General features: G+C 68.2%; 57 protein-coding genes and 1 tRNA gene (1 of these 58 running past the window's edge). 47 read left to right on the plus strand and 11 right to left on the minus strand.

Annotated elements, in window-relative coordinates; genetic code table 11:
• A partial coding sequence (locus QQK43_RS14160; RefSeq protein WP_284308314.1) for an integrase core domain-containing protein occupies positions 1-102 on the plus strand: 102 nt, incomplete at its 5' end.
• Here the strand turns inward: QQK43_RS14160 and QQK43_RS14165 are convergent.
• Positions 99-542, minus strand: a complete 444-nt coding sequence (locus QQK43_RS14165; protein WP_234264434.1) for a PaaI family thioesterase — start codon at positions 540-542, stop codon at positions 99-101. The two genes, QQK43_RS14160 and QQK43_RS14165, sit on opposite strands and share 4 nt — an antisense overlap.
• Positions 543-618: 76 nt before the next feature.
• Between QQK43_RS14165 and QQK43_RS14170 the strand changes: the two genes are divergently transcribed.
• Positions 619-1,035 carry a MerR family DNA-binding transcriptional regulator gene (locus QQK43_RS14170; protein ID WP_234264435.1) on the plus strand — a complete coding sequence of 139 codons (417 nt, stop codon included), beginning with the start codon at positions 619-621 and terminating at the stop codon, positions 1,033-1,035.
• Between the two features lie 9 nt (positions 1,036-1,044).
• Here the strand turns inward: QQK43_RS14170 and queA are convergent, their stop codons facing one another.
• Entirely contained in the window at positions 1,045-2,148 is a 1,104-nt protein-coding gene (queA, locus tag QQK43_RS14175; protein ID WP_234264436.1) for a tRNA preQ1(34) S-adenosylmethionine ribosyltransferase-isomerase QueA, read from the minus strand.
• Positions 2,149-2,193: 45 nt separating this feature from the next.
• Positions 2,194-4,722, minus strand: coding sequence for a chemotaxis protein CheW (locus tag QQK43_RS14180; protein ID WP_284308285.1), 2,529 nt, complete (start codon positions 4,720-4,722; stop codon positions 2,194-2,196).
• Between the two features lie 65 nt (positions 4,723-4,787).
• Between QQK43_RS14180 and QQK43_RS14185 the strand changes: the two genes are divergently transcribed.
• Complete coding sequence (locus QQK43_RS14185) at positions 4,788-7,091, plus strand: ATP-dependent DNA helicase RecG (RefSeq protein WP_284308286.1); 2,304 nt, start codon at positions 4,788-4,790, stop codon at positions 7,089-7,091.
• 9 nt (positions 7,092-7,100) lie between these two features.
• Here the strand turns inward: QQK43_RS14185 and QQK43_RS14190 are convergent, their stop codons facing one another.
• Positions 7,101-7,586 (minus strand): hypothetical protein, encoded by a 486-nt coding sequence (locus QQK43_RS14190; RefSeq protein ID WP_234264439.1) that lies wholly within the window; start codon positions 7,584-7,586, stop codon positions 7,101-7,103.
• 124 nt (positions 7,587-7,710) lie between these two features.
• Here QQK43_RS14190 and QQK43_RS14195 point away from each other — a divergent pair, with 124 nt between their 5' ends.
• The 3 genes from QQK43_RS14195 (at position 7,711) to QQK43_RS14205 (ending at position 10,306) form a co-directional block, all read left to right on the plus strand.
• Positions 7,711-8,670, plus strand: a complete 960-nt coding sequence (locus QQK43_RS14195; RefSeq protein WP_234264440.1) for a hydrogen peroxide-inducible genes activator — start codon at positions 7,711-7,713, stop codon at positions 8,668-8,670.
• A gap of 49 nt (positions 8,671-8,719) precedes the next feature.
• Complete coding sequence (locus QQK43_RS14200) at positions 8,720-9,217, plus strand: Dps family protein (protein WP_234264441.1); 498 nt, start codon at positions 8,720-8,722, stop codon at positions 9,215-9,217.
• A gap of 132 nt (positions 9,218-9,349) precedes the next feature.
• Positions 9,350-10,306 (plus strand): 4-hydroxybenzoate octaprenyltransferase, encoded by a 957-nt coding sequence (locus QQK43_RS14205; RefSeq protein ID WP_284308287.1) that lies wholly within the window; start codon positions 9,350-9,352, stop codon positions 10,304-10,306.
• A 3-nt stretch (positions 10,307-10,309) separates the two neighbouring features.
• Here QQK43_RS14205 and proC read toward each other — a convergent pair whose 3' ends face one another.
• On the minus strand, positions 10,310-11,143 hold the full coding sequence (proC, locus tag QQK43_RS14210; protein ID WP_284308288.1) for a pyrroline-5-carboxylate reductase: 834 nt from the start codon (positions 11,141-11,143) through the stop codon (positions 10,310-10,312).
• 341 nt (positions 11,144-11,484) lie between these two features.
• On the opposite strand from proC, the gene rplN reads away from it, so the two are divergent.
• The 19 genes from rplN (at position 11,485) to QQK43_RS14305 (ending at position 20,596) form a co-directional block, all read left to right on the plus strand.
• A complete protein-coding gene (gene rplN, locus QQK43_RS14215; protein WP_234264444.1) occupies positions 11,485-11,853 on the plus strand; it encodes a 50S ribosomal protein L14 in 369 nt (122 codons plus the stop codon).
• A 10-nt stretch (positions 11,854-11,863) separates the two neighbouring features.
• Positions 11,864-12,184 carry a 50S ribosomal protein L24 gene (gene rplX / locus QQK43_RS14220; RefSeq protein ID WP_284308289.1) on the plus strand — a complete coding sequence of 107 codons (321 nt, stop codon included), beginning with the start codon at positions 11,864-11,866 and terminating at the stop codon, positions 12,182-12,184.
• Between the two features lie 2 nt (positions 12,185-12,186).
• Entirely contained in the window at positions 12,187-12,726 is a 540-nt protein-coding gene (gene rplE / locus QQK43_RS14225; RefSeq protein WP_284308290.1) for a 50S ribosomal protein L5, read from the plus strand.
• Between the two features lie 8 nt (positions 12,727-12,734).
• Positions 12,735-13,040, plus strand: coding sequence for a 30S ribosomal protein S14 (rpsN, locus tag QQK43_RS14230; protein ID WP_234264447.1), 306 nt, complete (start codon positions 12,735-12,737; stop codon positions 13,038-13,040).
• An 18-nt stretch (positions 13,041-13,058) separates the two neighbouring features.
• Entirely contained in the window at positions 13,059-13,454 is a 396-nt protein-coding gene (gene rpsH / locus QQK43_RS14235; RefSeq protein WP_234264448.1) for a 30S ribosomal protein S8, read from the plus strand.
• Positions 13,455-13,478: 24 nt separating this feature from the next.
• Complete coding sequence (gene rplF / locus QQK43_RS14240; protein WP_234264449.1) at positions 13,479-14,012, plus strand: 50S ribosomal protein L6; 534 nt, start codon at positions 13,479-13,481, stop codon at positions 14,010-14,012.
• An 11-nt stretch (positions 14,013-14,023) separates the two neighbouring features.
• The gene (rplR, locus tag QQK43_RS14245) at positions 14,024-14,389 is read left to right on the plus strand and encodes a 50S ribosomal protein L18 (protein WP_234264450.1); all 366 of its coding nucleotides are present in this window, start codon (positions 14,024-14,026) and stop codon (positions 14,387-14,389) included.
• A gap of 17 nt (positions 14,390-14,406) precedes the next feature.
• Positions 14,407-14,925: a 30S ribosomal protein S5 gene (gene rpsE / locus QQK43_RS14250; RefSeq protein WP_234264451.1), complete on the plus strand. Its 519-nt coding sequence runs from the start codon at positions 14,407-14,409 to the stop codon at positions 14,923-14,925.
• 11 nt (positions 14,926-14,936) lie between these two features.
• Entirely contained in the window at positions 14,937-15,119 is a 183-nt protein-coding gene (gene rpmD / locus QQK43_RS14255) for a 50S ribosomal protein L30 (RefSeq protein WP_234264452.1), read from the plus strand.
• A 27-nt stretch (positions 15,120-15,146) separates the two neighbouring features.
• Positions 15,147-15,578 (plus strand): 50S ribosomal protein L15, encoded by a 432-nt coding sequence (rplO, locus tag QQK43_RS14260; RefSeq protein ID WP_234264453.1) that lies wholly within the window; start codon positions 15,147-15,149, stop codon positions 15,576-15,578.
• A 27-nt stretch (positions 15,579-15,605) separates the two neighbouring features.
• On the plus strand, positions 15,606-16,916 hold the full coding sequence (secY, locus tag QQK43_RS14265) for a preprotein translocase subunit SecY (protein WP_234264454.1): 1,311 nt from the start codon (positions 15,606-15,608) through the stop codon (positions 16,914-16,916).
• A gap of 6 nt (positions 16,917-16,922) precedes the next feature.
• Positions 16,923-17,141: a translation initiation factor IF-1 gene (infA, locus tag QQK43_RS14270; protein ID WP_009514918.1), complete on the plus strand. Its 219-nt coding sequence runs from the start codon at positions 16,923-16,925 to the stop codon at positions 17,139-17,141.
• A 44-nt stretch (positions 17,142-17,185) separates the two neighbouring features.
• Entirely contained in the window at positions 17,186-17,299 is a 114-nt protein-coding gene (rpmJ, locus tag QQK43_RS14275; protein ID WP_234264455.1) for a 50S ribosomal protein L36, read from the plus strand.
• Positions 17,300-17,316: 17 nt separating this feature from the next.
• Positions 17,317-17,682 carry a 30S ribosomal protein S13 gene (gene rpsM, locus QQK43_RS14280; RefSeq protein WP_234264456.1) on the plus strand — a complete coding sequence of 122 codons (366 nt, stop codon included), beginning with the start codon at positions 17,317-17,319 and terminating at the stop codon, positions 17,680-17,682.
• Positions 17,683-17,699: 17 nt separating this feature from the next.
• On the plus strand, positions 17,700-18,104 hold the full coding sequence (rpsK, locus tag QQK43_RS14285; protein WP_234264457.1) for a 30S ribosomal protein S11: 405 nt from the start codon (positions 17,700-17,702) through the stop codon (positions 18,102-18,104).
• A gap of 194 nt (positions 18,105-18,298) precedes the next feature.
• Entirely contained in the window at positions 18,299-18,922 is a 624-nt protein-coding gene (gene rpsD, locus QQK43_RS14290) for a 30S ribosomal protein S4 (protein WP_234264458.1), read from the plus strand.
• A gap of 106 nt (positions 18,923-19,028) precedes the next feature.
• A complete protein-coding gene (locus tag QQK43_RS14295; protein ID WP_234264459.1) occupies positions 19,029-20,012 on the plus strand; it encodes a DNA-directed RNA polymerase subunit alpha in 984 nt (327 codons plus the stop codon).
• 84 nt (positions 20,013-20,096) lie between these two features.
• A complete protein-coding gene (gene rplQ / locus QQK43_RS14300) occupies positions 20,097-20,492 on the plus strand; it encodes a 50S ribosomal protein L17 (protein WP_284308291.1) in 396 nt (131 codons plus the stop codon).
• Positions 20,493-20,519: 27 nt separating this feature from the next.
• A tRNA-Met gene (locus QQK43_RS14305) sits at positions 20,520-20,596 on the plus strand.
• Between the two features lie 90 nt (positions 20,597-20,686).
• On the opposite strand, the gene QQK43_RS14310 is transcribed toward QQK43_RS14305, so the two are convergent.
• From QQK43_RS14310 to QQK43_RS14325, 4 genes are all read right to left on the minus strand, one after another.
• Positions 20,687-22,348, minus strand: coding sequence for a class I adenylate-forming enzyme family protein (locus QQK43_RS14310; RefSeq protein WP_284308292.1), 1,662 nt, complete (start codon positions 22,346-22,348; stop codon positions 20,687-20,689).
• A gap of 70 nt (positions 22,349-22,418) precedes the next feature.
• Positions 22,419-23,567, minus strand: a complete 1,149-nt coding sequence (locus QQK43_RS14315; RefSeq protein WP_234264462.1) for a C4-dicarboxylate TRAP transporter substrate-binding protein — start codon at positions 23,565-23,567, stop codon at positions 22,419-22,421.
• A gap of 74 nt (positions 23,568-23,641) precedes the next feature.
• Positions 23,642-24,463, minus strand: coding sequence for a crotonase/enoyl-CoA hydratase family protein (locus tag QQK43_RS14320; protein ID WP_284308293.1), 822 nt, complete (start codon positions 24,461-24,463; stop codon positions 23,642-23,644).
• A gap of 3 nt (positions 24,464-24,466) precedes the next feature.
• A complete protein-coding gene (locus QQK43_RS14325) occupies positions 24,467-25,261 on the minus strand; it encodes an enoyl-CoA hydratase/isomerase family protein (protein WP_284308294.1) in 795 nt (264 codons plus the stop codon).
• Between the two features lie 228 nt (positions 25,262-25,489).
• On the opposite strand from QQK43_RS14325, the gene QQK43_RS14330 reads away from it, so the two are divergent.
• On the plus strand, positions 25,490-26,047 hold the full coding sequence (locus QQK43_RS14330; RefSeq protein WP_284308295.1) for a DUF2889 domain-containing protein: 558 nt from the start codon (positions 25,490-25,492) through the stop codon (positions 26,045-26,047).
• A 15-nt stretch (positions 26,048-26,062) separates the two neighbouring features.
• Here the strand turns inward: QQK43_RS14330 and QQK43_RS14335 are convergent, their stop codons facing one another.
• Positions 26,063-26,887 (minus strand): DUF169 domain-containing protein, encoded by an 825-nt coding sequence (locus QQK43_RS14335; RefSeq protein WP_284308296.1) that lies wholly within the window; start codon positions 26,885-26,887, stop codon positions 26,063-26,065.
• Between the two features lie 233 nt (positions 26,888-27,120).
• On the opposite strand from QQK43_RS14335, the gene QQK43_RS14340 reads away from it, so the two are divergent.
• From QQK43_RS14340 to QQK43_RS14400, 13 genes are all read left to right on the plus strand, one after another.
• Complete coding sequence (locus QQK43_RS14340) at positions 27,121-28,728, plus strand: AMP-binding protein (protein WP_284308297.1); 1,608 nt, start codon at positions 27,121-27,123, stop codon at positions 28,726-28,728.
• Positions 28,718-29,524: an SDR family NAD(P)-dependent oxidoreductase gene (locus QQK43_RS14345; protein WP_234264468.1), complete on the plus strand. Its 807-nt coding sequence runs from the start codon at positions 28,718-28,720 to the stop codon at positions 29,522-29,524. Before QQK43_RS14340 ends, QQK43_RS14345 begins: the two co-directional genes overlap by 11 nt.
• 4 nt (positions 29,525-29,528) lie before the next feature.
• The gene (locus QQK43_RS14350) at positions 29,529-30,395 is read left to right on the plus strand and encodes an SDR family NAD(P)-dependent oxidoreductase (RefSeq protein WP_284308298.1); all 867 of its coding nucleotides are present in this window, start codon (positions 29,529-29,531) and stop codon (positions 30,393-30,395) included.
• A 52-nt stretch (positions 30,396-30,447) separates the two neighbouring features.
• Positions 30,448-31,668 carry an acyl-CoA dehydrogenase family protein gene (locus QQK43_RS14355; RefSeq protein WP_234264470.1) on the plus strand — a complete coding sequence of 407 codons (1,221 nt, stop codon included), beginning with the start codon at positions 30,448-30,450 and terminating at the stop codon, positions 31,666-31,668.
• A gap of 235 nt (positions 31,669-31,903) precedes the next feature.
• The gene (locus QQK43_RS14360) at positions 31,904-32,743 is read left to right on the plus strand and encodes a helix-turn-helix transcriptional regulator (RefSeq protein WP_234264471.1); all 840 of its coding nucleotides are present in this window, start codon (positions 31,904-31,906) and stop codon (positions 32,741-32,743) included.
• Between the two features lie 161 nt (positions 32,744-32,904).
• Complete coding sequence (locus tag QQK43_RS14365; protein ID WP_284308299.1) at positions 32,905-34,116, plus strand: acyl-CoA dehydrogenase family protein; 1,212 nt, start codon at positions 32,905-32,907, stop codon at positions 34,114-34,116.
• A complete protein-coding gene (locus QQK43_RS14370; RefSeq protein WP_284308300.1) occupies positions 34,113-35,198 on the plus strand; it encodes a phosphotransferase family protein in 1,086 nt (361 codons plus the stop codon). Before QQK43_RS14365 ends, QQK43_RS14370 begins: the two co-directional genes overlap by 4 nt.
• A gap of 14 nt (positions 35,199-35,212) precedes the next feature.
• Positions 35,213-36,544 (plus strand): hypothetical protein, encoded by a 1,332-nt coding sequence (locus tag QQK43_RS14375; protein ID WP_284308301.1) that lies wholly within the window; start codon positions 35,213-35,215, stop codon positions 36,542-36,544.
• Positions 36,545-36,555: 11 nt separating this feature from the next.
• Complete coding sequence (locus QQK43_RS14380; protein WP_284308302.1) at positions 36,556-37,338, plus strand: glucose 1-dehydrogenase; 783 nt, start codon at positions 36,556-36,558, stop codon at positions 37,336-37,338.
• 221 nt (positions 37,339-37,559) lie between these two features.
• On the plus strand, positions 37,560-38,561 hold the full coding sequence (locus tag QQK43_RS14385; RefSeq protein ID WP_284308303.1) for an NADPH:quinone oxidoreductase family protein: 1,002 nt from the start codon (positions 37,560-37,562) through the stop codon (positions 38,559-38,561).
• On the plus strand, positions 38,558-39,328 hold the full coding sequence (locus tag QQK43_RS14390) for an SDR family oxidoreductase (RefSeq protein ID WP_284308304.1): 771 nt from the start codon (positions 38,558-38,560) through the stop codon (positions 39,326-39,328). Before QQK43_RS14385 ends, QQK43_RS14390 begins: the two co-directional genes overlap by 4 nt.
• Positions 39,321-40,235 carry a DMT family transporter gene (locus QQK43_RS14395; RefSeq protein WP_284308305.1) on the plus strand — a complete coding sequence of 305 codons (915 nt, stop codon included), beginning with the start codon at positions 39,321-39,323 and terminating at the stop codon, positions 40,233-40,235. The genes QQK43_RS14390 and QQK43_RS14395 overlap by 8 nt, the downstream gene beginning before the upstream one ends.
• A 163-nt stretch (positions 40,236-40,398) precedes the next feature.
• On the plus strand, positions 40,399-41,562 hold the full coding sequence (locus QQK43_RS14400) for a C4-dicarboxylate TRAP transporter substrate-binding protein (protein WP_234264479.1): 1,164 nt from the start codon (positions 40,399-40,401) through the stop codon (positions 41,560-41,562).
• 181 nt (positions 41,563-41,743) lie between these two features.
• On the opposite strand, the gene QQK43_RS14405 is transcribed toward QQK43_RS14400, so the two are convergent.
• On the minus strand, positions 41,744-43,549 hold the full coding sequence (locus tag QQK43_RS14405; RefSeq protein WP_284308306.1) for an acyclic terpene utilization AtuA family protein: 1,806 nt from the start codon (positions 43,547-43,549) through the stop codon (positions 41,744-41,746).
• A 201-nt stretch (positions 43,550-43,750) separates the two neighbouring features.
• On the opposite strand from QQK43_RS14405, the gene QQK43_RS14410 reads away from it, so the two are divergent.
• The 8 genes from QQK43_RS14410 to QQK43_RS14445 all read left to right on the plus strand — a co-directional run.
• Positions 43,751-44,437, plus strand: a complete 687-nt coding sequence (locus QQK43_RS14410; protein ID WP_284308307.1) for an AAA family ATPase — start codon at positions 43,751-43,753, stop codon at positions 44,435-44,437.
• Between the two features lie 99 nt (positions 44,438-44,536).
• On the plus strand, positions 44,537-46,378 hold the full coding sequence (locus QQK43_RS14415) for an acyl-CoA dehydrogenase family protein (protein ID WP_284308308.1): 1,842 nt from the start codon (positions 44,537-44,539) through the stop codon (positions 46,376-46,378).
• Positions 46,379-46,478: 100 nt separating this feature from the next.
• Complete coding sequence (locus QQK43_RS14420) at positions 46,479-47,648, plus strand: acyl-CoA dehydrogenase family protein (RefSeq protein WP_234264483.1); 1,170 nt, start codon at positions 46,479-46,481, stop codon at positions 47,646-47,648.
• Between the two features lie 361 nt (positions 47,649-48,009).
• Positions 48,010-49,629, plus strand: a complete 1,620-nt coding sequence (locus QQK43_RS14425; RefSeq protein ID WP_234264484.1) for an acyl-CoA carboxylase subunit beta — start codon at positions 48,010-48,012, stop codon at positions 49,627-49,629.
• A gap of 20 nt (positions 49,630-49,649) precedes the next feature.
• Positions 49,650-50,807 carry an acyl-CoA dehydrogenase family protein gene (locus tag QQK43_RS14430; protein ID WP_234264485.1) on the plus strand — a complete coding sequence of 386 codons (1,158 nt, stop codon included), beginning with the start codon at positions 49,650-49,652 and terminating at the stop codon, positions 50,805-50,807.
• 14 nt (positions 50,808-50,821) lie between these two features.
• On the plus strand, positions 50,822-52,810 hold the full coding sequence (locus QQK43_RS14435; RefSeq protein ID WP_284308309.1) for an acetyl-CoA carboxylase biotin carboxylase subunit: 1,989 nt from the start codon (positions 50,822-50,824) through the stop codon (positions 52,808-52,810).
• 26 nt (positions 52,811-52,836) lie between these two features.
• A complete protein-coding gene (locus tag QQK43_RS14440; protein WP_284308310.1) occupies positions 52,837-53,616 on the plus strand; it encodes an enoyl-CoA hydratase/isomerase family protein in 780 nt (259 codons plus the stop codon).
• A protein-coding gene (locus QQK43_RS14445; RefSeq protein ID WP_234264488.1) for an acyl-CoA synthetase crosses the window boundary here: on the plus strand, positions 53,613-54,332 show its 5' end (the start). 864 nt of this gene lie beyond the right edge of the window; the window shows 720 of its 1,584 coding nt (coding positions 1-720); it begins with the start codon at positions 53,613-53,615; its stop codon lies beyond the right edge, outside the window. Before QQK43_RS14440 ends, QQK43_RS14445 begins: the two co-directional genes overlap by 4 nt.

The following is a 54,332-nucleotide window of genomic DNA, read 5'->3' on the forward strand; positions in this document are numbered from 1 at the left end:
TTCCTGGCCTACTACAACGCCCGCAGGCCTCACTCGGCACTGGGCTACAAGCCTCCAGCATCCCGGCTCTCCGGGAACAACCTATTGCAACTCAACACTTAGTGCTCCTTGGGCAGTGCCGACGGTGCCGCGCCCAGCAGGTTGCGGGCCGTGGCCAGTAGCGTGGCACAGTGGGTCGGGTGGCCGTCGTGGACGGCGTGCACCTCGGCCGCGCACACGCTGAGCTGCCGGCCCGCATTCACCACGCGCCCGATCGCCCGCAGGTGGCTGCCGCGGGCCGGCGCAAACAGCTTGAGTGTGCCGTCGATGGTGGCGTTGCTCGCGCCTTCGGGCAGGAGCGAGGCCGCGGCGCCGACGGCCGCGAAGTCGGCAATGGCGAACAGGGCGGTGGCCTGCAACTGGCCTTCGCGAAAGCAGAGCGCGGGGGTGATCGGCATCTCGATCTCCACATGGCCTGGCTCGAACGCGACGAAGCGCAGTTGCAGGGTGTGCGCGATCGGCATGGCCAGAATGGCATTGCGAATGGTCTCGATCGGGGTCATCGGTGTCTCCGGTAATCCAAGGGAACACCGAGGCTACGAAAGCTCGCACAGTGCGAAGGGCGTTAGGCTCTGGGCCATGAAGATTTCCGAACTGGCCCGCCTGTCCGGTGTTTCGGTGCACCGGCTGCGGCGTTATGAAGCGCTGGGTATGTTGCCCGCCGCGCGCTCGCCTTCGGGGCACCGCGAGTTTGCGAGCGGTGCGGTGCGCGAGGCCATCTTCATCGCCATGAGCCGCGACCTGGGCTTCTCGCTGGAGCGCGTGGCCCAGATGCTGCCCCGCTACCGCGCGGGCACGCTGTCGTTCGACGACATGAAGGCCTTCATGGAAGAGCGCATCGCGGAGGTGGATGCGGTCCTGGCGGAACAGCGCGCGCTGCGCCGGCGGCTGGTGCAGCACGTGCGCTGGCTGATGCGCCGCAAGGCCAGCTTTGCACAGCGCGCGGCGGCCAGGAATCCGTTCATTCTGGCCGAGCGCTCGAAACGCCGGCGCTGACGCGTGGCGTCAGCCCTGGCGGCGCGCCAGCAGCATCGCGTCGCCGTAGCTGAAGAAGCGGTAGCGCTGCGCCACCGCGTGGCGGTAGAGCGCCATCACGGGTTCGTATCCGGCGAAGGCGCTGACCAGCATCATCAGCGTGCTTTTGGGCAGGTGGAAATTGGTGACCAGCTGGTCCACCACCCGGAAGTCGAAGCCCGGCGTGATGAAGATGTTGGTGTCGCCCTGGGTCTCGCCGTTGCGCGCCCAGCTTTCCAGGGTGCGCACCGTGGTGGTGCCAATGGCCACCACCTGGCCGCCCCGGGCCCGGCAGTCGGCGATGGCTTGCACCGTTTCGGGGGGTATGACGTACCGCTCATGGTGCATGACGTGATCGCTGATGCGTTCCGTCTTCATGGGTGCGAAGGTGCCCGCGCCCACATGCAGGGTCACGTTGGCACGCCGCACGCCGCGCGCATCCAGCGCGGCCAGCACGCCGTCGTCGAAATGCAGCGCCGCGGTGGGCGCGGCCACCGCACCGGGCACGCGCGCGAACACCGTCTGGTAGCGCCGCGCGTCGTCGGCGCTGTCGGCGTGGGTGATGTAGGGCGGCAGGGGCACGTGGCCGTGGCGCTCCATCAGCGTGTACGGGTCTTCGCCGGCCGGGCCTTCCAGCCGCAGGCGGAAGAGCTGGCCCTGGGCGTCGGGCCAGCGGCCCAGGAAAACGGCGTCGAACCCGCCCTGGCGCAGGCCACCGGCCAGGTGCAGGCGGCCGCCGGGCAGGGGTTTCTTGCTCACCCGCAGATGCCCCACCACTTCGTTCGGCGAGCCATCGCTGGCCTCGTGCGGCAGCAGCACGCGCTCGATCAGCAGCTCCAGCTTGCCGCCGCTGGCCTTCTCGCCAAAGATGCGCGCCTTGACAACCTGGGTGTCGTTGAAGACCAGCAGATCGCCCGGCTGCAGCAGGCCGGGCAGGTCGCGGAAGATGCGGTCGACCGCCGCCGCGCCGGTACCGTCGAGCAGGCGCGAGGCGCTGCGTTCGGTCGCCGGGTGCTGGGCGATGAGTTCGGGGGGGAGATCGAAGTCGAAATCGGCGACGGTGTAGCGATCGTCGCCGGGGCTGGGCAGGCTCATGGGGTTTGAGGGCCGGACGGGGCCCGTTCCAAAACGCAGGGGCCGCTATTGTGGCAGGGCCGGGGCGATGAGTTTCTCGAACAGCTTTTCGATGTCCAGCAACTGGATCAGGGGCTGGTCGCCCTCCGGTTTGACGAAGTGCGTGACCAGCTTGCCGGCCCCTTGTGGGGCAAAAGGCGAGGGCACGATTTGCTCGTCGGCGTACTCAGGCACCGCGTGCAGCGCGTCAACCAGCAGGCCGACGGTGCGCGGACCCTGGCGCACGACCACGATCTCGCTGGCGTCTTCGAGGCGCGTGGGGCGGCCGTTGACGAGTTGACCGAGGTCGTAGACCCAGGCCACGCGCTCGATGGCGATGCCCGCCTGCGGCACCAGCATGCCGATGCGCCCGGACGGGTCGGCCATGGTGCGGCCGGTCAGCAGCGTGGCCGGCACCGATTCGGCGACCTGGGTGGCCGGCATGGCCAGGATGTGCTGGCCGCACCAGACGGTGGCGTACATGCGCAGCGTGCCCGCACCGGAGGCCACGTCGGTGCCCGCCTTGTAGCTGCCGCGCGCGATCAGTGCCCGCTCCTGCACCTCGCCCAGCGGAATGCAGACGATGGCCAGCACGTCGTCGACGTAGCCGTCGGTGGTCTTGAATTCGCGGTAGCCCTGGCAGACGGCGGCGCCCATCACCACGTAGTGGCCCTCGTGTTCGAGCACGCGCGCCGCGCTGCGGCCACGTGGCAGGTCGGTCACGCCCGGCGGCAAGGGCAGTGGGGTGCCGACAGGCTTGCCCGGATCGGTGGTCGACATGACGCGGCCCTGCCGGTTGACGAAATAGGCCGAGGTGTGCAGCGCCTGCGACAGGCAGCCCTTGAGCATGGCCTCGAACTCGCGCTCGGCCTCGAACACGATGCCGATGCCGCCCACCACGCGACCTTCGTCGCTCGGGTGGTGGATGGCGGCGTGGTAGGTGTAAGTGGGGGCTTCGCCGCCAAGCAGGCAGGGCCCGAAGGCGGTGACGGCGTAGGACTGGTCGTCGCGCAGGGCCTTGACGCGCTGCATCGTGGCCGGGTCGACGACCAGCGGCTGGCTCTGGGCGTCGCTGCCCATGAGCGCGCCGCGCGAGGCGGCCAGCACCTGGCCCTGCGCGTCGTACACATAGAGCGTGCTGTAGACGGTGTAAAGCTCGTTGATGTAGTCGAGGATGCGGGTGATCGCGCTGGCGTCGGGCTGGGGGCTGGCCAGCGCGGCGCGGATCTCCGGCGTCAGCGCCCACCAGCGGCAGTCGTTGGCGCGTTCATAGAGGTTGCGGTCGAGCAGATCCACCAGCAACTGCGCGACCGACTCGGCGTTGTCCAGGCGCGATTCGAGCACGGTCTCGTACAGATCGCTGATCGAGCGCGAGAAAACCTCGTTGCTGCGCGCGCCGGTTTCGCTGATCTGTTCGAGGATGGCCTTGAGCTGCTGCTGACCGCCACGGCCTTCGGAGGTGATGACCTGCCCGTTCCAGACCACGCGCTGGATGGTTTCGGTGGCGCTCATCACCTCGTACAGCGGCGGGCTGAAGCGCCGCGCGTGCGACAGCAGGCCGGCGGCGGTGGCCGGCTCCAGCGCGGCCAGCGTCTGGCGCGATGCGGCCGAAAACGCCAGCTGCAGCGGAATCATCACCTGGCCCTGCCAGCCGGCGGGCCCCGGGTAGCCCTGGTAGTTTTCCGCCGAGCAGGTGTGGACCAGGTATTCGCGGCCCTCGTGGATGAACACCTGGGGCCGGCCTTCGGGGTTGACCGGCACGGTCGTGCCCACCGCGACCCAGCGGTCGTCGGCGCTGGCGATCACGCGCTGCCGGGCGTCCAGCAGCAGCATGTTCATGCGGCCTTCGCGGTCGCGGTGCGAGCGGAAGATGCCGGCCATCTCGCGCTCGAAGTCGAAACACAGGCACAGCAGGCCCACCACGGCGCCCGTCTCGGGGTGGTGCATGCGGCGCGAATAGATCAGCGCCTGCGACTTGCCTGGCCGCAGGTCGGTGGCGCGGAAGGTTTCGACGAAACCGTCGGTCTTGAGCGTCTCGGCGATCAGCGGGTCGGTGCTGCCCTCGACCGGCGAATCGGGGTCGATCTGCACCAGCACGTTGCCCTCGGTGTCGACCAGCAGGATTTCGTTGTAGACCGTGTACTTGCTGCGGTAGGCCAGCAGGCGCGAGCGGATGGCATCGATGTCTTCGCGCTCGCCCGCGACGAAGGCGCACAGCTCGCGGTCGGTAGCCAGAAAGCCCACGTCGGCGGTGCGTTCGTACAGGTTGCGCACCACGATGTCGATCACGTAGCGGGCCTTGGTCCCGATCGCGGCCAGCACGTTGCCGACCTTTTCGCCGACCAGGCTGCCCACCAGCTCGCGTTCGAGCCGGTTGAAGCCGGCCTGGGTGGCGCTCATGATCGGCAGGATGTTGCGCGCCTCCTGCGGGCAGTTCATCTTGGCCGACGCTTCGATCATGCGCCACATCACGCCCAGCTCGTGCAGCGACTGTTCGCAGCGCACGACGTCGCGCATGTACGGCAGAAACGTGTCGGTGTGCAGGGGCGGGCTCATGCCGGGGCTTTAGCAAGCGCCGTGCCCCGGTGAGCGGGGTTAAATCGATGGTTCACAATGCCGCCATGCCGGAGACGCCCGCCCCCGCCGAAACCTCCCCAAAGCCCGCTGCAGCGGGCGCGCCGACGCTCTCCGCGCCGCAGAAAGCCCTGCGCAAACTCGGTCTGGTGCGCGACATCGACCTGGCCCTGCACCTGCCCCTGCGCTACGAGGACGAGACCCGGCTGACCACGCTGGCGGCAGCGCGCGACGGCGAGGTGGTGCAGATCGAAGGCACCGTGACCCAGCAGGAAATCAGCTACCGGCCGCGCCGCCAGTTGCTGGTCACGCTCGACGACGGCACCGACACCTGCACCCTGCGCTTTTTCACCTTCTACCCTTCGCACCAGAAGGTCTTGGCGGTGGGCGCGCGGGTGCGCGTGCGGGGCGAACTGCGCGGGGGCTTTCTGGGGCGCAGCATCATGCACCCCACGGTCAAGGCTGCGGGAAGCGAGCTGGCGACGGCCCTCACCCCGGTCTACCCCACCAGCGCCCAGTTGCCCCAGGCCTACCTGCGCAAGGCGGTGGTCAGCGGGCTCCAGCGGGCGGCGCTGGACGAAACCGTGCCGGCCGCACTGCTGCAGCACCTGCGCCAGACCTTGCCGGGGCTGCGCGGCCCGCTGATGACGCTGCGCGAGGCCCTGCAATTCCTGCACCACCCTGGCCCGGACGTGTCGCTGGCCGCGCTGGAAGACCGCAGCCACCCGGCCTGGCAGCGCCTCAAAGCCGAAGAACTGCTGGCCCAGCAGCTGTCGCAGCTGACGGCCAAACGCGAGCGCGACGCCTTGCGCGCGCCGGCCCTGGCGGTGTCGCCGGGGGGCCTGCCGGAGCAGTTGCTGGCGGCGCTGCCGTTTGCGCTGACGGCGGCGCAGCGCCGCGTCTGCACCGAGATCGCCGCCGACCTGGCCCGCCCGGTGCCCATGCACCGCCTGCTGCAGGGCGACGTGGGCTCGGGCAAGACCGTGGTGGCGGCCATGGCCGCCACCTTGGCCATCGGCGCCGGCTGGCAGTGCGCGCTGATGGCGCCCACCGAGATCCTGGCCGAACAGCATTTCGCCAAGCTCATCGGCTGGCTGGAACCGCTGCTGGCACCGCTGGGCAAGCGCGTGGCCTGGCTCACCGGCAGCCAGAAGAAGAAGCAGCGCGCCGAGATGCTGGCCCTCATCGCCAGCGGCGAGGCCGCCCTGGTGGTGGGCACGCACGCGGTGATCCAGGACCAGGTGCAGTTCAAGCAGCTCGCGCTGGCCATCATCGACGAGCAACACCGCTTCGGTGTGGCGCAGCGGCTAGCGCTGCGGAGCAAGATGGGCGAGGGCATCGCTCCCGGGGCGCATGGGGCAACGGCTTCGGAGCCGCATCTGCTGATGATGAGTGCGACCCCCATTCCCCGCACGCTGGCCATGAGCTATTACGCCGACCTCGATGTGTCGACCATCGACGAACTGCCGCCCGGGCGCACGCCCATCGTGACCCGCGTGCTGTCCGACAGCCGCCGGCAGGAGGTGATCGAGCGCATCCGCGTGCAGGTGGCCGAGGGGCGGCAGGTCTACTGGGTCTGTCCGCTGATCGAAGAGAGCGAGGTGATCGACCTGTCCAATGCGACGGCCACGCACGCGGAACTCAGCGCCGCGCTCAACCGCGCCCACGGGCCTTTCCGGCCAGACGTGTCGCTGTCCAAGGCTTCCGAGGGCCCGGCGCTGCCGACCCAAGGGCTTGTTCCTTCTCCCAGTGTCGAAGGCGAGACAGAGCGGGGGGACGTCGCTTCAGCGGCTCAGGGGGATGCTCCTGTGCTCGTTGGCCTGCTGCATTCGCGCATGCCGGTGGCCGAAAAGAAGGCGGTGATGAGCCTGTTCAGCGGCGGCCACATGGGCGTGCTCGTCTCGACCACGGTGATCGAGGTGGGGGTCGACGTGCCCAATGCGTCGCTGATGGTGATCGAACACGCCGAACGCTTCGGGCTGTCGCAATTGCACCAGTTGCGGGGGCGGGTGGGCCGGGGGGCTGCCGCGTCGGCCTGCGTGCTGATGTACACGCCCAACGAAGGGGGGCGGCTGGGGGAGACGGCACGCGAACGCCTGCGGGCGATGGCCGAAACCAGCGATGGCTTCGAGATTGCCCGGCGCGATCTGGAGATCCGGGGGCCGGGGGAATTTCTGGGGGCCCGGCAGTCAGGCGCGCCGCTGCTGCGCTTTGCCGATCTGGCCACCGACGGCCATTTGCTGGCCTGGGCCCGGGAGGCGGCCCAGTCGATGCTGGACCAGCATCCCGCTCAGGCCGAGAAGCACGTCGCCCGCTGGCTGGGCACGCGGGCCGAGTACCTCAAGGCCTGAACGGTCCGTTCAGCGGCGAATGCCCTGCACCGTGGCCAGGTCCAGTTGGGTCGGGTAGCCCTGGCCGTCCAGCGCACTGCCTTCCTGCGAGGCAAACAGGCGGTTGCCGTCGACGTAGAGCAGCTCCTTGCCACTTTCGCCGAGCGAGGTCTCGGTGACCTTGTCGGCCGTCTTGCCCGAAGCCTGGGTGGTGCCGTCGATGGTGATGTTGGCCGGGAAGTCCTGGCTGGCGACGGGATTGCCCGAGCAACTGGTGTTGTTGAACACCCGCAGCGTCGAGGTGCCCGAGACGCTGTGGGCACCGCCCTTGGTCAGCACGATGGTGGCGTTGGCGGACAGGCCGTCTTCGCTGTAGCACGGGGCGTCCCAGGTGCCGACGTACTTGTCGGCCGGTTCTCCGGCGGCCGAGGTGCCGTTGTCGTTGTTGTCTCCGCTACCACCGCAAGCGGCGAGCATGGCTGTGGCCAGCCAGACGGCCAGCGTTTTCTTGTTCATGTTGTCGATTCCTCCTGATCGTTGATGGATGTGCCACCCGGTGGGCGACGGGCGGAATCTTAATGTGACTTAATGTAAAGCGCGCCCGCAACAGTGCGCTGGCGAGAGCGCGCAAAATACGCCCATGACGCTCACCGAACTCAAGTACATCGTGGCCGTGGCGCGCGAGAGGCACTTTGGCAAGGCGGCCGAGGCCTGTTTCGTGTCGCAGCCCACGCTTTCCGTGGCGATCAAGAAGCTGGAAGAGGAGCTGGAGCTCAAGATCTTCGAGCGCAACGCCAGCGAAATCGCCGTCACGCCGCTGGGCGAAGAGATCGTGCGCCAGGCGCAGACGGTGCTGGAGCAGGCGGCGGCCATCAAGGAGATTGCCAAGCGCGGCAAGGACCCGCTGGCCGGCCCGCTCAAGCTGGGGGTCATCTACACCATCGGCCCCTACCTCCTGCCCAACCTGGTGCGCCAGGTCATCGAGCGCACCCCGCAGATGCCGCTGATGCTGCAGGAAAACTTCACCAGCAAGCTGCTGGAGCAGTTGCGCCTGGGCGAGATCGATTGCGCCATCCTGGCCGAACCGTTCCCGGACACCAATCTCGCCATCGCGCCGCTGTACGACGAACCGTTCATGGCGGCGGTGCCGGCCAACCACCCGCTGGCCCAGCGCAAGACCATCACCACCGAAGTGATCAAGAACGAGACCATGCTGCTGCTCGGTACCGGGCACTGCTTCCGTGATCACGTGCTGGAAGTCTGCCCGGAGTTCGCCCGCTTTTCCAACGACACCGAGGGCATCCGCAAGAGCTTCGAGGGCTCGTCGCTGGAAACCATCAAGCACATGGTGGCCGCCGGCATGGGTGTGACGCTGGTGCCCCGGCTGTCGGTGCCGCGCTCCGCGCTGGAAGGCAACGCCGACGCCACCCAGGACATGGGCGACGCGGCGTTTGTGCACTACCTGCCCTTCGAAGGCGACCCGCCCACGCGGCGCGTGGTGCTCGCCTGGCGGCGCAGCTTCACCCGCTACGAGGCGATTGCCGAACTGCGCAACGCCATTTATGCCTGCCAGTTGCCCGGGGTCAAACGCCTGTCGTGAGGGCGGCTTATCCTTTTCGTGTGTCCTCAACCTTCAGGAGATGTCTTCCATGGCCAAAAGCAAACCATCGGCCCCGTCCATCCAGATCGGCATTGGTGACAAAGACCGTGCCGCCATCGCCAAAGGCTTGTCCAAGCTGCTGGCCGATACCTACACGCTGTACCTGACCACGCACAACTTCCACTGGAACGTGACCGGGCCCATGTTCAATTCGTTGCACACGATGTTCATGGACCAGTACACCGAACTCTGGAATGCCGTCGACCCGATCGCCGAGCGCATCCGCTCGCTGGGCCACGCGGCCCCGGGCAGCTACGCCCAGTTCGGCAAGCTGAGCTCGGTCCCCGACGCGCCGGCCACGCCGCCCAAGGCGCTGGAGATGGTGCGCATCCTCGTGCAGGGACACGAGGCGGTCGCGCGCACCGCGCGCGAGCTGTTTCCGGTGGTCGACAAGGCCAGCGACGAGCCCACAGCCGATCTGCTGACCCAGCGGCTGACGGTGCACGAGCAGACCGCCTGGATGCTACGCTCGCTGCTGGAAGAGTGAAGCCCCACCCCCGCGCGGAATGAGCCCCACCCCCGCGCCGCGGCTGCGGCGCGTCACCCCCTCAAGGGGGGCGAAGCCGGCCCGCCAGTTTCCTTGCCAGGGTGGAGGGCATGTCCCAGGTGCTATGTATCTATGTCCGTTGTCACGCCTGCGCCTTCGCGCCTCTCTCTCTACCTCGATCTGATCCGCTGGAACCGGCCCGCCGGCTGGCTGTTGTTGCTCTGGCCCACGCTGGCGGCGCTGTGGCTGGCGGCGGACGGGTTTCCCGGCTGGCACCTGGTGGCGGTGTTCACGCTGGGCACCATCCTCATGCGCAGCGCCGGCTGCTGCATCAACGACGTGGCCGACCGCGACTTCGACCGCCATGTCAAGCGCACCGCGCAGCGCCCCGTCACGAGCGGGCGCATCGGCACGGCCGAAGCGCTGGGGCTGGGGGCGGGGCTGGCCGTCGTGGCCTTCCTTCTGGTGCTGACCACCAACTTCGCAACCATCGCTTGGTCGTTCATTGGCCTTTTTCTGACGTTGCTCTACCCCTTTGCCAAGCGGGCGGTCTCCATGCCGCAGGCGGTTCTGGGGGTGGCGTTCAGTTTCGGGATCCCCATGGCGTTTGCTGCGGTGCAGGCCGGCCCCGCGCTGGAGCTGCTGGTCTCGCCGGGCGGCAGCCTGGAACTGACGCCTGCCGGAATCTGGCGGGGCGTGCAAGCCAGCGTGCCGGTGTGGGCCTGGGTGCTGCTGCTGGGCAATCTTTTCTGGGTGGTGGCCTACGACACCGAATACGCGATGGTCGATCGGGACGATGACCTCAAGATCGGCATGAAGACCTCGGCCATCACTCTGGGGCGCTTCGACGTGGCGGCCGTGACCGGCTGCTACCTGGTGTTTCTGGCCATCTGGACGCTGGCTGTGTGGAGCCGGGTGCACCCGGGCGTGTGGCTGTCCACCATGGCCTTGGCGCTGGCCCAGGTGGTCTGGCACCACCGCCTGATCCGCGACCGGACCCGGGAAGGCTGCTTCCAGGCTTTCCGGATCAACCACTGGCTGGGTTTCACCGCGTTTGGCGGTGTGGTGGCCGGGTTGGCGTGGCGCTGAGGTTCAGGCGCCGAAGGCCTGTCCCAACTCGGCGGCGCGGGTCTGTGCGGCTTTCAACGCGGTCTCGAACAGCCCTTTGATGTCCGCGGCGTCCATGCTGGTGATGGCCGCGTGCGTGGTACCGCCCTTGGAGGTCACCCGTTCCCGCAGCACCTGTGGCGGCTCGCCGGAGCGTTGGGCCAGCGTGGCGGCGCCAACAAAGGTGCCCACGGCCAATTGGTAGGCCACTTCAGGAGGCAGTCCCATGCGCGTGCCGGCATCCCGCATGGCTTCGAGGAAATAGAAAACATAGGCTGGCCCCGATCCCGACAGGGCGGTGACGGCGTCGAGATCGGCTTCGGTGGACACCCAGACCAGTTCGCCGGTGGTGCGGATGACGCTTTCGGCGAGCGTGCGGTCCTCGGGCGTGACGGCGGTGCGTGCCACCAGTCCCGTCATGCCCAGACCGACCAGGGCGGGGGTGTTGGGCATGGCGCGCACGATGCGTTCGCTGCCCAGCCAGCGGGCGATGGAGTCGCTGGTGATGCCGGCGGCCACGCTCAGGTGCAGGGGATGGCCGAGGAAGTCGGCGGCTGCCGCAGCGGCTTCGCGGAAGGTTTGCGGTTTGATGGCCCAGATCACCAGGTCGGGCGTGGCCAACTCGGGACCTGCTGCGGCGAGGAGGGTGAGGCCGGGGAACTGTTGGGCCAAGCGTGCGCGCTGCTCGTCCCAGGGTTCGATGACCTGCATCCGGTCGACGGGATGCCCCTGGCGGACCAGGCCGCCCAGGATGGCACTGGCCATATTGCCGCCGCCGACAAACGTGATCAGGGGGAAACGGGAGGTAGGGGAGGTCATGTTTCGAGGGCCGAACGGAAAGCCTGCATCTTCGCAGATCGGCGGCGGGGCTCTGGTGCGTGGGATTACCCCTATATAGAGGGGCGCCAAGCGCCTGGCCTGATCTGTGCTGGGTGGGTTTCGGGGTGTTTCAATCCATGGCACAAAAAGAGTGTTGACAGCCAAAGGGTGGTGTGCCACAATCATGAGCTTCGCCCTCAAAAGGCGAGGTTTCTGCCCACCGAAGGGTGGTCATTTCGGCAGCCAGCAGGCGGCTTTGAGATGGTCTTCCGACGACGGGCCCAAGACTGATCGCTCACGGCCGTGGTGGCTGCGAGGATTCAAGTTGGGACTTAAATCAAATGATCCAAACGCAATCTCGACTCGATGTTGCTGACAACACGGGTGCCAAGTCCGTGATGTGCATCAAGGTGCTGGGTGGTTCCAAGCGCCGTTATGCCAGCGTGGGCGATGTCATCAAGGTCAGCATCAAAGAAGCAGCGCCGCGCGGCCGCGTCAAAAAAGGCGAGGTCTACAACGCCGTGGTGGTGCGCACCGCCAAGGGTCTCCGTCGTCCGGACGGCGCCCTGATCAAGTTCGACGGCAATGCCGCCGTGTTGCTCAACGCCAAGCTGGAGCCCATCGGCACCCGCATCTTCGGCCCGGTCACGCGCGAGCTGCGTACCGAGAAGTTCATGAAGATCGTGTCCCTGGCCCCTGAGGTTCTCTGAGGATTCATCCATGAACAAGATTCGTAAAGGCGACGAGGTCATCGTCATCGCCGGTCGCGACAAGGGCAAGCGTGGCAAGGTGCTTGAGCGCGCCAGCGACGACCGCGTCGTGGTGGAAGGTGTCAACATCGTCAAGAAGCACGCCAAGCCGAACCCCATGAAGGGTGTGACCGGTGGGATCGTGGAGAAGACGATGTCGATCCACCAATCCAACGTGGCCATCTTCAATGCGGCCTCCGGCAAGGCTGACCGCGTGGGCGTCAAGGTCCTGGCTGACGGCAAGAAAGTGCGCGTCTTCAAGTCCAGCGGCGAAGAAATCAAGGTGGCATGACCATGGCACGCTTTCAAGACATCTATCGCGACAAGGTCGCGCCCAGCCTGATCGAGAAGTTCGGTTACAAGTCGGCCATGGAAGTGCCGCGCATCACCAAGATTACGCTGAACATGGGCGTGAGCGAGGCCGTGGCCGACAAGAAGGTGATGGACCACGCTGTGGGTGATCTGACCAAGATCGCCGGCCAAAAGCCCGTGGTGACGAAAGCCCGCAAGGCCATCGCTGGTTTCAAGATCCGTGAGCAACAGGCCATCGGCTGCATGGTGACCCTGCGTGGCGCCCGCATGTACGAATTCCTGGATCGCTTCGTCACGGTGGCCCTGCCCCGCGTGCGTGACTTCCGGGGTATCTCCGGCAAGTCGTTTGACGGTCGTGGCAACTACAACGTGGGCGTCAAAGAGCAGATCATCTTCCCCGAAATCGAATACGACAAGGTGGATGCCCTGCGTGGTCTGAACATCAGCATCACGACGACCGCCAAGACCGACGAAGAGTGCAAGGCGCTCCTGGCGGGCTTCCGTTTTCCGTTCAAGAACTGAGGTGGCGCGTGGCTAAACAAGCATTGCTCCAACGTGAACTCAAGCGCGAAAAGCTCGCCGCCAAGTTCGCCCAGAAATACGCCGATCTGAAGGCGACTGCCAACGACGCCAAGCGTTCCGACGAAGAGCGCGACGCTGCCCGTCTGGCGCTGCAAAAGCTGCCCCGCAACGCGAACCCGACCCGCCAGCGCAACCGCTGCGAGATCACCGGTCGTCCGCGCGGCACCTTTGCCTACTTCGGCCTGGCTCGCGCCAAGGTGCGTGAAATGGCTTTCGCCGGCGAAATCCCCGGCGTGACCAAGGCCAGCTGGTAAGCCCTAGGAGAACCCCAAATGAGCATGAGTGATCCTATCGCTGACATGTTGACCCGCATCCGCAACGCGCAGATGGTCGAGAAGACCACCGTGTCGATGCCGGCGTCGAAACTCAAAGCCGCGATTGCCCAGGTCCTCAAGGACGAAGGCTATATCGATGGTTTCCAGATCAAGACCGAAGGCGGCAAGAGTCAGCTCGAAATCGCGCTGAAGTACTACGCCGGCCGTCCGGTGATCGAAAGCATCGAGCGCGTGAGCAAGCCGGGTCTGCGTATCTATCGCGGCCGCAACGCCCTGCCCCAGGTCCAGAACGGGCTGGGTGTGGCCATCGTCACCACGCCGAAGGGTGTGATGACCGACCGCAAGGCGCGCGCCACCGGTGTCGGCGGCGAAGTGCTGTGTTACGTCGCCTGATGCGGGCATTGAGGAGAAACTGAAATGTCGCGTATTGGTAAGCTGCCGGTCACCATCCCTGCTGGGGTGGAAGTGGCCGTCAATGACAGCCTGATCAGCGTCAAGGGTGCCCTGGGTGCCCTGTCGCAGGCGCAAAACGCCCTGGTCAAGGTGGAAAACAAGTCGGGTACGCTGGCCTTCACGCCGGTGGACGAATCGCGTGAAGCCAACGCCATGTCGGGCACCCTGCGTCAGCTGGTGAACAACATGGTCACGGGCGTGAGCAAGGGCTTCGAAAAGAAGCTGACCCTGATTGGTGTGGGCTACAAGGCCCAGGCTCAAGGCAGCAAGCTCAACCTGAACGTCGGTTACTCGCACCCGGTGGAGATCGAGATGCCTGCTGGCATCAAGGTGGAAACCCCGACGCCGACCGAAGTCGTCATCAAGGGCGCTGATCGTCAGCGCGTGGGCCAGATCGCTTCCGAAGTGCGCGCCGTGCGCCCACCCGAGCCCTACAAGGGCAAGGGCATCCGCTACGCGGATGAGAAGGTCGTGATCAAGGAAACCAAGAAGAAGTAAGGACCAGGATCATGTTGACCAAAAAAGAGCAACGCCTGCGCCGTGCCCGCCAAACGCGCATCCGTATTGCGCAGCAGGGCGCTGTCCGTCTGACCGTGAATCGCACCAACCTGCACATCTACGCCAGCGTCATTTCCGGCGATGGTGCCAAGGTGCTGGCCTCGGCCTCGACCCTGGAAGCGGAAGTGCGTACCCAGCTCGGCGCCGCCGGCAAGGGTGGCAATGCCGCTGCAGCGGCCCTGATCGGCAAGCGCATTGCCGAAAAGGCCAAGGCTGCTGGTATCGAGAAAGTGGCTTTCGATCGTTCGGGTTTTGCCTACCACGGCCGTGTGAAGGCCCTTGCAGATGCGGCTCGTGAAGCTGGCCTGCAGTTCTGATCAGAGGGATACACAAAATGGCTAAATTTCAGGCAAACGTGAAAAACGAAGGCAACGACGACGGCCTGCGCGAGAAGATGATCGCGATCAACCGCGTGACCAAGGTGGTCAAGGGTGGTCGTATCCTCGGTTTCGCCGCCCTGACCGTGGTCGGCGATGGCGATGGTCGCGTCGGCATGGGCAAGGGCAAGGCCCGTGAAGTGCCGGTGGCCGTGCAGAAGGCCATGGAACAGGCTCGTCGCAACATGGTGAAGGTGTCGCTCAAGAGCGGTTCGCTGCACCATGCGGTGCACGGCGAGCACGGTGCCGCCAACGTGATGATGCTACCCGCCGTCAAGGGTACGGGCATCATTGCCGGTGGTCCGATGCGCGCCGTGTGCGAAGTGATCGGTATCACCGACGTGGTGGCCAAGAGCCATGGCTCGAGCAACCCCTATAACCTGGTGCGTGCCACGCTGGACGCACTGAAGAATTCCACCACGCCCGCCGAAGTGGCTGCCAAGCGCGGCAAGTCGGTGGAAGAAATTCTGGGCTGATTGGAGCGACCATGAGCACTGAAAACAACGTCAAGGTCCAACTCGTCCGCAGCCCCATCGGCTGCAAAGAGTCGCACCGCGCCACCGTGCGTGGCCTGGGTCTGCGCAAGCTCGGCAGTGTCAGCGAACTGCAGGACACCCCGGCCGTGCGCGGCATGATCAACAAGATCGCCTACCTGGTCAAGGTGCTGTAAGCCAGCATCGAGAAGGACACATACGTCATGGAACTCAACACCATCAAGCCCGCTGAGGGTGCCAAGCACGCCAAGCGTCGCGTTGGTCGTGGTATCGGCTCGGGCCTGGGTAAGACCGCCGGTCGTGGTCACAAAGGCCAGAAGTCCCGCTCGGGTGGCTACCACAAGGTCGGCTTCGAAGGCGGCCAGATGCCCCTGCAGCGCCGTCTGCCCAAGCGCGGCTTCAAGTCGGCTGCCTTGCAGTTCAACGCGGAAGTCACCCTGGCAGACCTGAACACCGTGGACGCCGCCGAAGTCGACGTGCTGGTGCTCAAGCAAGCTGGCCTGGTGCCGCAGTTGGCCAAGCGTGTCAAGGTCATCAAGACCGGTGAACTGCAACGCGCGGTCACGCTGAAGGGTATCGGTGCCACGGCGGGAGCCAAGGCAGCGATCGAAGCGGCCGGCGGTTCGCTGGCCTGATCAGGTACCTCGTAAAAAAGGCACTCTGTGGCAACCGGATCCACGACTCTCGCCAAGACGGGCAAGTTCGGCGACCTGCGTCGCCGGCTGGTGTTCCTGCTGCTGGCGCTGGTGGTTTACCGCGTCGGGGCACACATTCCCGTTCCGGGGATCGACCCTGCCCAGCTGGAGCAGCTGTTCAAGAGCCAGCAGGGCGGCATCCTGAGCCTGTTCAACATGTTCTCGGGTGGCGCGCTCTCGCGCTTCACGGTCTTTGCGCTGGGGATCATGCCGTACATCTCGGCATCGATCATCATGCAGCTGATGACTTACGTCGTTCCGACGTTCGAGCAGTTGAAGAAGGAAGGAGAGGCTGGTCGCCGCAAGATCACCGCCTACACGCGCTACGGCACGCTTGGACTGGCGATCTTCCAGGCCATGGGCATTGCCTTGGCGCTGGAAGGGCAGGCTGGTCTGGTCATCAGCCCCGGCATGGGCTTCCGCATCACTGCGGTTGTCAGCCTGGTCGCAGGGACGATGTTCCTGATGTGGCTGGGTGAACAGATCACCGAGCGTGGTCTGGGCAACGGCATCTCGATCCTGATCTTCGCCGGGATTGCAGCGGGCTTGCCCAACGCCATCGGTGGTTTGCTGGAGCTGGTGCGCACCGGTGCCATGAGCATCCTGGTGGCCTTGTTCATCATCGCGCTGGTCATCCTGGTGACCTACTTCGTGGTGTTCGTGGAACGAGGTCAGCGACGGATTCTGGTGAACTACGCACGCCGTCAGGTGGGCAACAAGGTGTACGGAGGCCAGTCTTCGCACCTGCCGCTCAAGCTGAACATGGCTGGTGTGATTCCACCGATTTTCGCGTCGTCGATCATCCTGTTGCCGACCACCATCGTCAGCTGGGTCAGTACCGGGGATTCCACGCGCTGGCTGCGCGACATCGCTTCGGCGCTGTCGCCGGGGCAGCCGATCTACGTGGCGCTGTACGCTGCGGCCATCGTGTTCTTCTGCTTCTTCTATACGGCTCTCGTGTTCAACAGCCGCGAGACTGCCGACAACCTGAAGAAGAGTGGGGCTTTCATTCCGGGTATCCGCCCGGGTGACCAGACGGCGCGCTACATCGACAAGATCCTGTTGCGGCTGACCCTGGCGGGCGCTATCTACATCACGGCGGTATGCTTGCTGCCGGAGTTCCTGATCCTTGAGTACAACGTGCCGTTCTATTTCGGCGGGACCTCATTGCTGATCATCGTGGTGGTGACCATGGATTTCATGGCCCAGGTTCAAAATTACATGATGTCTCAGCAGTATGAGTCGCTACTGAAGAAAGCGAATTTCAAAGCAAGTTGAGCAGCGATGGCAAAGGACGATGTCATTGAGATGCAAGGGGAGGTGGTTGAAAACCTCCCCAATGCGACCTTCAGGGTCAAGCTCGAAAACGGGCATGTGGTCCTGGGGCACATTTCCGGCAAGATGCGTATGCACTACATCCGCATCCTGCCAGGCGACAAGGTCAAAGTGGAGCTCACGCCGTATGACCTGACCCGTGCCCGGATCGTCTTCCGGGCCAAGTGACAGGACGGCAGTCCGAACGTAATTGGGAAATTTAGGAGAAGACTATGAGAGTTTCGGCTTCGGTCAAGAAAATGTGCCGCAACTGTAAGATCATCCGCCGCAACGGTGTGGTGCGTGTCATCTGCACCGACCCGCGCCACAAGCAACGTCAAGGCTGAGCGTTTAGAGGACTGAAATGGCTCGTATTGCAGGTATCAACATTCCGCCGCACAAGCACGCCGAAATCGGCTTGACGGCCATCTTCGGTATCGGTCGCACCCGCGCTCGCAAGATTTGCGAAGCCTGTGGCATCGAATACGACAAGAAGATCAAAGACCTCTCGGACGCCGAGCTCGAGAAGGTGCGTGACCAGGTCGGTCAGTTCACCATCGAAGGTGACCTGCGCCGTGAAGTCACGATGAACATCAAGCGCCTGATGGACATCGGCTGCTACCGCGGTTTCCGTCACCGCCGTGGTCTGCCGGTGCGTGGCCAGCGCACCAAGACTAATGCGCGTACGCGCAAGGGTCCGCGCAAGGCCGCCCAGTCGCTCAAGAAATAATCGGTTGAAAGAGAAACATGGCTAAAGCTCCTTCCAGCAACGCCGCCGCCCGTGTCCGCAAGAAGGTTCGCAAGAACATTGCGGACGGGATTGCCCACGTGCACGCGTCGTTCAACAACACGATCATCACCATCACCGACCGCCAGGGCAATGCCCTGTCGTGGGCTTCGTCGGGTGGCCAGGGCTTCAAGGGTTCGCGCAAGTCGACCCCCTTTGCTGCCCAGGTGGCTTCCGAAGTGGCTGGTCGCGCTGCGATCGAACAAGGCATCAAGAATCTGGATGTCGAGATCAAGGGCCCCGGTCCTGGCCGCGAATCGTCCGTGCGTGCCCTCGGCGCCCTGGGTATCCGCATCACCTCGATCTCCGATGTGACTCCGGTGCCGCACAACGGCTGCCGTCCGCAAAAGCGCCGTCGCATCTGATCGTCCCGTTGCCGGGATCGCCCTGCTTGCAGGGGTATTCCTCGGCACGCTACAATCAAAAGCTTTTTCGCTTGCCACCGCAGTCCCGCTGCGGTGGCGTTTTTCGCTAAGCCCACCGCCTCCGGCACGCTGGAAGGCTCCCGCAATCTCGCCCCGCAGCGAGCGATTGCGGCAGATATTTCAAGGAAACCACTGTGGCACGTTACCTCGGCCCCAAGGCCAAACTCTCCCGCCGTGAAGGCTCCGACCTGCTGCTCAAGAGCGCCCGCCGCTCGATCAGCGACAAGGCCAAGTTCGACTCCAAGCCAGGCCAGCATGGCCGCACTTCGGGTCAGCGCACCTCCGACTTCGGTCTGCAGCTGCGTGAAAAGCAGAAGGTCAAGCGCACCTACGGCGTGCTGGAGCGTCAGTTCCGCCGTTACTTCGCCGAAGCCGACCGCCGTCGCGGCAATACCGGCGCCAACCTGCTGTTCCTGCTGGAATCGCGCCTGGACAACGTCGTGTTCCGCATGGGTTTTGCCTCGACCCGCGCCGAAGCCCGCCAGTTGGTTTCGCACAAGGCTGTGACCGTCAACGGCCAACAGGTTAACATCCCTTCCTTCATGGTCAAGGCGGGTGATGTTGTGGCTGTGCGCGAGAAGTCCAAGAAGCAGGCTCGCGTGATCGAAGCCCTGGAACTGGCCAAGCAGATCGGTTTCCCGGCCTGGGTGGAAGTGTCTGCCGACAAGGCCGAAGGTGTCTTCAAGAAGACCCCGGACCGCGACGAATTCGCCTCGGACATCAACGAGTCGCTGATCGTCGAACTGTATTCCCGTTAATCCCGTCCCCGGCCGTTGTGGCGCTCCCTCGCGGCACTGGCTGGGTCATTCCATGCTCCGTCTGCCTTATCGGTGTAACGAGCCGAGGGAACTGAAGGAAGTCTGAATGCTGAACAACCTGCTCAAGCCCAAGTCCATCAACGTCGAGCAAGTCTCGGCCAATCGCGCCAAGGTCACTCTCGAGCCTTTCGAGCGCGGCTACGGGCACACCCTGGGCAATGCCCTGCGCCGCGTGCTGCTGTCGTCCATGGTGGGGCATGCTCCCACCGAAGTGACCATCGCCGGCGTGGTCCATGAGTATTCCTCCATCGATGGCGTCCAGGAGGATGTCGTCAACCTGCTGCTCAACCTCAAGGGCGTGGTGTTCAAGCTCCACAACCGCGACGAGGTCACCCTGAGCCTGCGCAAGGAAGGTGAAGGCGTCGTCACTGCTGCCGACATCCAGACCCCGCACGATGTCGAGATCGTCAACCCCTCGCACGTGATCGCCACGCTGTCGCAGGGTGCGAAGCTGGACATGCAGATCAAGGTCGAAAAGGGCCGTGGTTATGTGCCGGGCAGCCTGCGCCGCAACGACGACGCGTCGCGTTCGCTGGGCCGCATCGTGCTGGACGCTTCGTTTTCCCCCATCAAGCGCGTGAGCTACACCGTCGAAAGCGCTCGCGTCGAGCAGCGTACCGATCTGGACAAGCTGGTCCTCGAGATCGAGACCAACGGCTCCATCGGACCGGAAGAAGCGGTGCGCGCTTCGGCCAAGATCCTGGTTGAACAACTGGCGGTCTTTGCTCAGCTTGAAGGGGCTGAAATCTTCGCCGATGCGCCGCAAACGCGCAGCTCGCAGCAGTTCGACCCGATCCTGCTGCGCCCGGTCGACGAACTCGAACTCACCGTGCGTTCGGCCAACTGCCTGAAGGCCGAAAACATCTACTACATCGGTGACCTGATCCAGCGCACCGAGAACGAGCTGCTCAAGACCCCCAACCTGGGTCGCAAGTCGCTCAACGAAATCAAGGAAGTGCTCGCCTCGCGCGGCCTGACCCTGGGCATGAAGCTGGAAAACTGGCCGCCCGCCGGTCTCGACAAGCACTGATCTGCAAGAACCCGTCAACTACGTCTGACGACCCCCTCCCAGTACCTGATCCGGCTGGGAGCAAAACACTGAAAGGAAACTGAAATGCGTCACGGACACGGCCTCCGCAAACTGAACCGCACCAGCGAGCACCGCCAGGCGATGCTGCGCAACATGATGAACTCGCTGCTCACGCACGAAGTCATCAAGACCACCCTGCCCAAGGCCAAGGAACTGCGCCGTGTGGTGGAACCCATGATCACGCTGGCCAAGGAAGCCACCGTGGCCAACCGCCGTCTGGCCTTCAACCGCCTGCGCGACCGCGACGTTGTGGTGAAGCTGTTCGACGAACTGGGCCCGCGTTTCAAGGCGCGTCCGGGCGGCTACACCCGCATCCTGAAGATGGGTTTCCGCGTTGGCGACAACGCGCCCATGGCCCTGGTGGAACTGGTGGATCGCGCTGAAGACGCTTCGGCCAGCGAAGAAAAAGCCGGTGAATAAAAAACAGTGCTATAATTGAAGTCTTGACGCGGAGTGGAGCAGCCTGGTAGCTCGTTGGGCTCATAACCCAAAGGTCGCAAGTTCAAATCTTGCCTCCGCAACCAAACAAATCAAGTCGACAGGCTTGTTTCAAAAGCCCACCAACTGGTGGGCTTTTTTGTTTCTGCCCCATGCCTTCGGGCCGTCATCCGCCTTCAAGCCGCCGCAAGCAGTTCCTGGGCGCGGGCCAGCAGGCGCTTGAAATCGATCTTGCCTTCGGGCGAGACCGGCCACTCGCCCTCCCAGGGCAGGAAGTCGCGCGGCACTTCGTAGATGGCCATCCGTCCCTTGCAGGCTTCGCGCAGTTCCGCATTGCCCGGCAGAGGTTGGCCGTTGCGCATGCGCACGAAGCTCACGACCTTGGTGCCCCAGTAGGGATCGTCGACACCGAGTGTCTTCACGTCGTCGAAGCGGTCGCCGAAGATGTCGAGCAACTGGGTCGTGACGCGGGTGGTGGACACGTTTTCGCCCCCCGACTTGATGACGCCGCCGAGCCGTCCGAGGTAGGTGACGTAGCCGTTGTCGAAGTGCCCGTAGTCACCGCTGTGAAAGTAGCCCTCGCTGTCGAAGGCCTTGCGGGTTTCTTCGGGTTGCTGGTGGTAGCCGCGGAAGAGGTAAGGGCTGCGGTAGCAGATTTCCCCGGCATCACCCTGGCGCACGCGCTCACCGGTCTCCAGGTCCTTGACGACCACCTCCACACCGGGCAGTGGGCGCCCGTGTGTGTGCTTGTTGATGCTGTCGTTGACGCAGTCGTGATCGGCAAGCGAGACCAGGGGGCCGTTTTCGGTCTGCGCATAGAGGTTGTTGATGGTGGCGCCGGGCGGGCACATGCTGCGGACCAGGTCGTAGGTGCGCGGCTCACCGGCGAGGATCGCCTTGGCGATGCTGAATCGGTACCGTTCGAAATCCGGCACGCGGCGCATGCCTTGCCAGTGCGCATCAAAACCGAAGGTGCTGGTGCAGCCATAGCGGTCGATGAGGCGCAGGGCTTCGACCGGGTGGAACCCGTCCATGAGGACCACGGTCGTGCCGCAGTAGGCCAGGTTCATGGTGAGCGCGAAGATGCCGCTGTTGTGATAGAAGGGCGCGAGATTGATGTAGCGGTCGTCTTCGGTGATGCGCAGATTGCGCGCGCCGAAATGGGCGGTGGCCAGGGGGGGACGGTGGTCCCACAGAGCGCTCTTGGACAGCGACGTGGTGCCCGAGGTCTGGCACATGAACTGGATGTCGGTGGCCTTGCCGGCGTCGACCAGGGCCTGCAGCTGTTCGGGCTTCACGCCAATGGCCGGGTCGCGCAGGCGCTGAAAGTCGATGTAGCCGGCGGGGACCGGGGCGGCCCGGCCGACGCAGACGACGTGCTGCAACGAAGGCAGCAGCGCCGAGCGCGCGCGGCCGTCCTCGCGCACGAGATCGGGCAAAGCGCCTTGCAGCAGCGCCAGCACATCGCGCGGGCCTTGCGCATCGACGGTCACGATCAGTTTGGGCGCGTTGCGCTGGAGCACCCCTTGGAGCTCCTGGGTGCCCCAGAGCAGGTTGAGCGGGTTGACGATGGCGCCCACCTGCAGGGTCGCGAAGTACAGGGCCGCGAACTCGGGCGTCGGGCTGGGCAGCGTGGACACCACGTCGCCACGGCCGATGCCCAGGTCCAGCAGGCTCTGGGCCAGGCGCTGCACCTCGGTGTGCAGCTCGTGGTAGCGGATCTCGCGGCCTTCGAATACCAGCGCCACATGGTCGGCGCGCCGGGCGCAGGTCTGGGCGAAAAATTGCGAAATGGTGCGGTGGTACCAGTCTTGCGAAAGCAGGCGGGAGGACAGCATGGGGGCTCCTGAGGGGGGCGGGCACTGCCGCTGGCGGGTGGCAGGCGCCGCGCCTACCACCCGAGGGCGCTTATTGCAGGCCGTGGACCTTGACGTCGACCTTGGAATAGACCTCGTTCCAGTAGAGGTCGGCCAGGGCTTCGGCGCTGTTGATCGGGGCCACGAGCTGGGTCCACTTGGTCAGCAGCGGGCGCATGGCGGCGATCAGCTCATCGCCGCGCTTGACGTTGTGCTGCTTGGCGTAGGTGGCGGCCAGGTTCGGTGCGTCGGCCTCGATGGCGGCGCGCGAGACCTTCAGCATTTCGGCATCGGGCTGGTGCAGCTTGGCCCCCTTGGCCACGGCCTGCTCGACGTCGCGCTTGGCGTAGACGTAGTAGCGGTAGGTGACCTGGGCGCCCATGACGGTGCCGGCACGCAGCATGCCGCGGCGCTGGTCTTCGGTGAGCTTGCGCCAGACGTCGCGGTTGATGTTGGTGGTGGCGCCCGAGAAGGTGCCGCCCGGTACGCCAGGGGTGATGTCGGTGGTGACTTCCTTGAGGTTCAGGCCACTGAGTTCGGGCGCCGACTGGATGCTGCATTCGACGACCTTCTGCTTCATGGCCTCGAAGATCTCGTTGCCGGGCATCGACACCGGGGTCGCACCCACCTGGCGTGCCCAGCGCGCCCAGGCGGCACCGCCGGCGCGCAGCCGCGCGCCCTTGAGGTCGGCCGCGGTGCTGATCGGCTTGGTGCACAGCAGCATGTAGGGCGAGCTGCCACCGGTGCTGGTGAAGACCTGGTTCTGGCGCGCGAAATCGGCATTGCATTCGGGGCACTTGGTGAAGATGAATTCGGCCAGGGCCCCGCCGAAGGCCATGCCGGCCTTGCCGCTCGTGTCGTTCTCCAGCGCCAGCAGCATGGACAGCTCGGACGCCATGTTCAGGTGCGGGTATTCGGCCGGCGTGTAGGGCGTGAGCACGTAGCCGATGTCGGCCAGGCCCTGCTTGAGGCCGGAGGACATCTCGGCCAGGTTGAGCAGCGACAGGTCGTACACGCGCAGGTTGACGGTGTTGTTGGTGTACTGCTTGACCGCGTCGGCATAAATCTTGGCCGATTCGGGCGCGGCTCCGGTCGGGAAGCCCACGGCGTAGCGCAGCGTGGTCTGAGCGCTGGCCAGGGTGCTGACGAGGGCGCCGGCGGCCAGGGCCACGGCGGTGATCAGGTTGCGGGTTGAGGGCATGGTGGTGTCTCCTGTGGGAATTCCCCGGATCGGGGCGGGTGGGAAGCGGAAATCGGGAACAGGCGGGGCGTGGCTCAGTCGCGAAAAACGGGTGTGCGCCGCTCGCGGGCCGCGGCACCGGCTTCGGCCAGGTCTTGCGAATACAGCATGGCGGCGTTCCAGGTGGCCACGTGGTCGAGCCCGTCGGCGATGCGGTGATCGCGAGCGTGGTTGAGCATGTGCTTGGTGCCGCGCAGTGCCAGCGGCGACTTGGCCGCGAGCGTGCGGGCCACGTCGTACACGCCGGCCTGCAAGGCCTCGTCGCTGGCGAAGCACCGATTGACCAGGCGCAGCGAAGCCGCTTCGTCGGCCTCGACGCGCCGGCCGGTGTAGGCCATTTCGCGCGCCGTGCCTTCGCCCACCAGGCGCGGCAGGCGCTGCAGGGTGCCCACGTCGGCCACCAGGCCGACATCGATCTCCTTCACGCAGAACCAGGCGTTGGCGCTGGCGTAGCGCAGATCGCAGGCGGCGATGATGTCGATGCCGCCCCCCACGCAGGCCGCGTGCACCGAAGCGATCACCGGCTTGGCACAGCGCTCGATGGCGGTGACGGTGTCCTGGATGTCGAGGATGTGTTCACGCAGGCGTTCGCGGGCGCGGCCTTCGCAGCGGTCCTGCGTGAGCTTCTGCAGCTCGGCAAAGGTCGCGAGGTCGAGGCCGGCGCAGAAGTGGCGCCCGCGCGCTTCCAGAATGCCCACCCGCGCCGCGTCGGTGCGGCCGAGCCAGCGCATGGCCTCGCGCAGTTCGTCCCACATGCGCAGGTTGATGGCGTTGGCCTTGGCGGGGCGGTTGAGCGCGATGCGCGCGATGCCGGCGTCCAGGCTGACGGCCAGGGTCTCGAAGTCGGGGGGGGACATGGCTCAGGACTCCGGCACGAAGTGCGGGGCGCGTTTTTCCAGGAAGGCGCGCACGCCTTCGCGCGCGTCGGCGCTGGCCCCGCTGGCCACCATGCCCAGGTGCTCCATCGCCAGTTGCTGGTGCAGCGTGTGGTGTGCGGCCTGGTCCACCAGGGTCTTGATGCGGGCGAGCGATCCGCTCGCGCCCTGGGCCAGCGCGCGCACCAGCGCCTGCGCGGCGGGCAGCAGCGCGTCGTCAGCGTGCAACTCGGCCACCAGGCCGGCGGCCAGGCACTGGGCGGCGTCCAGCGGCTGGTTGGTGAACAGGATGTGTTTGGCGCGCATCGGGCCGACCAGGCGGGTGAGCGCCCAGGACACGCCCACGTCGGGACTGAGGCCGATGGCCGAGTAGCCGCCGCGCAGCTTCATGGAGCGCGCGGCGAGCACGATGTCGGCGCACAGCGCCACACCGATGCCCCCGCCGCCGAGCGAGCCCTGCACGGCGCTGACCACGGGGGCGGGCAGGTGGCTCAGGGTGTGGATGGCTGCGTGCAGCGGGGGAATGCCCTGGTCGAGCAGGGCGGCCATGTCGGCGGCGGCGGCGAAGCCGCGGATGTCGCCGCCGGCACAGAAGTGCGGCCCTTGCGCGGTCAGGAGCACGGCGCGCACGGTGCCACGCTGCTGTGCGGCGGCGACTTCGCCGACTGCCTCGACGAAGGCAGCGCCGGTGGCGTCGTCGAGCACGTTGGCCTGTTCGGGCCGGTTGAGGGTGAGGGTGGCGACGTGGTCGCGGATGTCCAGCAGGATGGGGGGCGTCATGGTCATTTCGGGCCGGGGCGCGCGCAAGGAGGAACGTCACGCCGATGGCGGGACAGTGTGGAAGCGCGCGGGGTGGGCGTCTTGCGTCGACTGGCTGGAAGCCGGGCAGGGTTTGTGCGGATAGGGGCGGCGCAGCCATTGGGCGCAAGACGGTCGGGCGCGTGGTGGGCACACTGGTGAGCCACCGGGCGCGTGCTGCGCGCCGTTTCCTGCCGAGGAGTTTTTCGCATGCCCCTGCCGCCGCCCGACTGCCCGCGAGAACCCAGCCAGCAGCGCCAGATCCGCATCGAGGGTTTCCGGCGCGCGGACGGTCTCTGGGACGTGGAAGGGCATCTGTTGGACACGCTGCCGCACGACGTGCAGGTCGGGGGTGGTCTGCGGCGTGCGGGCGAGCCGATGCATGCCATGGCACTGCGCCTGACGGTGGACCTGCAGGCCACCATCCGGGCGGCGGTGGCGGTGTCCGATGCACACCCCTTTGCCGGGGTGTGCGGGCGCATCACGCCGGCCTACGAACAGCTGGTGGGTTTGCGCGTGGGGCCGGGGTTTCGTCGCCAGGTGCGCGCGCTGTTCCCGCCTTCTGCGGGCTGCACGCACCTGAGCGAGCTGGTGCTGGCGCTGGGCACGGGCGTGCTGCAGACGCTGGCCACCGCGCTGCACCGCGACCCGGCGGTCAAACCGTTCAGCCTGGATGGCTGCCACGCGCTGATGACCGACGGGCCCGTGGTGCGGCAGTTCCATCCCCGCTGGTACCGCGGGGCGGATGCGCTGCCGCCTGCGGCCTGAGCGGAAGCGGCGGCTTCAGGCGCTGCCGGCAGGCGGGGGCGCCGCGCCGTAGCTTCGGGCCATGCCGGCGCGCACGTCCATCTGCACGCCGTAGGGCGGGATGGGGTAGCGCAGGCCGTTGGCCGCCAGCCGCTCGACCCCCGTGATCGCTTGGGCCAACTGGGCCGGCCGCAGTGCCAGCAGCAGTTCGTCGTCGGGCACGCCGCCGTAGCGCCGTTCGGGAAAACACGGCAGTGCGAGGCTGGGTTCGCCCGTGGCCAGGGCCCGCCCCCACGAATCGGCGCAGGCCGACTCCCCCACCGCGCCCCATTCGAGGCGGCGGTAGCCGGCCCATTGCAGACCGTTGATCAGCAGGATCATCTGCGCCGGGTTGGCGTAGACCAGTGCGATGTCGGGATCGGGCAGGCGGCCCGCGTTCAGCGGCGACACGGCCATGGCGGCGTAGCGACCGTGCGGCGCGCAGTGCATGGCGCGCTGGTGGGCGGCGGCGTCGGCGGGCGTGGCGAACCACACGCCCACGAAGGGCGTGCCTTGTTCGAAAGCCTCGTCGCGTGGTGACAGGCCCAGCACGGCGCTGCACTGCGGCCCGACCAGATCGGCGGCGGTGATGCCGACGGTCTGGCCGAGCCGGGCCGCCTGGCCGACGATCTGGTCGGCGGTGTGGATGCCGGTCGGGCGGCGCAGGCGGGGCACGCTCTGCAGATCGGCCTCGTGTTGAAACAGCTTCATCGCCACGGGCGTGGTCTTGAGGCGCAGCAGGCGAAACAGCGCTTCGGTCAGCGCGGTGCCGTCGGGTGGTGGGAGCTCTGGCGGGGCGGAGTGGGGCGTGGGGTCGGTCATGGGCGCAGTGTCTGGCGCGGGGCGGGCCAGGTCTTGTGCCCAGTGGCTGCGCGGGGGCGCTGACCGCGTTCACCCCGGAGCGGTGGTGATGCGCAGGTGACGGGGGCGACCAAGCCCCGCGGTCCGGTAGCCAGTTGGCACAAGACCGCGCTGATCCCCTTCCCTAGGATGGCCCGCACGCTGGCTGGACGGTGGTCGTTCACGCCGGTGACCAACACGGAGACAGCCGCCTCATGAGCGCCACCGCCACCCCTTCCGACTTCCACGCCCCGTCGGCCCTCGACATGAACCTGATCGAACGGGTCTGCGTGGGCGACATCGTCCAGCGTTCCGCCGACGTCTACCCCGACCGGATCGCGCTCGTGGACGGCGAGCGCCGACTCAGCTATGCCGAATTCAATGCCCGGGTCGACCAGCTCGGCCACGCCCTGCTGGGCCTGGGCCTGCAGCACCAGGACATCGTGGCCCTGGCCGCGCGCAACCGGCTGGAAATGCTGATCACCTATTTCGCCTGCGCCCGCGCCGGCCTGATCTGCATGCCGATCAACCTCGGCCTGCGCGCGAGCGAGATCGCGTTCTGCCTGCGCGATGCGCGGGCGCGCGTGCTGATCGCCGAACACGCGCTGCGCGACGTGGTCGAGGCGGCCCGGCAGGAAGCGCCGCCGGAGCTGGCGCACGTGTTCTGGTTCGGCGGCGGGTCGCCCGCGCCGGCCGAAGACTTCGATGCGCTGCTGGCCTCGGGCCAGACCGGACCGCTGGAAGTGCTGGTGCGCGACCGCGACGTGGTGCAACTGCTCTACACCAGCGGCACCACGGCCAACCCCAAGGGCGTGCTCACCAGCCACGTGGCGGTGACCATCGCCGGCCTGTCCAACGCCATCGTGCACCAGTGCACGCCCGACATGTCGGCGCTGGTCGGTCTGCCGCTGTTCCACTGCGCGATGCTCAACTCCGTGGCGATGCCGTTCCTGACGGTGGGTGGCAAGCTGGTGCTGACGCAGGGCTTCGATCCGGCCGACAGCGCGCGCCTGATCGACGAACACCAGATCAACGTGATGGTGCTGCTGCCCATGATGTACGGCGTCTGGCTCAGCGACCCGGCCTACCAGGGCCGCACCTTCCCGTCGATGAAGCGCGCCATGTACGCCATGGCACCCATGCCGCCGGAGCGGCTGGAGGCGATCCACGGCATGTTCCCCAACGCCGACGTGGTGCTGGGTTCGGGCCAGACCGAGTTCACGCCGGCCACCTGCGTGCAGCGGCCCGAACACCAGTGGTCCAAAGCGGCGACCTGGGGCACGGCCACGGTGATGACGCGCGTGGCCATCATGGACGAGGACGGCCGGCTGCTGCCGCGCGGCGAGACCGGCGAGATCGTCTACCGCGGCCCGCAGGGCATGCAGGGCTACCTGAACCTGCCGGCGGAAAACCACAAGAGCTTCCGCCACGGCTGGTTCCACAGCGGCGACGTGGCCCACATCGACGAGGACGGCGCCATCTGGTTCAAGGACCGCTACAAGGACGTGATCAAGTCTGGAGGTGAGAACGTGGCCAGCATCGAGGTCGAGCGCTGCCTGCTGCAGCACCCGGCCGTGGCCGATGTGGCGGTGATCGGCGCGCCGCACGAACGCTGGGGCGAAGCGGTGGTGGCCAGCGTGGTGCTGGCGCCCGGGCAGCAGGCCGACGAGGCCGCGCTGATCGCGCATTGCCGCGAACACCTGGGCGGCTTCAAGGTGCCCAAGGCGGTGGTGATCGTCAGCGAGTTTCCGCGCACCGGCACCGGCAAGATCCAGAAGCACCTGATCCGTGCCGAATTGAAGGGCCTGTTCGATGCCGCCTGAGTCGCCCCCCGATCTGGGGCCGCTGGACTTTGGCGCCCTGTTCCACCTGCGCGGCAAGACCGCGCTGATCACCGGCGCTTCCAGCGGCATCGGCTTGCACGTGGCGCAGCTGTATGCCCGTGCTGGCGCGGCGGTGGCCCTGGCCGCCCGCCGGGTCGACCGCATCGAGGCTGCCGCGCAGGCGCTGCGCGCGGCGGGCCACCGCGCCTGTGCCGTGCCGATGGACCTGCTCGACGACGCCAGCATCGTGGCCGCCTTCGACAGCGCCGAGGCCCAATTGGGCGCGCCGCTGAACCTGTTGTTCAACAACGCCGGCGTGTTGTATGCCGCCCGCTTCGTCGACCAGGACATGGCCGAGGTGGACCGGGTGCTGGACACCAACCTGCGGGGCAATTTCCGCGTGGCGCAGGAAGCGGCGCGGCGCATGGGCGCGCGGCGTGACGGCGTCATCGTCAACGTCGCGTCCACCGCCGCCTTCGGCACCGGCGCCCAGCTGTCGAGCTATTGCGCGTCCAAGGCGGGGCTGGCGCACCTCACCCGCATCCTGGCGCTGGAACTGGCTTCGCGCGGCATCCGGGTCAACGCCCTGTGCCCGGGCAATTTCGACACCGACATGGCCGAGACCTTCCGCGACAAGGGCTTCGACCAGAACCTGATCGCGCGCACGCCGCTGCGCCGCTTCGGCCAGTTGCCCGACCTGGACGGCGCGGCGCTGCTGCTGGCGTCCGACGCCGGGCGCTACATGACCGGTGTGGCCCTTCCCGTCGATGGCGGGCAACTGTTGAGCTGGATGTGACCCCATGACGACCGCTTTCGATCCTTCCCTGGCCCTGAAACCCGGTGGCACCGCCGTCATCACCGGCGCGGCCAGTGGCTTCGGCCGCGAGCTGGCGCTGCTGTGCGCAGCCGCCGGCCTGCAACTGGTGCTGGCCGATGTCGACGAAGCCGGGCTGGCGCAGACCGTGGCCCTGACCGGCCTACCGCCCGCGGCGGTGCTGGCGCAGCCCTGCAACGTGGCCGACGCCGGCGAGGTGGACCGGCTGGCGGCGCGGGCGCACGAACGCTTCGGTGCGGTGCACCTGCTGTTCAACAACGCCGGCGTGATCGCCGCCGGCCCGTCGTGGAAGGCCACGCCGCAGGACTGGCAGTGGGTGTTCGGCGTCAACGTCATGGGCGTGGCCCACGGCATCCGCAGCTTCGTGCCGGGCATGCTGGCGCAGGGCGAGCCGGCCTGGGTGGTCAACACCGCCTCGGTGGCGGGCCTGGTGTGCCCGCCCGAGCTCGGCGTCTACGCGGCCAGCAAGCACGCGGTGGTGGCGCTGTCCGAATGCCTGCACCACGAGCTGGCCGGCAGCGGCCAGCCGGTGGGCGTGTCGGTGCTTTGCCCGGCCTACGTCGACACTGGCATCGCCGACGCCTTTCGCCACCGGCCGGCCGAGCTGGCCGAGCGCAACCCCGACGACGCGGCCTTCCTGGCGCGCACCAAGGTGGCCATGCAGGCGGGTCGCCTGAGCGCCCGCGACGTCGCCCAGCGCACGCTGGACGGGGTGCGCGAGGGGCGCTTCTACATCCTTTCACACCGCAGCGCGGCCGCCGGGGTGGAAAGCCGCCTGCGCGCCTTCCTGGCGGGGGGCGCTCCCGACAACCCGCTGGCGGGCGTGGGCTGAGCCCGCCGCACCGCACCGGCCTTCTTTTCCCCACCGAACCCCGGATCCTCCCATGGCTTTTGAACCCACCCCCCGCGTCGTCGACCTGCAGCAGCGCCTGTCGGCCTTCATGGACGCCCACATCTACCCGAACGAGGCCCGCCACCTGGAAGAGGCCGAAACCCTGGGGCCCTGGAAGGTGCTGCCCGTGATCGAGGAACTCAAGCCCAAGGCGCGTGCCGCCGGCCTGTGGAACCTGTTCCTGCCCGAGAGCGAACACGGCCCGGGCCTGAGCAACCTGGAATACGCGCCGCTGTGCGAGATCATGGGGCGGTCGCTGCTGGCGCCCGAGGTGTTCAACTGCTCGGCGCCCGACACCGGCAACATGGAGGTGCTGGCCCGCTACGGCACGCCCGAACAGCAGGCGCGCTGGCTGCAGCCGCTGCTGGCGGGCGAGATCCGGTCGTGTTTTGCCATGACCGAGCCCAGGGTGGCCTCCAGCGACGCCACCAACATCGAAAGCTCGATCCGGCGCGAGGGCGATCAGTACGTGATCAACGGCCACAAGTGGTACACCACGGGCGCCACCGATCCGCGCTGCAAGATCGGCATCTTCATGGGCAAGTCCGACCCCGACAACGCCGACCGCCACCAGCAGCAGTCGATGATCCTGGTGCCCATGGACAGCCCGGGCATCCAGGTCAAGCGTTCGCTGCCCGTGTTCGGCTTCTACGGCATGCCCGACCGCGCGGCCGAGGTGATCTTCGAGAACGTGCGTGTGCCGGCGTCGAACATGCTGCTGGGCGAAGGACGGGGCTTCGAAATCGCCCAGGGTCGCCTGGGGCCGGGCCGCATCCACCACTGCATGCGCCTGATCGGGCTGGCCGAGCGCACGCTGGAAAAGATGTGCCGGCGTTCGCTGGACCGGGTGGCGTTCGGCCAGCCGGTCGCCACCCAGGGGGTGACGCTGGAGCGCATCGCGCAGGCGCGCATCCTCATCGAACAGACGCGCCTGCTCACGCTCAACGCGGCCGAGCGCATGGACACCGTGGGCAACAAGGCGGCCAGGACCGAGATCGCCATGATCAAGGTGGCGGCGCCCAACATGGCCTGCCAGGTGGTCGACTGGGCGATCCAGGTGCACGGCGGCGGCGGCACCAGCAACGATTTCGGCCTGACCCACGCCTACGCCATGGCGCGCCTGCTGCGCCTGGCCGACGGCCCGGACGAGGTGCACCGCAACCAGATCGGCAAGCTGGAGCTGCGCAAGTACCAGCCCCGCCGGCCGGCCTGAGGTCCCGGCGCCTGGCCGGGCGGGCCGCAGCGCAGTGTTCGGACCTGGGGTTAACCCTCGATCTGCCCGCCTGCCGGAACGCTGTCACCCAGGTGCGTATCCGATAGCCATTTGACACAAGACAATGACCAGGGGGGTGCCTACACTGGAAGCCAGACCGGGATAACCCGGCTGGTGGCAGACAACGAGCCGTCAGGCAGGCCCCGAGCGTGCCGACGGCCACCAGGAGACAACGATGCGTATTGACCAGGATCGTCCGTACGCGATCAGTGCGCGGGGCATCACCAGCGCCGAACGTGTGATGTGGATCACCCCTGATCGCGTGTTTTATGCCGGGCTGCTCGGCACGCCCACCACCCGCAACTACGGGGCGCTGTTCGTTTACGTGGCGCTCGACAGCGAGGTGAAGCTGAGCATCGACGGGCAGGCGTGGCAGAGCGGCAATGTCGCGGTGCTGCAGCCTTACACCAGCCACCGCGTTGCCTGCGACGCGCGCCACGTGGTCACGGTCATGATGGAGCCCGAATCGGTCGACATGGCGCGCCTGCCCGGGTGGCTGCGCGACAACCAGGGCGTGATCGAGGCCGAAGAATTCCGCCGCCGCGTGTTGCGGGCGCACCAGGAAATCCTGCGCAACGGCCACCAGGCCGACGCCCCGATGTTCGATTTCGACGAACTGGTGTTCGGCACCCGCCTGCCAGCGCGCTCGGTCGACCCGCGCATTGCCCAGGTGCTGGAGCGCATCCGCACCGACCCATCGAGCCAGGCGCTGGCCCAGGATTGTGCCGAACAGGTGCACCTGTCGTTCTCCCGATTCCTGCACCTCTTCAAAAGCGAGGTGGGGGCATCGTTCCGGAGCTTCCGCACCTGGAAGCGCGCGCGCAGTCTGCTGCACTACGTGGTGGACCAGCGCTCCACCCTCACCGACGTGGCGCTGGGCGCGGGCTATCCCGATTCCACCCACTTCAGCCACTCCATCCGGCAGGTCTACGGGCTCAAGCCCAAGGACATCTTTGCCGGTTCGCGCAAGCTGCGCGTGATCGGCCCGGGCCAGCCCCAGGGCCAGTACGCCTGAGCCGCCCAGGCGGTGCGGGGGACGCACCGCCCATGGTCCGGCGCAGCCGGCCCCGTTCAGTCTGACCACGGACCCGCGCCCCCACCGGCAGCGGGCCGGGCGGGTGCATGCCCGAGCGGCGTCCCCGGCCGGATGTTTTTCCATCCCTGTTGAGGGCCGCCATGTCCACACCGTCTTCGTCCGCTGATCTCCGCCAGCGTGTCCAGGCCTTCATGGCCGAACACATCCTGCCCAACGAGGCCCGCTACGCCGAGGCCCTGAAGTCCGCGGGTGACGGCCATGCGCCGGCGCTGCTGCAGCAGCTCAAGGCCCTGGCCCGCGCGCAGGGGCTGTGGAACCTGTTCCTGCCCGGCCACCACGGCGCGGGCCTGAGCAACGCCGACTACGCGCCGCTGGCCGAGATCATGGGCCGGGTGGCCTGGGCGTCGGAAGTTTTCAACTGCTCGGCCCCCGACACCGGCAACATGGAAATCCTCTCGCTGTACGGGACCGAGGCGCAGAAGGCGCGCTGGCTGCAGCCGCTGATGGCCGGCGAGATCCGTTCGGCTTTTTCCATGACCGAGCCGGCCGTCGCGTCCAGCGACGCGACCAACATCCAGTGCGAGATCCGGCGCGACGGCGACCACTACGTGATCAACGGCCGCAAGTGGTACACCTCGGGCGCGATGAACGCCGCCTGCCAGCTGCTCATCGTGATGGGCAAGACCGAGCCCGACCACCCCGACAAGCACCGCCAGCAGTCGATGATCCTGGTGCCCATCGACACCCCGGGCGTGAAGATCGTGCGCAACATGGCGGCCTTCGGCTACGAAGACCACCCGGGCGGCCACCCCGAAGTGGTCTACGACAACGTGCGCGTACCGGCCGAGAACCTGCTGCTGGGCGAAGGGCGCGGTTTCGAGATCGCCCAGGGCCGCCTGGGGCCGGGCCGCATCCACCACTGCATGCGCCTGATCGGCTGCGCGCAGCGCGCGCTCGAACTCATGTGCCAGCGCGCCACCGCCCGCGTGGCGTTTGGCAAGCCCCTGGGCGAACACGGCTCGGTGCGCGAAGACATTGCGCATTCGTACTGCGAGATCGAACAGGCCCGGCTGCTGACGATGATGGCCGCCGAGAAGATGGACCGCGAAGGCAACAAGGCCGCACGCGACCTGATCGCGGCCGCCAAGATCGTGGTGCCGGCGATGGCTGCGCGCGTGATCGACCGGGCCATCCAGGTGCACGGCGCGGCCGGCGTCTCGCAGGACACCTTCCTGGCCGAGGCCTACGTCTATGCGCGTTTCATCCGCATCGGCGACGGGCCGGACCAGGTTCACCTCGCGGCGCTGGGGCGGCAGTTGCTCAAACAGCACGGCGCAGCGGCGGTGGCATGAGCGGCGCCACCGCAACCCGCCCGGGCGAAGGAACGCCCGCGCCCACGGTGGTCAGCGCTCCGCCGCTGGACCTGCCACGGCTGGAGCGCCACTTCGCCCGGCACGTGCCCGGCGTGGGGTGCCTGTACGAAGCGCGGAGCATCGTCGGTGGCAACTCCAACCCGATCTGGCGCCTGCGCGCCGACGGCGGTGCGTACATCCTGCGCACCCAGCCGGCGGGCGCGCTGCTCAAGTCGGCGCACGCGCTGGACCGCGAGGTGCGTGTCATCCAGGCGCTGGACGGCACCCCGGTGCCGGTGGCGCGCATCCACCACCTGTGCAACGACCCCGACGTGATCGGCGTGCAGTTCTACCTGATGGACTGCATCGACGGCGAGGTGCACCGCGAAGTGGCCATGCCCGGCCTGTCGCGCGAGCGCCGCACCCACCTCTACCGGGCCGCGCTGGACACGCTGGTGGCCATCCACCGCACCGACCTGCAGGCCACCGGGCTGGCCGACTTCGGTCGCCCGGGCAATTACTTTCAGCGCCAGCTGCACCGCTGGACGCAGCAATACCGCACGGCCCTGCCCGAAGGCCTGCCCGCGGTGGACGCGCTGATCGATGCGCTGGTGCCCCAGGTGCCGCAGGCGGAGGCGCCCACGGTGCTGCTGCACGGCGACTGCCGGCTCGACAACCTGATGTTTCAGCGGGGCACACACCGCGTGCTCGCCGTGCTCGACTGGGAACTGTCCACGCTGGGCCATCCGCTGGCCGACCTGGGGCAGTTCCTGGGCGTGCAGGAGCTGGCGCCCGATTACCTGCTGCCCGGCCTGGCCGGCATGGACCGCGCGGCGCTGGGCATCCCGTCGCAGCGCGAGATGGCGCGCTACTACCTGGGCCGCATGGGGCTGGCGCCCGACACCGATCTGCGCTTCTACAAGGCCTTTGCGCTGTTCCGCCAGGCGGCCATGTCGGCAGGCCTGCTGCGGCGCGCGCGCGAGGGCACGGCGGTGGCCGAAAGCGCGCTGGCCTTTGGTGAAAGCACCGAGGTCTTCGCCGAGACCGGGCTGGCCGTTCTGGACCGCCCCGACGTGGCCTGACCCGGCAACCGACCATGGCCCGCGATGTCACCGACACCCCGTTGCAGCAGATCGCGCGCCCGCCCGAAGCGCTGGCGCTGACCGCGCTGCAACAAGGCGACACCGACACCTTGCACCGAGCGCTGGACGAGATGGCGGCGGGGCATGCCGGGCTCGACGCGCTGTCCCTGCACGCGCTGGCACGCAAGGCCGGCAAGCTGCACCAGGACTTCGGCGAAGACCGCGCGCGCGAAGCGCTGGAGCGCATCGGCCGCCAGCTCATGGCCACCTGGGTCGCGCAGTGGCAGGCCGGTGGGGTGGACGACGTGCGCGGCGCCATCGCCGACCTGGTCGCCATCTTCCGCCACCAGGTGGGGGCCGATCTGGCTCCGCTGGAAGAAGACGGCCCGCACGTCACGCTGCACCTGCGGGCCTGCGGCAGCGGTGGCCGCATCGACCGCCAGCGCCTGGCCGAGCGGCACCCGCAGGCCTACGGCCCCTGGCGCGATGGCGTCAACAGCTTCTGCCAGGGCTGCCAAGCGCAGCAGCGTGCGCTCAACGGGGCGCTGGGCTTCGACGCCTGGACGGCCGACAAGCAGCCCGGTGGTGCCTGCGTGCTGCGCTTTCACAAAGGCGTGCAGGCGGGCCTTGTGCTGTTCAGCGACGCCGAGCGCCTGGCCCTGACGCGCACCCGGGTCGACCAGGCGCGCGACCGGCTGGCGCAGGGCGACACCGCCATCGAATCCCTGCTCGACGGCCAGCGCAAGGAGTGGATGCCCTGGCACGACTTCGGTGTGGTCTGGCTGGCGCACTTCTACGCGATCGCGCTGGAGCTGGGCGGCCCCGACTATCTGGACGAGCTGCTGGCCCAGACCTACGAGCCGGCCTTTGTGGCGGGCTTTCCGCGCTACGCCGCGCTCGACGACGAGGCGCTGGTGCGCGAGATCGCGCGCACCTGGAACTACCACTGCGCCGATTTCCACCTGCACGAGGAAGACGACCGCTTCGTCTTCACGCTCGACCCCTGCGGCAGCGGTGGGCGCCTGCTGCGCGCGCAGATGTGGCGTGGCCTGTTCCGCTACGGCGCGCCGCTCTCGCCGCGCATGCCCGAGGCGCACCCGATCAATTTCCTGCGGCGCGACGCGCCCACCTACTGCACCCATTGCGCGGCCTCCAACCGTGCGCAACTGGGCCGGGCCAGCGACCCCGCCGTGCCGCTGTTCTTCGTCATCGACGGCCATGCGCAGCGCGCGCCCGGCATGCCGTGCCGCACCTTTGTCTACAAGCGCCAGGCCGACCGTTCGCGGGTCGACCCCGCGCTGTTCCATCAGGTGGGCTTGCCTGCGCCCGCCGCTTCCCACCCTTGAGGAGTCCCGCCATGAGTACCCCCGCCGGCGCCCCGCGCCACCCCTTCGACCTGTCCGGGCGGATCGCCCTGGTCACCGGCTCCACCATGGGCATCGGCGAGGCCACGGCGCGCGTGCTGGCGCAGGCCGGCGCGCACGTGATCATCAGCAGCCGCAAGCCCGAAGACTGCGAGCGTGTGGCCGGTGAGCTGCGCGCCGACGGCCTGAGCGCCGAAGGCCGCGCCTGCCACATCGGCCGCATGGAAGACATCGCCGCCATGGGCGAGCACCTGCAGGCCACGCACGGCGGGCTGGACATCTTGGTCAACAACGCGGTGCTCAGCCCGCTGCGCAGCATCGACGACACCGAACCCGGCCTGTTCGCCAAGACGGTGGAGGTCAACCTGCGCGGCTACTGGTACCTCTCGCTCGAAGCCACCCGGCGCATGAAGCCGCGCGGCGGCGGCAGCATCGTCAACATCGCCTCCATCGCGGCGCTGCACCCCGACCGCGGCCTGGGCCTGTACTCCACGCTCAAGACCGCGCTGATCGGCATGAGCCGCAGCTTCGCGCTGGAATACGGCGAACACGGTATCCGCGTCAACACCGTGATGCCGGGCCTGATCAAGACCAAGCTGGCCAACGCCTACGACCCCGAGCAGCAGGCCCGCACCATCGCGCGCACGCCGGTGGGCCGCCTGGGCGAGGGCGAAGACATCGGCCACGCCGTGCTCTACCTGAGCAGCCCGGGCGCGGCCTTCGTGACGGGTGCGAGCCTGGTGGTGGACGGGGGGCTGACGATAGCGTCACTGTGAGCTCCCCCCTGCGCCGCTGACGCGGCTTCCCCCCTCTCTGGCGCACCGCTGCGCGGTGCTGGGAGGGGGGACGCACCCCACGGCCCGGCAAAGCCGGTTCCGTGGGTGCCTGGGACCTGAACTTCCCCGCATTCGTCGCCTGTCTTTCGCCTTGCCTTTGCCGCCTCTCGCGGGAACGGGGACTGAGAAGGCAACACGCACATTCACCTTGGAGAACCCACATGAAAGCTGTGCTCTGCAAACAATACGGACCGCCCGCGTCGCTGGTGGTGGAGGCGGTGCCATCGCCGCAGCCCGGGCCGGGGGAGGTGGTGGTGGCGGTGCATGCCGCGTCGGTGAATTTTCCCGACGGGCTGATCATCGAGAACAAGTACCAGTTCAAGCCCGAGCTGCCGTTTTCGCCCGGCGGCGAGGTGGCGGGCACCCTCAGCGCCATCGGGCCCGGGGTCAGCGGCTGGGCCGTGGGCGACCGGGTGATCGCGGTTTGCGGCTGGGGCGGCTTCGCCGACGAGGTGAAGGTGGCGGCGGGCAAGCTCATCCGCCTGCCCGAGGGCATTGGCATGGACGCGGCGTCGGCGCTGGTCATCACCCACGGCACCACGCATTACGCGCTGCAGGTGCGCGGGCAACTGCAACCGGGCGAGACCCTGCTGGTGCTCGGCGCTGCGGGCGGCACCGGCCTGTCGGCGGTGGAGTTGGGCAAGCTCATGGGCGCGCGCGTGATCGCGGCGGCCTCCAGCGACGAGAAGCTTGCGCTGTGCCGCGCGGCCGGCGCCGACGAGGTGATCAACTACGCCACCGAAGACCTGCGCGAGGCGCTCAAGCGGCTGACGGGCGGGCGCGGCGTGGACGTGGTCTACGACCCGGTGGGGGGCGACTACACGGAAGCCGCGCTGCGGTCCATGGCCTGGGGAGGGCGGCTGCTGGTCATCGGCTTCACCGCCGGCACCATCCCGCGCCCGCCGCTGAACCTGCCGCTGCTCAAGGGCTGTTCGCTGGTCGGCGTGTTCTACGGCGGCTTCACCGAACGCGAGCCCGACCGTGCCGATGCGCTGATGCAGCAGTTGCTGAGCTGGCTGCGCGAAGGCCGGGTGCGCCCGGTGATCAGCGAATACCTGCCGATCGAGCAGGCCGCACAGGCGCTCGACACCGTGGGCCAGCGGCGCGCGCGCGGCAAGATCGTGCTGACCACGGCGCTGGGCCGTTCGGCGGGGCTGCCATGAAAGTGCAAGACACGGTGGTGGTGGTCACCGGGGGCGGCAGCGGCATCGGCGCCGCGCTGGCGCGCGCCTGCGCCCAGGCCGGTGCGGCGCAGGTGGTGGTGAGCGACCGCGATGCGGCCGCGGCCGAGACGGTGGCGCGCGCCATCGGCGGTCATGCGATGGCCGCCGACGTGGTCGACGAAGCGCAGACGGTGGCGCTGATCGACGAGACCGAGCGCCGCTTCGGCCCCATCGGCCTGTTCTGCGCCAACGCCGGCGTATCGGTGCAGGGCGGGGTGGAGCGACCCGATGCCGACTGGCAGCGGCTGTGGCAGATCAACGTGATGGCGCACGTGCACGCGGCGCGGGCGCTGGTGCCGCGCATGCTGGCGCGCGGCGGCGGGCACCTGCTGTTCACGGCGTCGGCCGCCGGCCTGCTGTCGCAGTTCGACGCGCCGTACGCGGTCACCAAACACGCGGCGGTGGCACACGCCGAGTGGCTGGCGATCACGCACGGTGGCGAGGGCCTGGGCGTGAGTTGCCTGTGTCCGCTGGGTGTGGACACGCCGATGCTGCAGGCCGAAGCCGGGGCGCGGCGCGAACTGATGTCGGCCGGCCTGCTCAGCGCCGAGGCGGTGGCGCAGGCCACGCTCGACGGCCTGGCGGCGGACGAGTTCCTGATCCTGCCGCACCCGCAGGTGCGCGAGTACATGCGGCGCCGGGGCGATGACCACGCCCGCTGGTTGCAGACCATGCGGCAGTTTCACGCGCAGGCCCGCGGTGGCTGAAGCCGCCGCGCGGGTGCGCGCCATGCTGCTGATCACCACCTTGCTGTGGGGGGTGAACCTGACCGCGATCAAGTGGCTGACCGGCCTGTTCGATCCGGTGTTGCTGTCGGGCGTGCGCATGCTGGCCGCGCTGCTGCCCATGCTGGTGCTGCTGCGCCTGCGGCGCTGCTGGCAGACGCCTTCGCGCGCGCAGTGGCGGCAACTGGCCGCCTGCGGCGTGCTCATGGTCTACCTCAACCAGTGGTGGCTGGCCGAAGGGCTGGCGCGCAGCAGCGCCACCCACGGCGCGCTGATCACGGCGCTCAACCCGCTGCTGTCGGCCATGCTCGCGCTGTGGCTGCTGCGCGAGGCGCTCAGCGGCCGGCGCCTGTGCGGCGTGGGGTTGGGGCTGGCGGGGGTGGCGCTGGTCATCCTCAACCGGCCCGGCGCCGAGCTGGCGCAGGGGGGCCTGGGCGACGGGTTGGTGGTGCTGGCGGTGCTGGTGTTCACGCTGGGCGCGGTGCTGATCCAGCGCCTGACCGCCGACCTCAACGCGGTGGTGATCGGGGTTGGCGTGCACGCGGTCGGGGCTGCCTGCCTGCTGGTGCACACGGTGGTGCAGGGGGCCTGGAACGGGTGGCCCGCCATGCCGGCGCCAGGCAGTGGCTGGTGGGCCATCGCGGTGCTGTCGGGGGCGCTGTCGACGGGCCTGGGCAACCTGATGTGGAACCGCGCCATCGGTCTGGTGGGCATGGCCCGTGCAGCGGTCTGGCTGTACTGGGTGCCGCTGTTCGGGGTGGCGTCGGCGGTGGTCCTGCTGGGCGAGCCGCTGACCGTCTGGCACGCGCTGGGCCTGGGGCTGGTGTTCATCGGTACCCACCTGGGCACGCATGTGGCGCGGGTACCACGCGCCACCGGTCCGGTCTAGGGAAAACCCCTTCGGCCGCAGCCAGTGGGCACAAGCGGGCAGGGGCGGTCGTTCCTAGCATGAAGGCGGCCGAGGTCCTGGTGTGAGCCCTGCGGTGTCCGTGGCTTCGGTGCGTTGCATTCAATGACCAACCGGGCCCACCGATGGCCCAAGGAGACAAGGCATGACCCCCTGGATTCGCCGAGCAATCGGCCTGACCGCCGTTGTGGCCGCCGCCACATCCCTGGTGCTGCCCGCACAGGCGCAGAACCGCGAACTGCGTTACGCCATCGGCCAGCCGCCGAGTGCCCTGCCCGTCATCGGCGGGCAGGCGTTCGCCAAGGCGGTGGCCCAGGCCACCGAGGGCAAGCTCACCGTCAAGGTGTACGCGATGTCGCTGCTGAACATGGCCGAGACCTCGGCGGGCCTGCGCGACGGCCTGGCCGACATCGGCTTCGTGCTGACGCCGTACTTCCCGGCCGAGTACCCGCACACCAACGTGATCTCCGAGGCCTCGATGATGCTGCGCCTCATGGGCGACAAGGTGCGCGGCAAGGAGGGCCTGGCCTACATCCCGGCCATGACCGAATTCATCTTCACCAAGTGCCCCGAGTGCCATGAAGAGTTCGCCAAGCAGAACCAGGTCTACACCGGCCACGTGGGCGGCTCCAGCTACGGCCTGATCTGCAACAAGCCCGTGAAGTCCGAAGCCGACATGAAGGGCAAGCGCTTCCGCGTGGGCGCGGCCAACTGGGCGCGCTGGGTCACGGCCATGGGCGGTTCGCCCGTGACCATGTCGGCCAACGAAATGCTCGAAGCGCTCAAGCAGGGCGTGGTGGACTGCATCGTGCTGTCGTCACCGGAGATCCGCAACTTCGGCCTGACCGAGGTGGTGACCGACATCGCCATGGCCGCACCCGGGGGCATCTTCTCCACCGCCGGTTCCAACGTGAACATGCGCGTCTGGCGCAGCCTCACGAACGAGCAGCGCGCAGCCTTGCTGCGCGGCGCGTCCGTGGCTGCGGCCAACGTGCCGTTCGCCTACCACCGGGTGGAAAACGAGGTGCTGGACCAGATGAAGAAACGCGGCGCGCGCATCCACGAGACCGACCCGGCCCTGGTGCAGAAGTCGCAGGTCTTCATCGAGCAGGACATGAAGACCATCGCGGACTACTTCGCGTCCAAACACGGGGTCAAGCGCAGCGCCCAGATGCTGGCCGAGTTCCGGCCCATCCTGAGCAAGTGGGTCGACCTGGTCCAGACCGTGAGCACCGAAGAGCAGTACGCCGACCTGTACTGGCGCGAGGTGTTTTCCAAGGTGGACACCGCCACCTACGGCATGAAGTGAAGGATCGTTCACCTCTGCGCCGCTGACGCGGCTTCTCCCTCCATGGCACGGCTGCGACGCTGCGCTGGGAGGGGGTGGCGTGGGGCTTTTCCGTGAAGGAGGGCCCAAGGGCGCAGAGGCCGGCGCCGGACGCAAAGAAGAAGCCCGCCAATGGCGGGCTTCTTCTTTTCGGGGGGTGTGTTCAGCCCAGTTGTCGGGCCAGTGCCTTCGGCACCGCGATGGGCAGGTCCAGCAGCATCTGGCCCATGCCCTTGCCCAGCGGGTCCATGCGGGCGGAGGCGGGGCCGCCGCCGTCCAGCGCCTGTTCCATGGTGATGTTCATGGCGTGGATGCCGGGCAGGTAGAAGCGCCGGACCTCGCCCTTGACCAAGTGGGCGAAGTAGGCCTTGACCACCTCGGGCGTGAGCCGGGCCCAGATCAGCGGCATCCAGGCCGGGTCGCGGGCGATCAGGCCGATGTTGGAGATGTCGCCCTTGTCACCGCTGCGGGCCCAGGCCAGACGCACCAGGGGCACGTCCACCGTCTCGGTGTCGGCGGAGCCCCATTCGGCGGGTGCCAGTGCTGCGGGGGCGGTGGCGTCGCCCGTACCGGGCGCGATGGCGGCAGGCTGGGCCTGGCCGTCGACCACCACGGTCACCGGCACCTCGGTCTTTTTCACCAGCAGCGACAGCGGCTTGATGTTGGGCGAAGCGCTGGGCCGGCCGGTGCTGGGGCCGGTGGTGCCGGGCGACCACGAGGTGCCCGAGGGCGCGATCTCGCGCGCGAAGATCTCCAGCGCATGCTTCATCGGGTGCGTGACCGCGATGCGCACCATCACCTCGCGCGAAGCGCCTGTGCGCGCGTGCGGCCCGTACAGCGTCTCGGCGCCGAGCAGGGCCACGTTCGCGCTGGTGTAGCCGGGCAGGCCCAGGCTTTTCAGCAGGGCGCTGGTGCGGGCGATCACCGCCTCGCCCGTGCGCTGGGCCTTGGCGGCGGCGTCGATGCCGATGATGACCATGGTGCCCGCGCAGCGCCAGCCGTCGAGCTGGGTGGCCGAGACTTTGTAGCTGTCGGTCGGTGCGCGTCCCAGGGCGCCGCTGACGCGCACGCGCTCGGGCGACAGCTGTTCGATCACCACCTGGCGGAAGTCGCAGGTCACGTCGGGCAGCAGGTAGGCGCCCGGGTCGCCGATTTCGTAGAGCAGCTGTTCGGCCACCGCGGCGCGGGCGATCAGGCCGCCGGTGCCGGCAGGTTTGGTCACCTCGAAGCTGCCGTCGGCGTGGCATTCGATGATGGGGTAGCCGATGTTCGGCCAGTCTTCCACGCGTTCCCAGTCGGTGTGCAGGCCGCCGGTGGCCTGGCAGCCGCATTCGACGATGTGGCCCGCCAGGCTGCCCCCGGCGAGTGGGTGCCAGTCGTCCGGCGTCCAGCCGAATTCGTGGATCAGCGGGCCCAGCGTGGCGGCGCTGTCCACGCCGCGGCCGGTGATGACGATGTCGGCCCCGGCCGCCAGCGCCTGCGCCACCGGGAAGGCGCCCAGGTAGGCGTTGGCGCTCAGGATCTTTTCGGGCAGCGCCTCGCCGCTGAACATGTCGCGCACGCCGGCTTCGCGCAGGCGCGGCATCTGGGCGCTGATGTCGTCGCCCGTGACCACCGCGATGCGCGGCTTCAGCCCCAGCGTGTCGGCCAGCGCCCGCAGCGCGTCGGCGCAGCCCTGCGGGTGGATGCCGCCGGCGTTGGCCACCACCTTGATGCCGCGGCGCATCACCTCGGGCAGCACCGCCTTCATGGCGATGTCGACGAAGTCGGTGGCGTAGCCCATCTCGGGCTTCTTGGCACGGGCCGCGGCGAGGATCGCCATGGTGGTCTCGGCCAGGTAGTCGAACACCAGGTAGTCGATCTGCCCGCTGTTCACCAGTTGCGGGGCCCCCACCATGCTGTCGCCCCAGAAGCCCGAAGCGCCGCCGATGCGGACGGTCTTGTTTGCGGTTGTCTCTTGTGTCGCCATGTCGGTCGCTCTCCTTGGTTGCGCCGTCAGCGTAGCAGGGCCGGCGCCGGCTGGCTTGCGGCCAGTGGCTGGCCGGCACTGTGGCGCCGGTGCCGACGAAAGGGGCAATGTGACCAATTGACGCAAGACGGGGGCGGGTGCGTCGCCCACACTGGTTTCCGGCCATGTGGCCTGCCCGACACCCTTGCCCAGGAAAACCACTTGGCCTTCCATCCTGCCCGCCAGACGGTTGCTGAACCGGCTCCCGCCTCGTTCTGTGTGCTGGGCATGGCCGAGAGCGTGCACTGGGTGTCGCTCGCGCTCATGCGGGCGGTGCGGGCCCAGGGGTTTCGCACCACCGGCCTGATGCCGGTGGCGCGCGACGCGCAGTGGCGCCATGGCCGCTGGCACAGCGCGCGCGTGGCGCGCCTGCAGGCGGCCAGTTCGTTCGACTTCCCGGCCAGTGCGCTGTGCACCGCGCCCGTGCCCGATCCGGCGGTCACGGCCGCGCCACCCCGGTTCGACCCGGAGGCGGTGGCCGAGAGCTACGCCGCACTGGCCACCTGGACCGACGTGGTGGTGGTTGACGGCGTGGGTGACCCCGACGCGGCGCTGGCGCCGGGCTTCACGCTGGCAGATCTGGCGCAGTCGCTGGGGCTGCCGGTGATCGTGGTGTGCGAGGACGACGCCGCGGCGCTGCAGGCGTCGTGCGCGCTGGTCAAACGCTGCCGCGCCCGCGGCCTGCGCGTGGCGGGCTGGGTGCAGGTGGGGCAGCACCCGCAGGCCTGCGCGGCCGGCATCCCCCGGCTCGGGGTGCTGCCGCGCGACGACCTGCAACAGCCCGGGGTCGCGGCCTGCCACGTCGATGCGGCCCGGCTCATCGAGGCACTGGGGCCCGCCGCCCCCTGAGCCTGCCGCGGCAGCCAATCCGCGCAAGACAGCTCGCGGCCATCGCCGAACAATGCCGGCAACGGACCCCTTTCCGGTCCGACCCCGTTGCTGACTGTTATGACCTTTCGTGCCACCCTGGACCTGCTGCTGCTCGACTGGCTGCAGGCCGACGCGCTGACGGCGCGCCCCCGTTTTGCCGAACACTCTGCGGACACCTTCGCCGCGGTGCTCGACCTCAGCGAACGCCTGGCGCAGGACAAGTTCGCGCCCCACAACCGGCGCGCCGACACCGAAGAGCCGCACTTCGACGGCGAGCGCGTGCACCTGCCCGAAGCCACGCGCGAGGCGGTGCAGGCCCATGCCGAAGCCGGCCTGCGCGCGGCGGGGCAGGACGCCGAATGCGGCGGCATGCAACTGCCCTACGTGGTGGAAGCGGCCTCGCGCAGCTTCTTCATGAAAGCCAGCATCGGTATCGACGCCTACGCCATGCTCACCACGGCCAACGCCAACCTGCTCATGGCGCATGGCACGCCGGCGCAGCGCACCGCGTTTGCCGTGCCCGAACTCGATGGCCGCTACACCGGCACCATGTGCCTGAGCGAGCCGCAGGCCGGCTCCAGCCTGGGGGACATCCTCACGCGCGCGGTGCCGGACGGCGCCGGCAGCGACGCCGATCCGCTCGGTCCGCGCTACCGCCTGCAGGGCCACAAGATGTGGATCTCCGGGGGCGAACACGAACTGTCCGACAACATCGTGCACCTGGTGCTGGCCAAGGTGCCCGGTGCCGACGGCCGCCTGCCGCCGGGCGTCAAGGGGATTTCGCTGTTCATCGTGCCGCGCTGGCTGGTCGATGCCGACGGCCGCCTCACCGGCACGCGCAACGACGTGGCGCTCGCCGGGCTCAACCACAAGCTGGGCTACCGCGGCACGGTCAACACCCTGCTCAATTTCGGGGAAGGCCGGTACCCGGTGGCCGGGCGCGCGGGTGCCGTCGGCTACCGCGTCGGGGCCGAAGGCGACGGCCTGCGCTGCATGTTCCACATGATGAACGAGGCGCGCATCCAGGTGGGGCTGGGGGCCACCATGCTCGGGTGGGCGGGCTACGAGGCCGCGCTCGACTACGCACGCCAGCGCCCCCAGGGCCGGCCCGCCGGCCCGGCCGGGCGGGACCCCGCCACACCGCCGCGGCCCATCATCGAACATCCCGATGTGCGCCGCATGCTGCTGGCGCAGAAGGCCTATGCCGAAGGCGGCCTGGCCCTGGGGCTGTACTGCGCGCGGCTGGTGGACGACAAGGCCACGGGCGACGCCGCGGTGGCCAGCGAGGCCGGTGCCTTGCTGGAGCTGCTCACCCCCGTGGCCAAAAGCTGGCCCAGCGAGTGGTGCCAGGAAGCCAACAGCCTGGCGATCCAGGTGCACGGCGGCTACGGCTATACGCGCGATTTCGCGGTGGAACAGTACTGGCGCGACAACCGGCTGAACATGATCCACGAGGGCACGCACGGCATCCAGGCGCAGGACCTGCTGGGTCGCAAGGTGCGCGCCGAGGGCGGCCGGGCGCTGGCCTTGTGGCAGGCCCGGCTGCAGGACACGGCGCGCCGCGCGCGCGCGGTGGTGGCCCTGCAGCCGATGGCCGATGCGCTGGAGGACGCGGCCGCACTCGTCACCGCCGCCACCCAGGCCGCCTGGCGCGGCGACCGGCCCGACGTGGCCACCCACAACGCCATGGGCTATCTGCGCGGCTTCGGCCACACCGTGGTGGCCTGGCTCTGGCTCGATCTGGCGACGCTGGCGTCACAGCGCCTGGAGGCTGGCGCGGGCGATGCCCAGCTGCTGCAGGGCCAACTGGCGGCGGCGCGTTACTTCTTCGTGCGCGAGCTGCCCCAGGTGGGGGCCTGGCTGGCGCCGGTGATCGACGGCGACGACCAGCTGGCCACGCTCGACACGGACGTGCTCTGAGGTCAGCCACTGCGCGCAAGTCGCGGCGGGGGCCGGTTCCTAGAATGAAATGCGCGGCCCGCAGCCACCCCGGCTGCGGGGCTTTCCCCCTCTCAGCCCCATGTTCGACTTTCCTTCCGCGCCCCATTACTTCACCGCCGAACACGACGCCTTCCGCGAAGCGCTGCGCGACTTCGTGGCGCGCGAGATCACCCCGTTCGCGGCCGACTGGGACGAGGCCGAAGGCTTTCCGCGCGAGCTCTATCGCAAGGCCGCCGATCTGGGCGTGCTGGGCGTGGGCTACGACGAAGCCTATGGCGGCACACCGGCCGACGTGTTCTACCACCTCATCGTTTCGGAAGAGATTGCGCGCTGCGGCGCCGGTGGCGTGGGGGCGTCGCTGCTCTCGCACACCATCGGGCTGCCGCCCGTGGCCCGTTTCGGCAGCGAGGCGCTGAAGCAGCGCATCATTCCCGAGGTGCTGCGCGGCGAAAAGATCGCCGCGCTGGCGGTGACCGAGCCCTCGGGCGGCTCCGACGTGGCGGCGCTCAAGACCACCGCCGTGCGCGATGGCGACCACTACGTCGTCAACGGCGAAAAGGTCTTCATCACCTCGGGCATGCGGGCCGACTACTTCACGGTCGCGGTGCGCACCGATCCGGCCAGCAAGGGCGCCTCGGGCATTTCGGCGTTGCTGATCGAAGGCGACGCGGCGGGCCTCTCGCGCACCGCGCTCAAGAAGATGGGCTGGTGGGCGTCGGACACGGCGCACCTGCGCTTCGACAACGTGCGCGTGCCGGCGAGTCAGTTGCTGGGCGTGGAGCACCAGGGCTTCAAGGTGTTCATGAACAACTTCAACAGCGAGCGCCTGGGCATGTCGGCGCAGGCCTGCGCCTACGCGCAGGTCTGTCTGGAAGAGGCGCTGGACTGGGCGCGCGAACGCAAGACCTTCGGCATGAGCCTGTCCGAGAGGCAGGTGATCCGCCACAAGCTGGTCGACATGTACGCCCGCATCGACGCCGCGCGCAGCCTGATCTACGACCTGGCCTGGCGCCTGCGCGAAGGGGTGGGCGACGCCAACGAGCTGGTCGCCCGCACCTGCATGGCCAAGATCCTGTCGACGCAGGCCATGCAGTTCTGCGCCGACCAGGCGGTGCAGATCCTGGGCGGCATGGGGTTCATGCGCGGTACCCGCAGCGAACGCATCTACCGCGAGGTCAAGGTGATGATGATCGGTGGCGGTTCCGAAGAAATCATGAAAGACCTGTCGGCGCGCCAGCTCGGTTTCTGAGCGGGCGTTCGGCGGCGCCCTGCCGGAGGCGGCCCTGAGCCTGGGCGGCCTGTGGATTCCCGCGTGCGCGGGAATGACGGGTGCTGGGTGCCCGGGACACGCGCCAAGGGCGAAGCGTTGGGGGGCAGGTGATCCGCCGCCGGGTCGCTGTGAGGTGGCTGGATTCCCGCGTTCGCGGGAATGACGGCTTCCCTGCGGGCACCGACTCGTGCAGCGGCGGAGCGTGGGGGCCACCCCGGGACAACCCGGGCCGCAGGCAGCCAATTCTCGCAAGACACTGTGTCGCGGCACTCCTACGATGACTTCCACACCGTCGCCAGGCCTTCGGCCCCGCGGCACCGAGCGCAATCTTCCGATTCCTATGGCACACATCGAGTCCCAACTGTCCGTCACCAGTGACACCTACCAGGCCAACCGCGAAGGCATGCAGGCGCTGCTTGAGCGTGTGCGTCTGTACGAAGCCCGCGCGCGCCAGAAATCGGCCGCCTCGCGCGAGCGGTTTGAAAAGCGCGGGCAGATGCTGCCGCGCGACCGCCTTGCGCTGTTGCTCGACCCGGGTGCGCCCTTTCTCGAAATCGCCTCGCTCGCGGGCCTGGGCATGGACCAGGCCGACCTCGACCGCAGCGTGCCCGGCGGTGGCGTGATCGCCGGCATCGGCTTCGTTTCGGGCATCCGCTGCATGGTGATGGCGTCCGACTCCGGCATCGACGCCGGCGCGCTCCAGCCCATGGGGCTGGACAAGATCCTGCGCGTGCAGGAGCTGGCGCTGGAAAACAAGCTGCCCTATGTGCAACTCGTCGAAAGCGCGGGCGCGAACCTCATGGCCTACCGGGTCGAAGACTTCATCCACGGCGGCAGTTCCTTCCGCAACCTGGCGCGCCTGTCGGCCGCGGGCTTGCCGGTGGTGACGGTGACGCACGGCTCGTCCACCGCCGGCGGCGCCTACCAGACCGGCCTGTCCGACTACATCATCCTGGTGCGGGGGCGCTCCAGGGCCTTCCTGGCCGGCCCGCCGCTGCTCAAGGCCGCCACGGGCGAAATCGCCACCGAGGAAGAGCTCGGCGGCGCGGTGATGCACACCAGCATCTCGGGCCTGGGCGACTACCTCGCCGAGGACGACCGCGACGCGCTGCGCATCGCCCGCGAGGTGCTGGGCCAGATCGACTGGAACCGCGACACGCCCGCCGATGCGCCGCGCGCCTTCAAGCCGCCCCGCTACGACACCGAGGAGCTGCTGGGCATCATGCCGATGGACCACAAGCGGCCGGTGGACATGAAGGAGGTGATCGCGCGCATTGCCGACGACTCCGAGTTCCTGGAGTTCGGCGAGAACTACGGCAGCGCCACCGTCTGCGGCCACCTCAAGATCGAAGGCTGGCCGCTGGGCGTGATCACCAACAACGGCCCCATCGACCCGGCCGGCGCCACCAAGGCCACGCACTTCATCCAGGCCTGCTGCCAGTCGAAGACGCCCATCCTCTACCTCAACAACACGACCGGCTTCATGGTCGGCCGCGCCTACGAGGAGGGCGGCATCATCAAGCACGGCTCCAAGATGATCCAGGCCGTGACCAACGCCACCGTGCCGCAGATCACCATCTACTGCGGCGCCTCGTTCGGCGCCGGCAACTACGGCATGTGCGGCCGCGGCTTCCATCCGCGCTTCTGCTTCTCGTGGCCCAACGCCAAGACGGCGGTCATGGGCGGCGAGCAGGCGGCGCAGACCATGGCCATCGTCACCGAGGCGGCGATGCGCCGCAAAGGTGAGGTGGACCACGCCAAGATCGAAGCGCTCAAGCAGGGCATCGTCGAACGGTTCGACCGCCAGATGAGCGTGTTCACCACCAGCGCGCGCCTGCTCGATGACGGCGTCATCGACCCGCGCGACACCCGCGCCGTGCTGGCCAACGTGCTGGCCCTGTGCCGCGAAGCCGCCGCCCGCGAACCCCAGGCCATGCAGTTCTCCGTGGCCCGCCCCTGAATCTTTCGCCCAACCCCGCCATGCAACTCACCCCCGAACACGAACAGATCCGTGACACCATCCGCCGCTGGATTGCCGAGAAGGTCAATCCCCATGTGGACGCCTGGGAGGAGGCCGAAATCTTCCCCGCCCACCAGGTGTTCCGCCAGATGGGCGAACTGGGCCTGCTGGGCCTGAACAAGCCGGTCGAAAACGGTGGCATGGGGCTGGACTATTCCTACGCCGCCGTGCTGGCCGAAGAGCTGGCGCAGATCAACTGCGGCGGCATTCCCATGGCCATCGGCGTGCAGACCGACATGTGCACGCCAGCGCTGGCCCACCGCGGCAGTGCGGAGCTGCGGGCCGAGTTCCTGGCGCCCGCCATCTCGGGCGAATACGTCGGCTGCCTGGGCGTGTCCGAAGTGGGCAGCGGCTCCGACGTGGCGTCCATCAAGACCACCGCGCGCAAGGACGGGGACGACTACATCATCAACGGCGGCAAGATGTGGACCACCAACGGCACGCAGGCCGACTTCTGCTGCGTGCTGGCCAACACCTCCGACGGCCCGGTGCACAAGAACAAGTCGCTCATCATCGTGCCGATGAAGACCAAGGGCGTCGAGGTTGCCAAGAAGATCCGCAAGATCGGCATGGACGCCTCCGACACCGCGCAGCTGTTCTTCGACGATGTGCGCGTGCCGCAGCGCTACCGCGTGGGCGAGGAGGGGCAGGGCTTCATCTACCAGATGGAGCAGTTCCAGGTCGAGCGCCTGTGGGGCGCGCTCAACACCTGCGCCTTCGCACAGCGCGCCATCGACATCACCATCGAATACACACGCGATCGCCAGGTGTTCGGCAAGCCGCTGCTGGACAACCAGGTGGTGTACTTCAAGCTGGCCGAACTGCAGGCCGAGGTGGAGGCCGTGCGCGCGCTGAACTGGCGTGGCGTGGAAATGATCGTGCGCGGCGAAGACGCCACCCACGTGGCCACCATGGCCAAGTTCAAGGTGGGCCGTCTGGTGCGCCAGGTGACCGACAGCTGCCTGCAGTACTGGGGCGGCATGGGCTTCGTCAAAGAGAGCCTCATCTCGCGCTTCTACCGCGACTTCCGCCTCAGCTCCATCGGCGGTGGCGCCGACGAGGTGATGCTGCAGATCCTGTCCAAGAACATGGGCATCTTCCCCAAGAAAGCCGCCTGAGCGCCCTGCCCACCATGACCACTGCGACCCCTTTCCACAAGATCCTGATCGCCAACCGGGGCGAGATCGCGCTGCGCGTGATCCGCTCCGCCCGTGCCATGGGCTACCAGACCGTGGCCGTCTACTCCACCGCCGACGCCGCTTCGCGCCACGTGCTCGAAGCCGACCAGGCGGTGTGCATCGGCGAGCCGCTGCCGGCGCAGAGCTACCTGCGCATCGACGCCATCGTCGAAGCCGCGCGCCGCACCGGCGCCGACGCGGTCCACCCCGGCTACGGCTTCCTGGCCGAGAACGAAGACTTCGCGCGCGCCTGCCGCGACGCCGGCCTGGTCTTCATCGGTCCGTCGCCCGAAGCCATCATCGCCATGGGCCACAAGGCCGGTGCCAAGCAGATCATGATGGACGCGGGCGTGCCCTGCATCCCCGGCTACCAGGGCGAGGACCAGAGCGAGGCGCGCCTGGCGGCCGAGGCCGAACGCATCGGCTTTCCGGTGATGATCAAGGCCACCGCCGGCGGTGGCGGGCGCGGCATGCGCCTGGTCGAAAGCGCCAAGGCGTTTCCCGAGCTGCTGCGCAGCGCGCAGTCCGAAGCGCTGAACGCCTTCGGCGACGCCGAGGTGATCCTGGAGCGCGCCATCATCGAGCCGCGCCACATCGAGATCCAGATCTTCGCCGACCGCCACGGCAACGCCATCCACCTGGGCGAGCGCGACTGTTCGGTGCAGCGTCGCCACCAGAAGGTGGTGGAAGAGGCGCCGTCGCCCGCTGTGGATGCGGCCCTGCGCGAACGCATGGGCGCCACCGCGGTGGCCGCGGTCAAGGCCATCCGCTACGAAGGCGCGGGCACGCTGGAGTTCCTGCTCGACCAGCAGGGCCAGTTCTATTTCATGGAGATGAACACCCGGCTGCAGGTGGAGCACCCGGTCACCGAAGCCATCACCGGCCTCGACCTGGTGGAACTGCAACTGCGGGTCGCCGCGGGCGAGGCCTTGCCGCTGCGCCAGGAAGACGTGCGCTTACAGGGACACGCCATCGAGGTGCGCCTGTGCGCCGAAGACGTGGACCGCGGCTTCATGCCCCAGAGCGGCACGCTGCGCCTGTGGCAGCCCGCGCAGACCCTGCGCGTGGAGCAGGCGCTGCGCAGCGGCGCCGAGATCCCGCCGTTCTACGACTCCATGATCGCCAAGGTGATCGCCCACGGCGCCACGCGCGACGAAGCGCGCCGCCGCCTGCTGCAGGGCCTGCACCAGACCGTGGCGCTGGGCGTGACCACCAACCAGGTGTTCCTGGGCGCCTGCCTGCGCCACCCGGTGTTCGCCGAAGGCGGCGCCACCACGGCCTTCATCGCCCGCCACCAGGATGCCCTGCTGCAGCCCGACGCCGCCGTGCGCGAGCGGGCGCTGGTGCTGGCGGCCGCACTGCTGTTCGAAACCGCGGGCGGCGCGCCGGCGCGGCCCCTGCTGCGCCGCCTCGCCCACCGACTGCCCGTGGGCCTGCTGCTGGAAGTCAACGGCGCGCGCCACAGCGTGCACGTGGCGCAGACCGGTCCCGATCACTTCCTGGTCACGATCGGGGAAACCGAGCACGGCGTGGCGCTGGTGGCCACCGACACCCAGGGCGACGCCGGCCGGGTGCGCGTGGTGCTCGACGGGGTCATGGAAAGCGCCGATTTCGTGCGCGACGGGGCCCAGCTCTGGCTGCATTACGCCGGCCAGCCCGTGACCGTGACCGACCTGACCCGCAGCGCCGCACAGCGCGCCAGCGACAGCGGGGGCGACGGCAAGGTGCGGGCCTCCATGAACGGCCGCGTGGTCGCGGTGCTGGTGGCCGAAGGCGACCAGGTCGAGGCCGGTCAGCCCGTGGTCACGCTCGAAGCCATGAAGATGGAACACGTGCACCTGGCCCCGGTGGCCGGCCGCGTGCTCGGCCTGAGCGTGGGCGTGGGTGAGCAGGTCACGGCGCGCCGCGTGCTCGCTGAGATCGAGGCGCCGGTGGCGGCCTGAAGACCCGGACCCAAGGAGACAAGACCATGAGTGAAGCGCCCGAAGTCCTGCTGGAAAAACGCGGCCAGGCTTTCTGGATCACCATCAACCGGCCCGAGAAGCGCAACGCCCTGCACGCAGGCGTGATCGCGCTCATGCGCGAAGGCCTGCGCCAGGCGCACGCCGACCCCGAGGTGCGCGCCATCGTGCTCACAGGCAGTGGTGACAAGGCCTTCTGCGCCGGTGGCGACCTGCAGCCGGGCAAGGGCTTCGCGTTCGACTTTTCCAAGCCCAGCGTCGACTACGCCGACCTGCTGCGCGAAGCCCAGAACGCCACACTGCCTCTCATCGCGCGCATCAACGGCACCTGCATGGCCGGCGGCATGGGCCTGCTGTGCATGGTGGACCTGGCCGTGGCGGCCGACCACGCGCTGTTCGGCCTGCCCGAGGTCAAGGTCGGGGTGTTCCCGATGCAGGTGCTCAGCCTGCTGCAGGACCTGGTGCCGCGCCGCACCGTGCGCGAATGGGCGCTGACCGGCGAGCCCCTGAGCGCGGCCGATGCGCTCGACGCCGGCCTGCTCAACCACGTGGTGCCGGCCGCCGATCTGGACGCCAAGGTCGACTGGCTGCTGGGCCGGCTGGTGGACAAGTCGCCCACCGCCATCCGGCGCGGCAAGTACGCCATGCGCGCCATCGAGGCGATGTCGTTCGACCAGGCCATCGCCTACACCGAGAGCCAGATCGCGCTGCTGGCCATGACCGAAGACGCCCGGGAAGGCCTGGCCGCCTTCAACGAGCGGCGCAAACCCGTGTGGACCGGCCGATGAACGCTGGCGCGCCTGCGGTGTCCCTGCCGGACTGGCCCGGTTCCCGCGCCGGTTTGACCACGCCCGTGCTCGGCCTGGCGACCTGGCTGCGCCGCGTGGCCGAACGCCACCCGCACCGGCCGGCGATCACCTGCGACGAGCGCACCTGGACCTATGCCGAGCTGCAGCAGCGCGTGGAGGCCATGGCCGCCGTGCTCGCGGCGCAGGGCCTGCAAGCGGGTGACCGCGTCGGTTACCTGGGGTTCAATCACCCGCTGTTCCTGGTCGCGCTGCACGCGTGCGCGCGCCTCAACGCCATCTTCGTGCCGCTGAACTTCCGCCTCTCCGGGCCGGAGATCGCCTTCATCGCCGAAGACGCGGGCCTGCGCGTGCTGCTGGCCGATGCGGCGCACCGGCCGGTGGTCGATGGCATCCGCGACGGGCTGCGCTGCCCGTGTTACCTCGCGCTCGATGGCGAAGCCCCTGGCTGGGCAACGCTGCCGGCGCTGGACCGCCCGGCCGCCGCGGTGCCGGCCGAGCAACCCACCGCGCCCGACGACGTGGCGCTGATCATGTACACCTCGGGCACCACCGGTCACCCCAAGGGCGCCATGCTCACGCACGGCAACTTCTGGACCAACAACCTCAACGGCATCCTGAGCAACGGCCTGCGCTGCGAGGACGTGGTGCTCAACTTCGCGCCGCTGTTCCACGTCGGTGGCCTGTGTTCGGTCTCG

The organism is Hydrogenophaga electricum (assembly GCF_030160815.1).
Lineage (GTDB): Bacteria > Pseudomonadota > Gammaproteobacteria > Burkholderiales > Burkholderiaceae_C > Hydrogenophaga > Hydrogenophaga electricum.

Excerpts from the sequence above, each read along its gene's own strand:
- QQK43_RS14165 (WP_234264434.1), bottom strand. The coding sequence starts at position 542 with ATGACCCCGATCGAGACCATTCGCAATGCCATTCTGGCCATGCCGATC.
- QQK43_RS14170 (WP_234264435.1), top strand. The coding sequence starts at position 619 with ATGAAGATTTCCGAACTGGCCCGCCTGTCCGGTGTTTCGGTGCACCGG.
- queA (WP_234264436.1), bottom strand. The coding sequence starts at position 2,148 with ATGAGCCTGCCCAGCCCCGGCGACGATCGCTACACCGTCGCCGATTTC.
- QQK43_RS14180 (WP_284308285.1), bottom strand. The coding sequence starts at position 4,722 with ATGAGCCCGCCCCTGCACACCGACACGTTTCTGCCGTACATGCGCGAC.
- QQK43_RS14185 (WP_284308286.1), top strand. The coding sequence starts at position 4,788 with ATGCCGGAGACGCCCGCCCCCGCCGAAACCTCCCCAAAGCCCGCTGCA.
- QQK43_RS14190 (WP_234264439.1), bottom strand. The coding sequence starts at position 7,586 with ATGAACAAGAAAACGCTGGCCGTCTGGCTGGCCACAGCCATGCTCGCC.
- QQK43_RS14195 (WP_234264440.1), top strand. The coding sequence starts at position 7,711 with ATGACGCTCACCGAACTCAAGTACATCGTGGCCGTGGCGCGCGAGAGG.
- QQK43_RS14200 (WP_234264441.1), top strand. The coding sequence starts at position 8,720 with ATGGCCAAAAGCAAACCATCGGCCCCGTCCATCCAGATCGGCATTGGT.
- QQK43_RS14205 (WP_284308287.1), top strand. The coding sequence starts at position 9,350 with ATGTCCGTTGTCACGCCTGCGCCTTCGCGCCTCTCTCTCTACCTCGAT.
- proC (WP_284308288.1), bottom strand. The coding sequence starts at position 11,143 with ATGACCTCCCCTACCTCCCGTTTCCCCCTGATCACGTTTGTCGGCGGC.
- rplN (WP_234264444.1), top strand. The coding sequence starts at position 11,485 with ATGATCCAAACGCAATCTCGACTCGATGTTGCTGACAACACGGGTGCC.
- rplX (WP_284308289.1), top strand. The coding sequence starts at position 11,864 with ATGAACAAGATTCGTAAAGGCGACGAGGTCATCGTCATCGCCGGTCGC.
- rplE (WP_284308290.1), top strand. The coding sequence starts at position 12,187 with ATGGCACGCTTTCAAGACATCTATCGCGACAAGGTCGCGCCCAGCCTG.
- rpsH (WP_234264448.1), top strand. The coding sequence starts at position 13,059 with ATGAGCATGAGTGATCCTATCGCTGACATGTTGACCCGCATCCGCAAC.
- rplF (WP_234264449.1), top strand. The coding sequence starts at position 13,479 with ATGTCGCGTATTGGTAAGCTGCCGGTCACCATCCCTGCTGGGGTGGAA.
- rplR (WP_234264450.1), top strand. The coding sequence starts at position 14,024 with ATGTTGACCAAAAAAGAGCAACGCCTGCGCCGTGCCCGCCAAACGCGC.
- rpsE (WP_234264451.1), top strand. The coding sequence starts at position 14,407 with ATGGCTAAATTTCAGGCAAACGTGAAAAACGAAGGCAACGACGACGGC.
- rpmD (WP_234264452.1), top strand. The coding sequence starts at position 14,937 with ATGAGCACTGAAAACAACGTCAAGGTCCAACTCGTCCGCAGCCCCATC.
- rplO (WP_234264453.1), top strand. The coding sequence starts at position 15,147 with ATGGAACTCAACACCATCAAGCCCGCTGAGGGTGCCAAGCACGCCAAG.
- infA (WP_009514918.1), top strand. The coding sequence starts at position 16,923 with ATGGCAAAGGACGATGTCATTGAGATGCAAGGGGAGGTGGTTGAAAAC.
- rpmJ (WP_234264455.1), top strand. The coding sequence starts at position 17,186 with ATGAGAGTTTCGGCTTCGGTCAAGAAAATGTGCCGCAACTGTAAGATC.
- rpsM (WP_234264456.1), top strand. The coding sequence starts at position 17,317 with ATGGCTCGTATTGCAGGTATCAACATTCCGCCGCACAAGCACGCCGAA.
- rpsK (WP_234264457.1), top strand. The coding sequence starts at position 17,700 with ATGGCTAAAGCTCCTTCCAGCAACGCCGCCGCCCGTGTCCGCAAGAAG.
- QQK43_RS14295 (WP_234264459.1), top strand. The coding sequence starts at position 19,029 with ATGCTGAACAACCTGCTCAAGCCCAAGTCCATCAACGTCGAGCAAGTC.
- rplQ (WP_284308291.1), top strand. The coding sequence starts at position 20,097 with ATGCGTCACGGACACGGCCTCCGCAAACTGAACCGCACCAGCGAGCAC.
- QQK43_RS14310 (WP_284308292.1), bottom strand. The coding sequence starts at position 22,348 with ATGCTGTCCTCCCGCCTGCTTTCGCAAGACTGGTACCACCGCACCATT.
- QQK43_RS14315 (WP_234264462.1), bottom strand. The coding sequence starts at position 23,567 with ATGCCCTCAACCCGCAACCTGATCACCGCCGTGGCCCTGGCCGCCGGC.
- QQK43_RS14320 (WP_284308293.1), bottom strand. The coding sequence starts at position 24,463 with ATGTCCCCCCCCGACTTCGAGACCCTGGCCGTCAGCCTGGACGCCGGC.
- QQK43_RS14325 (WP_284308294.1), bottom strand. The coding sequence starts at position 25,261 with ATGACGCCCCCCATCCTGCTGGACATCCGCGACCACGTCGCCACCCTC.
- QQK43_RS14330 (WP_284308295.1), top strand. The coding sequence starts at position 25,490 with ATGCCCCTGCCGCCGCCCGACTGCCCGCGAGAACCCAGCCAGCAGCGC.
- QQK43_RS14335 (WP_284308296.1), bottom strand. The coding sequence starts at position 26,887 with ATGACCGACCCCACGCCCCACTCCGCCCCGCCAGAGCTCCCACCACCC.
- QQK43_RS14340 (WP_284308297.1), top strand. The coding sequence starts at position 27,121 with ATGAGCGCCACCGCCACCCCTTCCGACTTCCACGCCCCGTCGGCCCTC.
- QQK43_RS14345 (WP_234264468.1), top strand. The coding sequence starts at position 28,718 with ATGCCGCCTGAGTCGCCCCCCGATCTGGGGCCGCTGGACTTTGGCGCC.
- QQK43_RS14350 (WP_284308298.1), top strand. The coding sequence starts at position 29,529 with ATGACGACCGCTTTCGATCCTTCCCTGGCCCTGAAACCCGGTGGCACC.
- QQK43_RS14355 (WP_234264470.1), top strand. The coding sequence starts at position 30,448 with ATGGCTTTTGAACCCACCCCCCGCGTCGTCGACCTGCAGCAGCGCCTG.
- QQK43_RS14360 (WP_234264471.1), top strand. The coding sequence starts at position 31,904 with ATGCGTATTGACCAGGATCGTCCGTACGCGATCAGTGCGCGGGGCATC.
- QQK43_RS14365 (WP_284308299.1), top strand. The coding sequence starts at position 32,905 with ATGTCCACACCGTCTTCGTCCGCTGATCTCCGCCAGCGTGTCCAGGCC.
- QQK43_RS14370 (WP_284308300.1), top strand. The coding sequence starts at position 34,113 with ATGAGCGGCGCCACCGCAACCCGCCCGGGCGAAGGAACGCCCGCGCCC.
- QQK43_RS14375 (WP_284308301.1), top strand. The coding sequence starts at position 35,213 with ATGGCCCGCGATGTCACCGACACCCCGTTGCAGCAGATCGCGCGCCCG.
- QQK43_RS14380 (WP_284308302.1), top strand. The coding sequence starts at position 36,556 with ATGAGTACCCCCGCCGGCGCCCCGCGCCACCCCTTCGACCTGTCCGGG.
- QQK43_RS14385 (WP_284308303.1), top strand. The coding sequence starts at position 37,560 with ATGAAAGCTGTGCTCTGCAAACAATACGGACCGCCCGCGTCGCTGGTG.
- QQK43_RS14390 (WP_284308304.1), top strand. The coding sequence starts at position 38,558 with ATGAAAGTGCAAGACACGGTGGTGGTGGTCACCGGGGGCGGCAGCGGC.
- QQK43_RS14400 (WP_234264479.1), top strand. The coding sequence starts at position 40,399 with ATGACCCCCTGGATTCGCCGAGCAATCGGCCTGACCGCCGTTGTGGCC.
- QQK43_RS14405 (WP_284308306.1), bottom strand. The coding sequence starts at position 43,549 with ATGGCGACACAAGAGACAACCGCAAACAAGACCGTCCGCATCGGCGGC.
- QQK43_RS14415 (WP_284308308.1), top strand. The coding sequence starts at position 44,537 with ATGACCTTTCGTGCCACCCTGGACCTGCTGCTGCTCGACTGGCTGCAG.
- QQK43_RS14420 (WP_234264483.1), top strand. The coding sequence starts at position 46,479 with ATGTTCGACTTTCCTTCCGCGCCCCATTACTTCACCGCCGAACACGAC.
- QQK43_RS14425 (WP_234264484.1), top strand. The coding sequence starts at position 48,010 with ATGGCACACATCGAGTCCCAACTGTCCGTCACCAGTGACACCTACCAG.
- QQK43_RS14430 (WP_234264485.1), top strand. The coding sequence starts at position 49,650 with ATGCAACTCACCCCCGAACACGAACAGATCCGTGACACCATCCGCCGC.
- QQK43_RS14435 (WP_284308309.1), top strand. The coding sequence starts at position 50,822 with ATGACCACTGCGACCCCTTTCCACAAGATCCTGATCGCCAACCGGGGC.
- QQK43_RS14440 (WP_284308310.1), top strand. The coding sequence starts at position 52,837 with ATGAGTGAAGCGCCCGAAGTCCTGCTGGAAAAACGCGGCCAGGCTTTC.